The 57,671-nt window shown below is 71.6% G+C and carries 51 protein-coding genes and 1 pseudogene (2 of these 52 only partly in view); 15 read left to right on the forward strand and 37 right to left on the reverse strand.

What is annotated here, in order from left to right; genetic code table 11:
* Both VFZ92_RS11630 and nadA read right to left on the reverse strand, forming a co-directional pair.
* Positions 1-1,070: the 5' portion of an L-aspartate oxidase gene (locus tag VFZ92_RS11630; protein WP_330875868.1), read on the reverse strand. It extends 550 nt beyond the left edge of the window; the window shows 1,070 of its 1,620 coding nt (coding positions 1-1,070); it begins with the start codon at positions 1,068-1,070; its stop codon lies off the left edge, out of view.
* Positions 1,067-2,086, reverse strand: a complete 1,020-nt coding sequence (nadA, locus tag VFZ92_RS11635) for a quinolinate synthase NadA (RefSeq protein WP_330875869.1) — start codon at positions 2,084-2,086, stop codon at positions 1,067-1,069. The genes VFZ92_RS11630 and nadA overlap by 4 nt, the downstream gene beginning before the upstream one ends.
* Before the next feature lie 68 nt (positions 2,087-2,154).
* Here nadA and VFZ92_RS11640 point away from each other — a divergent pair, with 68 nt between their 5' ends.
* A complete protein-coding gene (locus VFZ92_RS11640; protein ID WP_330875870.1) occupies positions 2,155-2,859 on the forward strand; it encodes an NUDIX hydrolase in 705 nt (234 codons plus the stop codon).
* A gap of 9 nt (positions 2,860-2,868) precedes the next feature.
* Positions 2,869-3,549 (forward strand): LON peptidase substrate-binding domain-containing protein, encoded by a 681-nt coding sequence (locus VFZ92_RS11645; RefSeq protein WP_330875871.1) that lies wholly within the window; start codon positions 2,869-2,871, stop codon positions 3,547-3,549.
* A 919-nt stretch (positions 3,550-4,468) separates the two neighbouring features.
* Here the strand turns inward: VFZ92_RS11645 and ftsZ are convergent.
* The 14 genes from ftsZ to mraZ all read right to left on the reverse strand — a co-directional run bounded on the left by ftsZ (position 4,469) and on the right by mraZ (position 21,439).
* Positions 4,469-5,764 carry a cell division protein FtsZ gene (gene ftsZ / locus VFZ92_RS11650; RefSeq protein WP_330875956.1) on the reverse strand — a complete coding sequence of 432 codons (1,296 nt, stop codon included), beginning with the start codon at positions 5,762-5,764 and terminating at the stop codon, positions 4,469-4,471.
* A 219-nt stretch (positions 5,765-5,983) separates the two neighbouring features.
* Complete coding sequence (locus VFZ92_RS11655; RefSeq protein WP_330875872.1) at positions 5,984-6,490, reverse strand: DinB family protein; 507 nt, start codon at positions 6,488-6,490, stop codon at positions 5,984-5,986.
* Positions 6,491-6,543: 53 nt separating this feature from the next.
* The gene (locus VFZ92_RS11660; RefSeq protein WP_330875873.1) at positions 6,544-7,308 is read right to left on the reverse strand and encodes a cell division protein FtsQ/DivIB; all 765 of its coding nucleotides are present in this window, start codon (positions 7,306-7,308) and stop codon (positions 6,544-6,546) included.
* Positions 7,305-8,702 (reverse strand): UDP-N-acetylmuramate--L-alanine ligase, encoded by a 1,398-nt coding sequence (gene murC, locus VFZ92_RS11665; RefSeq protein WP_330875874.1) that lies wholly within the window; start codon positions 8,700-8,702, stop codon positions 7,305-7,307. The genes VFZ92_RS11660 and murC overlap by 4 nt, the downstream gene beginning before the upstream one ends.
* The gene (murG, locus tag VFZ92_RS11670; protein WP_330875875.1) at positions 8,699-9,811 is read right to left on the reverse strand and encodes an undecaprenyldiphospho-muramoylpentapeptide beta-N-acetylglucosaminyltransferase; all 1,113 of its coding nucleotides are present in this window, start codon (positions 9,809-9,811) and stop codon (positions 8,699-8,701) included. The genes murC and murG overlap by 4 nt, the downstream gene beginning before the upstream one ends.
* 36 nt (positions 9,812-9,847) lie before the next feature.
* Positions 9,848-11,311 (reverse strand): putative lipid II flippase FtsW, encoded by a 1,464-nt coding sequence (gene ftsW, locus VFZ92_RS11675; protein ID WP_414719868.1) that lies wholly within the window; start codon positions 11,309-11,311, stop codon positions 9,848-9,850.
* 100 nt (positions 11,312-11,411) lie between these two features.
* Positions 11,412-12,800, reverse strand: a complete 1,389-nt coding sequence (murD, locus tag VFZ92_RS11680; RefSeq protein ID WP_330875876.1) for a UDP-N-acetylmuramoyl-L-alanine--D-glutamate ligase — start codon at positions 12,798-12,800, stop codon at positions 11,412-11,414.
* Between the two features lie 5 nt (positions 12,801-12,805).
* Complete coding sequence (gene mraY, locus VFZ92_RS11685; protein ID WP_330875877.1) at positions 12,806-13,894, reverse strand: phospho-N-acetylmuramoyl-pentapeptide-transferase; 1,089 nt, start codon at positions 13,892-13,894, stop codon at positions 12,806-12,808.
* On the reverse strand, positions 13,891-15,390 hold the full coding sequence (locus VFZ92_RS11690; protein ID WP_330875878.1) for a UDP-N-acetylmuramoyl-tripeptide--D-alanyl-D-alanine ligase: 1,500 nt from the start codon (positions 15,388-15,390) through the stop codon (positions 13,891-13,893). Before VFZ92_RS11690 ends, mraY begins: the two co-directional genes overlap by 4 nt.
* Entirely contained in the window at positions 15,387-16,859 is a 1,473-nt protein-coding gene (locus VFZ92_RS11695; RefSeq protein WP_330875879.1) for a UDP-N-acetylmuramoyl-L-alanyl-D-glutamate--2,6-diaminopimelate ligase, read from the reverse strand. Before VFZ92_RS11695 ends, VFZ92_RS11690 begins: the two co-directional genes overlap by 4 nt.
* A 462-nt stretch (positions 16,860-17,321) precedes the next feature.
* Positions 17,322-19,217: a penicillin-binding protein 2 gene (locus VFZ92_RS11700; protein ID WP_330875880.1), complete on the reverse strand. Its 1,896-nt coding sequence runs from the start codon at positions 19,215-19,217 to the stop codon at positions 17,322-17,324.
* Between the two features lie 2 nt (positions 19,218-19,219).
* A complete protein-coding gene (locus tag VFZ92_RS11705) occupies positions 19,220-19,882 on the reverse strand; it encodes a hypothetical protein (protein WP_330875881.1) in 663 nt (220 codons plus the stop codon).
* Positions 19,882-20,835, reverse strand: a complete 954-nt coding sequence (rsmH, locus tag VFZ92_RS11710) for a 16S rRNA (cytosine(1402)-N(4))-methyltransferase RsmH (protein WP_330875882.1) — start codon at positions 20,833-20,835, stop codon at positions 19,882-19,884. The genes VFZ92_RS11705 and rsmH overlap by 1 nt, the downstream gene beginning before the upstream one ends.
* A gap of 172 nt (positions 20,836-21,007) precedes the next feature.
* Positions 21,008-21,439: a division/cell wall cluster transcriptional repressor MraZ gene (mraZ, locus tag VFZ92_RS11715; RefSeq protein ID WP_330875883.1), complete on the reverse strand. Its 432-nt coding sequence runs from the start codon at positions 21,437-21,439 to the stop codon at positions 21,008-21,010.
* Positions 21,440-21,895: 456 nt separating this feature from the next.
* Between mraZ and VFZ92_RS11720 the strand changes: the two genes are divergently transcribed.
* The 3 genes from VFZ92_RS11720 (at position 21,896) to VFZ92_RS11730 (ending at position 26,883) form a co-directional block, all read left to right on the forward strand.
* Positions 21,896-23,002, forward strand: coding sequence for an AAA family ATPase (locus VFZ92_RS11720; RefSeq protein WP_414719869.1), 1,107 nt, complete (start codon positions 21,896-21,898; stop codon positions 23,000-23,002).
* 1 nt (position 23,003) lies between these two features.
* Positions 23,004-24,269, forward strand: a complete 1,266-nt coding sequence (locus VFZ92_RS11725) for a DUF58 domain-containing protein (protein WP_330875884.1) — start codon at positions 23,004-23,006, stop codon at positions 24,267-24,269.
* Positions 24,270-24,486: 217 nt separating this feature from the next.
* Positions 24,487-26,883 (forward strand): DUF3488 and transglutaminase-like domain-containing protein, encoded by a 2,397-nt coding sequence (locus VFZ92_RS11730; RefSeq protein ID WP_330875885.1) that lies wholly within the window; start codon positions 24,487-24,489, stop codon positions 26,881-26,883.
* A 291-nt stretch (positions 26,884-27,174) separates the two neighbouring features.
* On the opposite strand, the gene VFZ92_RS11735 is transcribed toward VFZ92_RS11730, so the two are convergent.
* Both VFZ92_RS11735 and VFZ92_RS42460 read right to left on the reverse strand, forming a co-directional pair.
* Positions 27,175-27,564, reverse strand: a complete 390-nt coding sequence (locus VFZ92_RS11735; RefSeq protein WP_330875886.1) for a DUF3040 domain-containing protein — start codon at positions 27,562-27,564, stop codon at positions 27,175-27,177.
* 1,290 nt (positions 27,565-28,854) lie between these two features.
* Positions 28,855-29,154, reverse strand: coding sequence for a transposase (locus tag VFZ92_RS42460; RefSeq protein WP_414719873.1), 300 nt, complete (start codon positions 29,152-29,154; stop codon positions 28,855-28,857).
* 170 nt (positions 29,155-29,324) lie between these two features.
* Between VFZ92_RS42460 and VFZ92_RS42580 the strand changes: the two are divergent.
* Positions 29,325-29,453, forward strand: a pseudogene (locus VFZ92_RS42580) (IS982 family transposase); the annotation flags it as partial.
* A gap of 230 nt (positions 29,454-29,683) precedes the next feature.
* Here VFZ92_RS42580 and VFZ92_RS11745 read toward each other — a convergent pair.
* The 5 genes from VFZ92_RS11745 to VFZ92_RS11765 all read right to left on the reverse strand — a co-directional run bounded on the left by VFZ92_RS11745 (position 29,684) and on the right by VFZ92_RS11765 (position 34,858).
* Positions 29,684-30,538: a hypothetical protein gene (locus VFZ92_RS11745; RefSeq protein ID WP_330875887.1), complete on the reverse strand. Its 855-nt coding sequence runs from the start codon at positions 30,536-30,538 to the stop codon at positions 29,684-29,686.
* An 87-nt stretch (positions 30,539-30,625) separates the two neighbouring features.
* On the reverse strand, positions 30,626-30,850 hold the full coding sequence (locus VFZ92_RS11750; protein ID WP_330875888.1) for a hypothetical protein: 225 nt from the start codon (positions 30,848-30,850) through the stop codon (positions 30,626-30,628).
* Between the two features lie 86 nt (positions 30,851-30,936).
* Positions 30,937-31,590 carry a Crp/Fnr family transcriptional regulator gene (locus VFZ92_RS11755; protein ID WP_330875889.1) on the reverse strand — a complete coding sequence of 218 codons (654 nt, stop codon included), beginning with the start codon at positions 31,588-31,590 and terminating at the stop codon, positions 30,937-30,939.
* 849 nt (positions 31,591-32,439) lie between these two features.
* Positions 32,440-33,717, reverse strand: a complete 1,278-nt coding sequence (locus tag VFZ92_RS11760) for a DNA polymerase IV (RefSeq protein WP_330875890.1) — start codon at positions 33,715-33,717, stop codon at positions 32,440-32,442.
* Positions 33,718-33,754: 37 nt separating this feature from the next.
* The gene (locus VFZ92_RS11765) at positions 33,755-34,858 is read right to left on the reverse strand and encodes an amidohydrolase family protein (protein ID WP_330875891.1); all 1,104 of its coding nucleotides are present in this window, start codon (positions 34,856-34,858) and stop codon (positions 33,755-33,757) included.
* Positions 34,859-34,884: 26 nt separating this feature from the next.
* Here VFZ92_RS11765 and VFZ92_RS11770 point away from each other — a divergent pair, with 26 nt between their 5' ends.
* Positions 34,885-36,159: a glutamine synthetase family protein gene (locus tag VFZ92_RS11770; protein WP_330875892.1), complete on the forward strand. Its 1,275-nt coding sequence runs from the start codon at positions 34,885-34,887 to the stop codon at positions 36,157-36,159.
* Here the strand turns inward: VFZ92_RS11770 and VFZ92_RS11775 are convergent.
* The 5 genes from VFZ92_RS11775 to VFZ92_RS11795 all read right to left on the reverse strand — a co-directional run bounded on the left by VFZ92_RS11775 (position 36,140) and on the right by VFZ92_RS11795 (position 40,465).
* A complete protein-coding gene (locus VFZ92_RS11775; RefSeq protein WP_330875893.1) occupies positions 36,140-36,871 on the reverse strand; it encodes a class I SAM-dependent methyltransferase in 732 nt (243 codons plus the stop codon). The genes VFZ92_RS11770 and VFZ92_RS11775 overlap by 20 nt on opposite strands.
* Positions 36,872-36,881: 10 nt before the next feature.
* On the reverse strand, positions 36,882-37,490 hold the full coding sequence (locus VFZ92_RS11780; protein WP_330875894.1) for a sigma-70 family RNA polymerase sigma factor: 609 nt from the start codon (positions 37,488-37,490) through the stop codon (positions 36,882-36,884).
* A gap of 610 nt (positions 37,491-38,100) precedes the next feature.
* The gene (locus tag VFZ92_RS11785; RefSeq protein WP_330875959.1) at positions 38,101-38,682 is read right to left on the reverse strand and encodes a sigma-70 family RNA polymerase sigma factor; all 582 of its coding nucleotides are present in this window, start codon (positions 38,680-38,682) and stop codon (positions 38,101-38,103) included.
* A gap of 200 nt (positions 38,683-38,882) precedes the next feature.
* Positions 38,883-39,638, reverse strand: coding sequence for a hypothetical protein (locus VFZ92_RS11790; protein WP_330875895.1), 756 nt, complete (start codon positions 39,636-39,638; stop codon positions 38,883-38,885).
* 95 nt (positions 39,639-39,733) lie between these two features.
* Positions 39,734-40,465 (reverse strand): class I SAM-dependent methyltransferase, encoded by a 732-nt coding sequence (locus VFZ92_RS11795; RefSeq protein ID WP_330875896.1) that lies wholly within the window; start codon positions 40,463-40,465, stop codon positions 39,734-39,736.
* A 106-nt stretch (positions 40,466-40,571) separates the two neighbouring features.
* On the opposite strand from VFZ92_RS11795, the gene VFZ92_RS11800 reads away from it, so the two are divergent.
* From VFZ92_RS11800 to VFZ92_RS11815, 4 genes are read left to right on the forward strand one after another with little or no spacing between them, the layout of a single operon-like run.
* Positions 40,572-41,414 carry a ParA family protein gene (locus VFZ92_RS11800; RefSeq protein WP_330875897.1) on the forward strand — a complete coding sequence of 281 codons (843 nt, stop codon included), beginning with the start codon at positions 40,572-40,574 and terminating at the stop codon, positions 41,412-41,414.
* The gene (locus VFZ92_RS11805; protein WP_330875898.1) at positions 41,411-42,046 is read left to right on the forward strand and encodes a LysE family translocator; all 636 of its coding nucleotides are present in this window, start codon (positions 41,411-41,413) and stop codon (positions 42,044-42,046) included. The genes VFZ92_RS11800 and VFZ92_RS11805 overlap by 4 nt, the downstream gene beginning before the upstream one ends.
* Positions 42,033-42,818, forward strand: a complete 786-nt coding sequence (locus tag VFZ92_RS11810; RefSeq protein WP_330875899.1) for an Fpg/Nei family DNA glycosylase — start codon at positions 42,033-42,035, stop codon at positions 42,816-42,818. Before VFZ92_RS11805 ends, VFZ92_RS11810 begins: the two co-directional genes overlap by 14 nt.
* A 33-nt stretch (positions 42,819-42,851) precedes the next feature.
* Positions 42,852-43,877: a quinone-dependent dihydroorotate dehydrogenase gene (locus VFZ92_RS11815; protein ID WP_330875900.1), complete on the forward strand. Its 1,026-nt coding sequence runs from the start codon at positions 42,852-42,854 to the stop codon at positions 43,875-43,877.
* A 12-nt stretch (positions 43,878-43,889) separates the two neighbouring features.
* Here VFZ92_RS11815 and VFZ92_RS11820 read toward each other — a convergent pair whose 3' ends face one another.
* The 7 genes from VFZ92_RS11820 to rimO form a co-directional block, all read right to left on the reverse strand.
* Complete coding sequence (locus VFZ92_RS11820) at positions 43,890-45,110, reverse strand: uracil-xanthine permease family protein (RefSeq protein WP_330875901.1); 1,221 nt, start codon at positions 45,108-45,110, stop codon at positions 43,890-43,892.
* 758 nt (positions 45,111-45,868) lie between these two features.
* Positions 45,869-46,666, reverse strand: a complete 798-nt coding sequence (pspM, locus tag VFZ92_RS11825; protein ID WP_330875902.1) for a phage shock envelope stress response protein PspM — start codon at positions 46,664-46,666, stop codon at positions 45,869-45,871.
* 12 nt (positions 46,667-46,678) lie between these two features.
* A complete protein-coding gene (locus tag VFZ92_RS11830) occupies positions 46,679-47,539 on the reverse strand; it encodes a PspA/IM30 family protein (protein WP_330875903.1) in 861 nt (286 codons plus the stop codon).
* Positions 47,540-47,828: 289 nt separating this feature from the next.
* Entirely contained in the window at positions 47,829-48,260 is a 432-nt protein-coding gene (locus VFZ92_RS11835; RefSeq protein ID WP_330875904.1) for a helix-turn-helix transcriptional regulator, read from the reverse strand.
* A gap of 155 nt (positions 48,261-48,415) precedes the next feature.
* A complete protein-coding gene (locus tag VFZ92_RS11840) occupies positions 48,416-48,892 on the reverse strand; it encodes a CinA family protein (protein WP_330875905.1) in 477 nt (158 codons plus the stop codon).
* Positions 48,889-49,422 (reverse strand): CDP-diacylglycerol--glycerol-3-phosphate 3-phosphatidyltransferase, encoded by a 534-nt coding sequence (pgsA, locus tag VFZ92_RS11845; protein ID WP_330875960.1) that lies wholly within the window; start codon positions 49,420-49,422, stop codon positions 48,889-48,891. The genes VFZ92_RS11840 and pgsA overlap by 4 nt, the downstream gene beginning before the upstream one ends.
* Before the next feature lie 68 nt (positions 49,423-49,490).
* The gene (rimO, locus tag VFZ92_RS11850; protein WP_414719874.1) at positions 49,491-50,906 is read right to left on the reverse strand and encodes a 30S ribosomal protein S12 methylthiotransferase RimO; all 1,416 of its coding nucleotides are present in this window, start codon (positions 50,904-50,906) and stop codon (positions 49,491-49,493) included.
* Positions 50,907-51,046: 140 nt separating this feature from the next.
* Between rimO and VFZ92_RS11855 the strand changes: the two genes are divergently transcribed.
* The 3 genes from VFZ92_RS11855 (at position 51,047) to VFZ92_RS11865 (ending at position 53,202) form a co-directional block, all read left to right on the forward strand.
* On the forward strand, positions 51,047-51,565 hold the full coding sequence (locus VFZ92_RS11855) for an amino-acid N-acetyltransferase (protein WP_330875907.1): 519 nt from the start codon (positions 51,047-51,049) through the stop codon (positions 51,563-51,565).
* 35 nt (positions 51,566-51,600) lie between these two features.
* Complete coding sequence (locus VFZ92_RS11860) at positions 51,601-52,479, forward strand: MerR family transcriptional regulator (protein WP_330875908.1); 879 nt, start codon at positions 51,601-51,603, stop codon at positions 52,477-52,479.
* Between the two features lie 240 nt (positions 52,480-52,719).
* A complete protein-coding gene (locus VFZ92_RS11865; protein WP_330875909.1) occupies positions 52,720-53,202 on the forward strand; it encodes a phospholipase in 483 nt (160 codons plus the stop codon).
* A gap of 45 nt (positions 53,203-53,247) precedes the next feature.
* Here VFZ92_RS11865 and VFZ92_RS11870 read toward each other — a convergent pair whose 3' ends face one another.
* Positions 53,248-55,704 carry an FtsK/SpoIIIE family DNA translocase gene (locus VFZ92_RS11870; protein WP_330875910.1) on the reverse strand — a complete coding sequence of 819 codons (2,457 nt, stop codon included), beginning with the start codon at positions 55,702-55,704 and terminating at the stop codon, positions 53,248-53,250.
* A gap of 108 nt (positions 55,705-55,812) precedes the next feature.
* Here VFZ92_RS11870 and VFZ92_RS11875 point away from each other — a divergent pair, with 108 nt between their 5' ends.
* Complete coding sequence (locus VFZ92_RS11875; RefSeq protein WP_414719870.1) at positions 55,813-56,673, forward strand: lysophospholipid acyltransferase family protein; 861 nt, start codon at positions 55,813-55,815, stop codon at positions 56,671-56,673.
* An 81-nt stretch (positions 56,674-56,754) separates the two neighbouring features.
* On the opposite strand, the gene VFZ92_RS11880 is transcribed toward VFZ92_RS11875, so the two are convergent.
* Positions 56,755-57,671: the final stretch of an efflux RND transporter permease subunit gene (locus VFZ92_RS11880; protein ID WP_330875913.1), read on the reverse strand. Its footprint extends 2,149 nt past the window's final position; the window shows 917 of its 3,066 coding nt (coding positions 2,150-3,066); its start codon lies off the right edge, out of view; the stop codon is at positions 56,755-56,757.

A 57,671-nucleotide genomic window follows, 5' to 3' on the forward strand; every position in this document is an offset into this window, starting at 1 on the left:
GCCACCACCCCGCCGCAGGCGAAGTGCGCCGCCGGGGCGACCGGGATGGGGTCGCGCGCCGGGTCGATCCCCGCCGCGACGCAGGCCGCGTGCACCGTCGGGAACCGCGTCGCCATCGAACCGAGGCCGGTGGCGTCCAGGAACACGTGGTCGTCGACACCGCCCGGCTCGCCCACCATGTGCCGCGTGATGGCCGCCGCGACCACGTCGCGGGGAGCCAGGTCCTCCAACGGGTGCACGCCCTTCATCACCCGCGCGCCGGTCGCGTCGACGAGCACCGCGCCCTCGCCGCGCACGGCCTCCGTCACCAGCGGGCAGCGGCCACGAGCGCCGCGCCCGGTGTACAGGACGGTCGGGTGGAACTGGACGAACTCGACGTCCGCCGCCGCGGCGCCCGCCCGCATCGCCAGGGCGAGACCGTCGCCCGTGGCCACCTCGGGGTTGGACGTGGCCTGGTAGAGCTGCCCGAGACCACCGCTGGCCAGCAGCACGGCGGGGGCGCCGATCGCGCCGGGCACACCGTTGCCGTCCAGCACCAGCAGCCCGCACACCACGCCGAGCGGGGTGCGCAGCGCGTCGACCGCGACGTGCTGCTCCAGCACCGGGAGCCGGCCGTCGACCGTGGCGGCGAGCAGTGCCCGTTCCACCTCCGCGCCGGTCGCGTCGCCGCCGGAGTGCACCACGCGGAACGCCGTGTGGCCGCCCTCGCGGGTGCGGGCCAGGTGGCCGTCGGGCTCGGCGTCGAAGACGGCACCGCGTTCCCGCAGCCGCTGCACGGCGTCCGGGCCGCCGGAGACGACCGCCGCGACGGCGTCCTCCTCGCACAGCCCCGCGCCCGCGACGAGCGTGTCGGCGATGTGCGCGCCGACCGTGTCGCCCTCGTCGTGCTCACCGGGCAGCACGACGGCGACGCCGCCCTGCGCCCAGCGCGTGTTGCCGTCCGGCCCGCTGGCCTTGGTGACGACGAGGACCCGCAGGCCCAGTTCGTGGGCGCGCAGCGCGGCCGTCAGGCCCGCCACCCCCGTGCCGACCACGACCAGGTCGGCACGGGCCTCCCACCGCGGCCTCACTCGCCGCCGCCGGGCTTGCCGATCTCGATCATCCGCTGCACCGACGCCTGCGCCCGCTTCGCGGTCTCCGGGTCGACGTGCACCTCGTCCTTGTTCTCGCGCAGGCAGCGCAGCAGCGCGGTCGGCGTGATCATCTTCATGTACTTGCACGACGCCCGGTCGTTCACCGCGCGGAAGTCGATCTCCGGCGCGGCCTTGCGGAGCTGGTGCAGCATCCCGATCTCGGTCGCCACCAGCACCGACTTGGCGGTGGTGCCGCGGGCGGCGGTGATCATGTCACCGGTCGAGAGGATGCGGACCTGGTCCGGGGGCACGATGCCCTCGCCAGCCAGGTAGAGCGCCGAGGTCGCGCAGCCGCACTCGGGGTGGATGAACAGGTCGGCCTCGGGGTCCTCGGCCGCGCGCGCGGCCAGCTCGGGCCCGTTGATGCCCGCGTGCACGTGGCACTCGCCCGCCCAGATGTGCAGGTTCTCGCGGCCGGTCTCGCGCTTCACGTGCGCGCCGAGGAACTGGTCCGGCAGGAACAGCACCTCGCGGTCGGCCGGGATCGAGGCGACCACGTCGACCGCGTTCGACGACGTGCAGCAGATGTCCGTCTCCGCCTTCACCTCGGCGGTCGTGTTGACGTACGACACGACGACCGCGCCGGGGTGCTCGGCCTTCCACTCGCGCAGCTGCTCACCGGTGATCGAGTCGGCCAGCGAGCAGCCCGCCCGCTCGTCCGGGATCAGCACGGTCTTCTCCGGCGCGAGGATCTTCGCCGTCTCGGCCATGAAGTGCACGCCGCAGAAGATGATCGTGGACGCGTCGCTGGCGGCCGCGATCCGGCTCAGCGCCAGCGAGTCGCCCGTGTGGTGGGCGATGTCCTGGATCTCGGGCAGCTGGTAGTTGTGGGCGAGGATGACCGCGTCGCGCTGACGTGCGAGTTCGAGCACCTCCGCGCGCCAGGACGCGTCGGCTTCGATGCCGTCGTACGCGCCGTCAGAGGTTCGCTCCACATATGCGGTAGCGACCATGGGGTCCTCCTCGCGACTCTCCGAGGTTTTCGCCTTTGGGTCGAAAACGTGGCCGATACTATCAGCCCGTGGGTCTCGCGGGACATGAGGTGTTGGCCGCAGTACTCCAGGTGAGAGCCGGATCACTCCAGGTCATGCTCTGGCGACGCGCTAGGGAACCGCACGCTCACCGCTGGTCACTCCCCGGTGGCGCGCTGGGCGACAGGGAGGACATCGAGGCGTCCATCCGCCGCCAGCTGGCGGAGAAGGTCGACGTCAGGCAGCTCTCGCACGTGGAGCAGCTGTCGGTCTTCAGCGCCCCGGACCGCGTCCCCGGACCGCGCGTCGTCGCCACCGCGTTCCTCGGTCTCGTCCCGTCGAACATCGTCCCGGTCGTCCCCGACGACACCGCCTGGTTCCCGGTCGACGACCTGCCCGAGACCGCGTTCGACCACCGGTCGATCATCCACAAGGCACGTCACCGGCTGAGCTCGAAGCTCTCCTACACCAACCTCGGCTTCGCCTTGGCGCCACCGGACTTCACGATCTCCGCGCTGCGCGAGCTGTACTCGGCGGCGCTGGGCTACCGGGTGTCCGCCACCAACCTGCAACGCGTGCTGTCCCGGCGCGGACTGCTCGAACCGACCGGCGACACCAGCCCACCCGGCCCGACCGGCGGCCGACCGGCCGCACTTTTCCGTTTCAGCGCAAGGGGAATCCTGGTGACCGATCAGTTCGCCGTGCTGCGACCCCCGTCGACCGGCCGTCCGGCGGGCACGAGCGCCACGTCGTAACGTGGTCGCGTGACCGAGACGCTCCCCCTGTTCCCGCTGGGCACCGTGCTGCTGCCCGGAGCGTCGCTGCCCCTGCACATCTTCGAGCCCAGGTACCGCCAGCTGACGGTCGACCTCGTCACCGGCGCCCTGCCGGACCGCCAGTTCGGCGTGGTCTCCATCCGCGAGGGCTGGGCCATGGGCACCGACAACGTCGCGTCCCTGCGCGAGGTCGGCTGCTCCGCGCTGCTGCGCGAGGCGCGCAGGCTCAACGACGGCCGGTTCGACATCGTGACCAAGGGCCAGCAGCGCTTCCGCCTCCTGTCGGTGGACCACACCTCCGCGCCCTACCTGGTGGGCGAGGTCGAATGGCTGCCGGACACCCCGACCCCCGAACCGGTGGCCGAGGTCCTACCCCTGATGGCCGACTCGGCCCGTGCCGCCCACCAGCGCTACTGCGCGGCGGCGTGGCACCGCGAGGACTGGGCACCGCCACCGGAGGAAACCACCCACGACCTGCTGTCGTACCTGCTGGCAGGCGACTGCCTGCTGGCGCTGGAGGACAGGCAGCGCCTGCTGGAGGAAACCTCCCCGGCCAGGCGACTGCGCCTGGTGCGCCGAATGCTGCACCGCGAGGCGGGAATCCTGGACGCGCTGCGCGCGGTCCCGGTGCCGCTGGCGGAATTCGGCCACGTACCGAACCCGAACTGACGAAGCCCGCCCGACCGAACGGCGGGCCACTGAGGCGACTGCCCGCGTGGGACGGAGCCGCCCGAGCGACGACCGCGACAGCGGCGCGGCTGAAGCCACCACAGCCAGGCGGACCCGCCCAGGCCGCTTGACCACGGGCAAGCGGCCTGCCCCACGCGGACCCTCCACGGCCAAACGACCCGGCTCAAGCCGCCTGACTGCCGCCAAGCGGACCCGCACAAGGCGTTTACCACCGCCCAGCGGACCCGCTCAACCGACCGGCCACGGCAAGCGGACCCGCACAAGCCTGCTGACCTGCGCCCGAGCGGACCCGCACAAGCCGCCCGACCACCGCCAAGCGGACCCCCAAAGGCAACCCACCACCGCCCGAGCGGCCTCACAAAGGCAACCCACCACCGCCCAAGCGGACCCCCAAAGGCAACCCACCACCGCCCGAGCGGACCCGCACAAAGCCGACTGTCACCCACACCCCACCCGGCCCCCCGATCCCCAGCGCCCTCATGGCCGGACGTGCCGGGTCAAGGCATCTTTCCCGCCTTGACGCGGTACGCCCGGCCATGACGACACTCGCGCACCGGGGGGGACAGCCCCACCACCCCACAGGGCCCACACACCCACAGCCCCACGAACCCGGAGGACCCACAGCGACAGGCGCCGGCGGACTCAGAGGACCCGCAGCCGCACAAACCCGCTGACCCCACAGAACCCACAAACCCGCAGGACCCACAGCCGCACAAAACCGCAGGACCAGCACGCCCCACAACCCCCTGACCAGCCCAAACCAGGAGTCCCCCATCAAGCAAGACCCCCCGACGCACACGCTACGACAAGGGTCCGACATTCCCCGAAACCCACGACGGGCAAACGAAAAGGCCCCCCGCGTTCCCGCGAAGGGCCTCCCCAAGCACCGCTGAACCACCTACCGCCGCATGAACGGCGGCACGTCCACCTCGTCGTCCGGGTCGTCCGTCACCGGCAGCGGCCGACTGGGCAGTGAAGACCCCGTCCCGTGCTGGTTGGGCAGGTTGCTCTGCGGGAACGTCCTGGGCATCGTCGGCTGGGGCGTCTGGAACGCCCCGGTGTTCTGCACCGGCTGCGCCTGCTGCGGCACGGCCGCCGGTCGGGGCGGGATCGGCGGCGGGGCCTGCTCCACCGGCGGCTGGGGCGCCACCGGTGCGGGCTGGCTCAGCTGGCCCGACTGGCCGGACACCACGGTGCCCCGCTGCGGTGAGCTGAGCACCTGCGGTTCCAGCTTCTTGTGCGTGGGACCGCCGCTGTCGAAGCCCGCGGCGATCACCGTGACCCGCACCTCGTCGCCGAGCGAGTCGTCGATCACCGTTCCGAAGATGATGTTCGCGTCCGGGTGCGCGGCCTCCTGGACCAGCGACGCGGACTCGTTGATCTCGAACAGCCCGAGGTCGGACCCGCCCGCGATCGACAGCAGCACCCCGTGGGCGCCCTCCATCGACGCCTCCAGCAGGGGCGAGTTGATCGCCTTCTGCGCGGCGGTGACGGCTCTGCCCTCGCCGCGCGCCGAGCCGATGCCCATCAGGGCCGAACCGGCCCCGGACATCACGCTCTTCACGTCGGCGAAGTCGAGGTTGATCAGACCGGGGGTCGTGATCAGGTCGGTGATGCCCTGGACACCGGACAGCAGCACCTCGTCCGCGGAGCGGAAGGCGTCCATCAGGCTCACGCCGATGTCGCCGAGCTGGAGCAGCCGGTCGTTCGGGATGACGATCAGCGTGTCGCACTCGTTGCGGAGCTGCTGGATGCCCTCTTCAGCCTGCTTCGCGCGCCGCTTCCCCTCGAAGGAGAACGGCCGGGTGACGACACCGATCGTCAGGGCGCCCTGCTTGCGGGCCATGGCCGCGATGACGGGCGCGCCACCGGTGCCCGTGCCGCCACCCTCACCAGCGGTGACGAACACCATGTCGGCGCCCTTGAGGACTTCTTCGATCTCTTCGCGGTGGTCTTCGGCGGCCTTGTGGCCGACGTCGGGGTTCGCCCCGGCGCCGAGTCCGCGGGTCAACTCGCGGCCGATGTCCAGCTTGACGTCGGCGTCGGACATCAGCAGTGCCTGTGCATCGGTGTTGACCGCGATGAACTCGACGCCCTTGAGCCCGACCTCGATCATGCGGTTGACGGCGTTCACGCCGCCTCCACCGATACCGACGACCTTTATCACCGCGAGGTAGTTGTGCGGGGGCGTCATCGGATCCGCCTTCCTGATCGTGTTCGTGCCCATGCGCTGGGATGGTGGTCGCCGGGTCAGCCCGGAAGGACCTCCACCCGGATTGAAACCCTCGACCTCAACCAGAGGTCCAGAGTTGTGTCAACCCCGTATGTTGTTTCTGGACGGTATGCACCAGTGGTGCGTCGGTCCAGCAGCCACGCCGTACGCCGCGACACCTATCAGCACTGTGCGCTACCACTACTCGCCGGTCAGACCGTCCAGCAGCTCGCGCACGACGTCCAAGTGCCCTGCGTGCCGCCCGGTCTCCTCGACCATGTGGATCAGCACCCAGCGCACGGAAACCGTGCTTCCGTCACGGAACGGAACCTCGTGGTCGAACTCCAGGCCCGTGACGATCTCGCGACTCACTTCGCACTGCGCAGCGTAGTCGTTCAGCAATCCGGAGATCGTCTCACCCGTCTCGACCCGCCAGTCGGCGTCCGGATCCTCCCGGCTGTAGGGCGCCCGGTCCTGCTTGCCGAGGAGGACCGTCTCGAACCAGTACGCCTCGACCCACCGCAGGTGCTTGACGATCCCGGCCGCCGTCAGCAGCGGCGAGGGCAGCGTCGAGCGCGACGCCTGCTCGTCCGTCAGGCCCTGGCACTTGTACACGATCGTGTCGCGGAGGTAGTCGAGGAACCCGCCCAGCTGAACGCGCTCGCCGCCGGTGAGGGCGGGGTCTACCCGGTCGTCCTTGATGTCCATGCCGGAAGTATCAACGGCCGCCCCGTCGGTCTTCGACCGATTTCGGGAACCGCTCAGGACACCGTCGGCAGCTCGGGGCTGGACACGTCGAAGACGGTTCCCTCCCTGGTCAGCAGCACCTTGAGGACCGCGGCCTTGCGCGCGGTGTCGTCGAGGTCGCCCCACCGCACCTCGCGCCCGCCCGAGAGCGCCAGCTTCACGTCGGCGCCGGTCTGCGCCGACATCGTCAGCACCTCGGCGCGCAGCTCCTCCGGCAGCTGCACCAGGATGCCGACCGCCGACGTCACCGCGGGCTTCGCCTCGACGGGCAGCTGGAGCTCCGGCAGGCCGATGGGCGGCACCGCCACGATCGCGTAGTCCTCGGCCGTGGCGTCGACGAGGTGGACGCCGTCGTTCGCCTTGACGAACGCGACCGGCGACCGCTCGACGATGGTCAGGCGGATCGTGCCGGGCAGGCTGCGGGCCACCTCCACCGATTCGACGCGCGGGAGCTGCCGCACCCGGTCGGCGATGCCGTGGACGTCGACGCGGACGATCGGCGAGCCCTGCTTGACGCCCGCCTTCGCCCTGACCTGCTCGACGGTCAGCTCCTTCGCGCCGCGGACGTCGACCTCGTCGACGCCGAGGAGCGGGGTGAAGAAGATCCCGACGACCAGTCCGACGATGCTCAGCAGGACGAGGAGGGCGACGACCCGCCGCCGCACCACGGTCCTGCGGGTCACCCGGCCCGGTACCCGCCGGGCCCGACGGGCGCGGGCCCGGTCCGCGGCGGGCGACGTCCCGGTGCGGGGTGGCCGACCGCGAACCGGCGTGCTCATGCCTCCTGCCCCAGCTCGCTCACGATCTCCGGGCCCAGCATCGTGACGTCGCCCGCGCCCATCGTGACGACCAGGTCACCCTCGGTGACGAGGCTCGCCACCAGCGCGGGCACGCGGTCGAACGACGGCTCGTAGTGCACCCGCTCCGGCGGCAGCGGCACGGCCTCGGTGACCAGCGCCCCGGTCACGCCGGGCTCCGGGTCCTCGCGGGCGCCGTAGACGTCCAGCACCACGACCTCGTCGGCCAGGCCGAGGGCCGTGCCGAACTCGGTCGCGAACGTGCGGGTGCGCGAGTACAGGTGCGGCTGGAACACGACGACGAGCTTGCCCTCGCCCGCGACCGGGCGGGCGGCCGTGAGCTGCGCGGCCACCTCGGTCGGGTGGTGGGCGTAGTCGTCGTAGACGCGCACGCCCGCCTCGCGGCCCTTGAACTCGAACCGCCGCCGGACACCGCCGAACGCCGCCAGCCCCTCCAGGAGGCCGTCGCGGTCCGCACCCAGCTCCAGACCCGCGAGGAGCGCCGCGAGGGCGTTGCCCGCCATGTGCTCGCCGGGAACGGCCACCTCGACGTCGACGGTCTCGCCGTCGAGTTCGACGGTCGCCAGGCCACCGCCGCCGTGCGGGCGGAAGCCGGTCAGCCGCGCGGAGCCCTTGCCGGACGCGGTCCGGCCGTACGGGCGGACCCGGATGCCGAGCTTGCCCGCGCGCTCGGCCAGCGCCCCGGCGCCGGGGTCGTCGACGCAGGCGATCAGCACGCCGTCGGGCTCGATGCGCTCCAGGAACGAGTCGAACACGGCCACGTACGCCTCGACGGTGCCGTGGTGGTCGAGGTGGTCGGCCTCGACGTTCGTCACGACCGCCACCGACGGCGAGAAGTACAGGAACGAGCCGTCGCTCTCGTCGGCCTCGGCCACGAACACGCCGCCGGTGCCCTGGTGGGCGTTGGCGCCGGACTCGTTGAGGTCGCCGCCGATCGCGAACGACGGGTCGACCCGGCAGTGCTGGAGCGCGACGGTGAGCATCGACGTGGTCGACGTCTTGCCGTGGGTACCGGCGACGCAGGCGACGCGGTGGTCCAGCATCAGCGCGGCCAGCGCCTCGGCGCGGCGCAGCACGGTGATGCCGCGCGACCGGGCCTCGACCAGCTCCGGGTTGTCCTCGCGGATCGCGGTGGACACCACGACCGCCGTCGGACCGCCGTCGAGCTGGTCCAGGTTCTTCGGGTCGTGGCCGACCGCGACCAGCGCGCCCTGCGCGCGCAGCGCGAGCACCGTGCGCGAGTCCTTGGCGTCGGTCCCGGACACCTGGCCGCCGCGGGCGAGCAGGATGCGGGCGATGCCGCTCATCCCCGCCCCGCCGATGCCGACCAGGTGCACCCGCTCCAGCGTGCTCACTTCTTGATCACCTCGAGGACCATCCTGGCGAGAACTTCGTCGGCTTCGCGTCGACCGGTGCCCAGGGTCGCGGCGCTCATCGCGGCCAGCCGCCCCCGGTCGGCCATCAGCGGGACGATCTCGCGGGCGACCCGCTCCGGCGTCAGGTCGGCGTCCATGATCATCATGCCGCCGCCCGCCGACACCACGGGACCGGCGTTGAGGGCCTGCTCGCCGTTGCCGATCGGCAGCGGCACGAACACCGCGGGCAGGCCGACCGCCGACACCTCGGCCACCGTCATGGCGCCGGAGCGGCACAGCACCGCGTCGGCGGCGGCGTAGGCGAGGTCCATCCGCTCCAGGTACGGCACGGGGACGTACGCCGGGGCGCCCGCCATCGCCTGCACCGCCAGGGTGTTCTTGGGGCCGTGCGCGTGCAGCACGCCGATGCCCGCCGAGGCGAACGCCGTCGCCGCACCGGACACGGCCCTGTTGAGCGACTGCGCGCCCTGCGAGCCGCCGAACACCAGCAGCGTCGGGGCGTGCGGGTGCAGCCCGAAGAACTGGCGGGCCTGCGCGCGCAGCGCCATCCGGTTCAGGCCGGTGATCGACCGCCGCAGCGGGATGCCGATGATCTCGGCCTCCGCCAGCCCCGAGTCCGGGACGGCCGCGGCGACGCGCTCGGCGAACTTGGCACCGACCTTGTTGGCCAGCCCCGCCTTCGCGTTCGCCTCGTGCACGACGATCGGCACCCGGCCGCGGGCCGCGAGGTACGCGGGCAGCGCCACGTAACCGCCGAAGCCGACCACGACGTCCGCGTGGTAGCGCTCCAGGATCTCCCTGGTCCGGCGCACCGAGTCGCGGACCTTCAGCGGCAGCTTCAGCAGGTCCGTCGTCGGCTTGCGCGGCATCGGCACCGGCGGGATGAGTTCGAGCTGGTAGCCCCTGGCGGGCACCAGCTTCGACTCCAGGCCGCGCTCGGTGCCGAGCGCGATGACCCGCGCGTCCGGCCGCAGCCTCATGACCGCGTCGGCCAGGGCCAGTGCGGGCTCGATGTGCCCCGCGGTGCCGCCTCCGGCGACCACCACGCACGGTCCGCCCCGTTGGGGAACCCGGTCCTGCCCCGTCACGCGTTTCCTCCTAGATCGACTGCACGAGTTGTGCGACTAGCGCCCGTCACGACCGGTTCGCCGGTTGCGGGCTGATCTGTCCTGGGTCGCCTTGCGCGATTCGCGGCGACGGTACTCCGACGGTGGTGCGGACCTCCCGGCCATCCGCCGTTCGTCCGGCGGCTGGGGTGCGGCGGCCCGCCTGCCCGGTGCGCGCGGCGGCGACGACGGCCGCACCGGCTTGCGCTTGGGCGGCGGCTTGTAGGCCTCCGGCGCGGGCAGCCGCAGCACGCCGCCGACGCGGCCGGGACCGATGTGCCGCAGCGCGGACACCGCCTCCGCCTCGTGCCGGGCGCAGCTCGCCAGCAGACCGAACACGACCATGGTCGTCACGACGGACGTGCCGCCGGAGGAGATCATCGGGAGCGTGATGCCGGTGACCGGCAGGAGCCGGACGACGTAGCCGATGTTGATGGCGGCCTGCGCGACCAGCCACACCGTCAGCGTCGCGGCGACCATCCGGATCCACGGGTCGGTGTTGCGGGCGGCGATCCGCAGCCCCACCACGGCGAGCATGGCGAACAGGCCGAGGACCATGGCGCAGCCCACGAAGCCGAGTTCCTCGCCGATGACCGCGAAGATGAAGTCGCTGTGCACGTTCGGCAGGTAGTCCCACTTGGAGCTGGCCTGGCCGAGCCCCTTGCCGAACAGCCCGCCCTCGGCGAGCGCGTACTCCGCCTGCTGCGCCTGGAGTCCGGCGCCCAGCGGGTCGGCCTCGGGGTCGAGGAACGACACCAGCCGCTTGAGCCGGTAGGTCGCGCCGATGCCGAGCACGATCGCGCCGCCGACCGCGCCGAGCAGCAGCACGCCGAACACCCGCATCGGGGCCCCGACGAACCACAGCAGGCTGAGCAGCACCACGCCGAGCGTGATCGTGCCGCCCAGGTCGGGCTGGAGCATCACCAGCGTGAAGATCCCGAGCCCGACGGGCACCACCGGCACCAGCAGGTGCCGGTACTGGTTCAGCAGCGCCCGCTTGGTCACCAGCACGTGCGCGCCCCACAGCGCCAGCGCGAGCTTGGCCGCCTCGACAGGCTGGAACGACACCGGCCCCACGACGAACCAGGAGCGGGTGTCGTTGATGTCCGTGCCCAGCGGCGTCAGCACCAGCACCAGCAGCAGCACGCACACCAGCATCGCCATCGTGCTCAGGTGCCGGACCTGGCGCAGCGGGATCCGCAGCGCCACCCAGAACAGCACCGCGCCGACGGCGACGTAGGTGAGCTGCTTCTGGAACACCGAGTACGCCGACTGCCCGACGGCGACCTCACCGGGCACCGACGCCGACAGCACCATCACGAGCCCGATGGCGGTCAGCAGACCGAAGATCGCCAGCAGCAGGTGGAAGTCCGCCAGCGGACGGCTCAGCCACGCCGTCAGCGAACCCTTGACCCCCACGACCCGCCGCCGCCGCGGCTTGGCGGCCTTGACGGCGCCCGTCGGCCGGTCCACCACCGTCACGTCCCCACCACCGCAGTCATGTCCCTACTGTTACACGGCCGCTCCCCCGGAGGCGGCAGGCTCGGCCGCCTCCGGCCTCGCGCGGTGGTCGCCAGGGCGATCACGTCGAAGAGCCCGCCTTCTCGTGCTCGACCAGGTGCAGCACCGCCTCGGTGAAGGCGTGGCCCCTGTGGGCGTAGTCGGTGAACATGTCCATGGACGCCGCGGCGGGTGCCAGGAGCACCACGTCGCCGGGCTGGGCCAGTTCGCGGGCGGCGTGCACGACCGTCGCCATGGCGTCGCGGTCCGTCGCGTCCACCAGCGCGCACGGGACGTGCGGGGCGTGGCGGCGCAGCGCGTCGGCGATCTCCTCGCGGTCCGCCCCGAACAGCACGACGGCCCGCAGCCGGTGCGCCTCGGCGGCGACCAGGTCGTCCACCGACGCGCCCTTGAGCAGTCCGCCCGCGAGCCACACGACGCTGCCGTGCGAGCGCAGCGACGCGACGGCCGCGTGCGGGTTCGTGGCCTTGGAGTCGTTGACGTAGGTGATGCCCGCGGACTCGGCCACGACGACCGCGCGGTGCGCACCGGGCCGGAAGTTCAGCAGCCCCCGGCGCACGGACTCGGCCGGGACGCCGTACGCGCGGGCCAGCGCGGCCGCGGCCAGGGCGTCGGCCAGTCCGGGCGGGCCCGCGGGGAGTACCTCGTCGACCTCGATCAGGTCCTCGTCCACGCTGAACGCGCGGTCGACCAGCCTGCCGTCCACGATGCCCAGCTGGCCGTCGACGGGTTCCCCGAGGGTGAACCCGACGTGCCTGCCAGACGGGGCGGCCTTGAGCAGCGCGGCCACCAGCGGGTCGTCGACGCCGCCGACGGCGATCTCACCGGACAGCACGCGCGCCTTCGCCTCGGCGTACGCGGTCATGCCGCCGTGCCAGTCGAGGTGGTCCTCGGCCAGGTTGAGCAGCACGCCCGCGAACGGCCGCACGGACGGCGACCAGTAGAGCTGGAAGCTCGACAGCTCGACCGCCAGCACCCGGTGGCCCGCCAGCAGGGCGTCCACGACGGGCAGGCCGACGTTGCCGCAGGCGACCGCGTCGATGCCCGCGGTGCGCAGGATCGACTCCAGCATCCCGACGGTGGTGGTCTTGCCGTTGGTTCCGGTGACGGCCAGCCAGACGGGCGGGTCGGCCAGCTCGGCGGCCATCCGCCACGCCAGCTCGACCTCGCCGACGACCTCGATCCCCGCGGCGGTGGCGGCGGCGAGCAGCGGGCTCTCCGGCCGCCAGCCCGGACTGGTGACGACCAGGTCCGTGCCCTGCGGCGGTTCGGTCAGACCGGGCACCAGCGAAACACCGGACAGCAGCGTCTCCAGCGCGAGCAGCCGGTCGGCCGAACCGTCCGTGACGGTCACCTGCGCGCCCGCGGCCAGCAGGGCTTCGGCGGCGGAGCGGCCGGTCACGCCCGCTCCCGCCACCAGGACGTGCTTGCCGTCGAGGAAGGTCGTCACCGGGTTCAACTCCCGACCGCGGTCAGCCACTCGCTGTAGAACAGGCCGAGCCCGAGCATGCAGCAGATGCCCGCGAGCAGCCAGAACCTGATGATCACCGTGGTTTCGGCCCACCCGGCGAGTTCGAAGTGGTGGTGGAACGGGGCCATGCGGAAGAGCCGCCGCCGGGACGTGCGGAAGACCGCGACCTGGAGCACCACCGACAGCGCCTCGACCACGAACAGACCGCCGATGACGACCATCAGCAGCTCGGTGCGGGTGGTGATGGACAGACCGGCCACGAGACCACCGAGCGCGAGCGAGCCGGTGTCACCCATGAAGATCTTGGCCGGGGCCGCGTTCCACCACAGGAAGCCGATGCAGCCCGCCATCGCGGCGGCGGCGATCAGCGCGAGGTCCAGCGGGTCGCGCACGTCGTAGCAGCCCGCGAGCGGCGAGGTGGAGCAGTTGTAGCGGAACTGCCAGAAGCTGATGACCACGTAGGTGCCGAACACCATCGCCGAGCTGCCGCCCGCGAGGCCGTCGAGGCCGTCGGTCAGGTTCACGGCGTTGGACCACGCGGAGATGGCGGCGTAGCAGAACACCACGAAGCCGACGACGCCGAACGACACCACGGGGATGTCGCGGACGAACGAGAGGTTCACCGACGCGGGCGTGATGCCCTCGCGGTTGGCGAACTGCACGACCAGGACCGCGAAGATGATGGTGGCCACGAACTGGCCGACCAGCTTCGCCGTCTTGTTCAGGCCGAGGTTGCGCTGCTTGCGGATCTTGATGAAGTCGTCGAGGAAGCCGACGATGCCGAGCGACGTCGTCAGCATCAGCACCAGCAGGCCGGACGCGCTCGGCGTCTGCCCCTGCGCGGAGTCCGACATGGCGTTCACCGCGTGCGCGCCGAGGTACCCGGCCCACATCGCGATCAGGATCGCGACGCCACCCATGGTGGGCGTGCCGCGCTTGGTCTTGTGGCTCTGCGGACCCTCTTCCCGGATCTCCTGGCCGAACCCCTGCCGGGAGAAGACCTTGATCAGGTACGGGGTCAGCATGATCGAGACGAGCAGCGCGATGGCCGCGGCGATCAGGATGCTCTTCACTTGGTGCCCGCCTCCAGCAGCGCGTCCGCGACCCGCCACAACGCGGCGGCCTTCGATGCCTTCACCAGCACAACGTCATCTCCCCGCAGCTCCTCGCGCAGTAGCGCGATCGCCGCCTCGACGTCCGGCACCAGCACCGACTCCTCTCCCCACGAACCTTCGAGGTTCGCGCCCTGGTGCATCGGCCTCGCCTGCTCGCCGACCACAACCAAACGACTGATGTCCAAGCGGACCGCCAAGCGCCCGATCTCGTCGTGCGCTGAGACGGTGTTGTCCCCCAGCTCACCCATGACGCCGAGCACCGCCCAGGCGCGCCGCCTGGGGTTGCCCGCGCGCGCCATCGTGGCGAGCGTCTTCAGTGCGGCGCTCATCGACTCCGGGTTCGCGTTGAAGGAGTCGTTGAGCACGGTCACGCCGTCGGGACGGGTGGTGACCTCCATGCGGCGGTCGGACCGCCGCTGCGCGGTGGACAGCCAGTCCGCGACCTGCGCGGTCGTGGCGCCCAGTTCCAGCGCGACCGCGGCGGCGGCCAGCGCGTTGCCGACGTGGTGGGCGCCGTGCAGGTCGAGTTCGACCGGCGCGCTGCCCTCCGCCGTCACCAGCGTGAAGCGGGCGCGGGCCTGGTCGTCCAGCTCCACGGCCTCGGCGCGCACGTCGGCCGTGGACTTCTGGCCGACGAACACGACCCGCGCCTTCGTGCGCTCGGCCATCGCGGCGACCAGCGGGTCGTCGGCGTTGAGGATCGCCACGCCGTCGGCGGGCAGCTCCTCGACCAGTTCGCCCTTGGTCTTCGCCACGGCCTCCTGCGAGCCGAACTCGCTCAGGTGGGCGGTGCCGACGTTCAGCACCGCGCCGATGCGCGGCGGCGCGGTGCGGCACAGCGCCGCGATGTGGCCCGGTCCGCGGGCGGACAGCTCCAGCACCAGGTGCTTGGTGGCCTCGGTCGCGCGCAGCACGGTCCACGGGTGGCCCAGCTCGTTGTTGAACGAGCCGGGGGGCGCGACCGTGGAGCCGAGGTGCTCCAGCAGCTGCGCGATGAGGTCCTTGGTCGACGTCTTGCCGGACGAGCCGGTGACGCCCACCACGGCGAGCCCGTCGGCGGCCAGCGCGTCCGTCACGTGGCGGGCCAGCTTCGCCAGCGCGGCGAGCACGGCGGCTCCCGAGCCGTCGGTGTCGCCGGTCAGCGCCACCGAGCGGCGGTGCGCGTCGTCGACCGGCGGCACGACCACGGCGGGGGCGTCGACCTCGCGGGCCGCCAGCACGCCCACCGCGCCCGCGGCGACGGCCGAGGCGGCGAAGGCGTGGCCGTCGACCCGGACACCGGGCAGCGCCACGAACAGGCCGCCCGGCCCGACGGCGCGGGTGTCGAACTCCACGGAGCCGGTCACGACGGTGCGGCCGACCTCGTCCGCGCTCGACCCCGCGAGCAGGGCGTCGGGCACGTGCAGGGTCCCACCGACGATCGTGGCGATCTCGGCGAGGCTGAGTCGGATCACGTGCGGGCTCCCCTGATCGCGGCGGCGAGCGTGTCCACGTCCGAGAACGGCTGGATCACGCCCGCGACCTCCTGGCCGGTCTCGTGGCCCTTGCCCGCGACGACGACGACGTCACCGGGACGTGCCTGGGCCACGGCGTGCTCGATGGCGGCCCCTCGGTCGCCGATCTCCACGACCTCACCACGCTCGCCCTCCGGCACCGCGAGCGCCCCCGCCAGCATGGCCGCCCGGATGGTCGCCGGGTCCTCGCTGCGCGGGTTGTCGTCGGTGACGACCAGCAGGTCGCTGCGCCGCGCCGCCTCCTCGCCCATCAGCGGGCGCTTGGCCGTGTCGCGGTCGCCGCCGCAGCCGAGCACGGTGATGACCCGGCCCTCGACCTGCCTGCGGACGGCGTCGAGCGCCAGCGCCACGGCGGCGGGCTTGTGCGAGTAGTCGACGACGGCGGTGAACGCCTGGCCCTCGTCGACGCGCTGCATCCGGCCGGGCACCCGCACGGCCGACAGGCCCGCCTGGATGTCCGCCGGGGCGACCCCCGCGGCGTGCAGGCAGCCGATGGCCAGCAGCGCGTTGGCGACGTTGAACGAGCCGGGGAGCCGGAGCGTGATCGGCAGCGCGAGCCCGTCCGGGCCGTGCGCGGTGAACGACTGCTCGCCGGTCGGCGTCACGGACACCTCGCCGGAGGTCCACGCGGCGTCGGTCGTCATCGCCACGGTCACCGTGTCCGGCGTGACCAGGCGGCGACCCCACTCGCCGTCCACGCAGACCACCTCGGTGCGGGCGCGGCCGTCGAACAGCTGCGCCTTCGCCCGGAAGTAGTCCTCCATGTCCGGGTGGAAGTCCAGGTGGTCCTGCGACAGGTTGGTGAACGCGCCGATCGCGAACTCGGTGCCCGCGACCCGACCGAGGTCGAGGGCGTGGCTGGACACCTCCATCACGACGTCGAGCACCTCGCGCTCGACCATGACGGCGAGCAGCGCCTGGAGGTCGGGCGCCTCGGGCGTGGTGAACGCGCTGTCCAGGCGCTCACCGGCGATGCGGGTCTCGACCGTGCCGATGAGGCCGGTGCGGTGGCCCGCGGCGCGCAGCGCGGACTCGACCAGGTAGCTGGTCGTCGTCTTGCCGGACGTGCCGGTGATGCCCCAGACGGCGAGCTTCGTGGACGGGTAGCCGTAGACGCGGGCGGCGAGCAGGCCGAGCACGCCGCGCGGGTCCGGGTGCACCAGCACCGGCACGCGCGCGTCGCGCAGGGCGGGCCGGGCGGCGCCCGCTTCGTCGGTGAGGACGGCGGCGGCCCCCGCGGCCAGCGCGCCTTCGACGAAGTCGGCACCGTGCGCACGCGCGCCCGGCAGGGCGGCGAAGAGGTCTCCGGGGACCACGTGCTGGGCGCGCAGCGTCGCGCCGCTCACCCGCACGTGGGCGTAGGTGGGCGTGGTCAGGTGCGCGTCGACCACCGAGGCGAGCTCGGACACGGTGACAGGCTGGATGCGGGAAGGGCGAGGCGGGGCGGTCGCGACCTTGCCCTGGAGCTTGGCAGGCACGCGCGGAAGGCTACCGGCGCACGGAGCGTGGCCGACCGGCGCATGCGCGTTCGGCGGGTGATCAGCCAAGATCGAACTCTCCGCCCGCTCGGTGGTCCAAGGTGGACATCTCGTCGTCCCGCCCGGAAACTACACGGCCACGGGGTCGCTCCGACGACCGCGGTGGCTCCGGACCGCACCTGATTCCCCGGTGCCGCAAGGCTTGTGACGTCCGACGGGCCCTCGCGGTTGCCCGTGCTGCGACATCGGCCGCGGTGTCCCGATCGGACCGACGACGGTCTTCACGGGGACATCCGGTCACGGAGCGGGGTGAACGCGACCACCTCCGCGGCGGACCGGGCGGCCACCGCGTGGACCGGTGGGACGCAGATCACGTCCCGTGGCGAGCCGTGCTCACGGCGTGAGCGTGATCAGCGGGGACTGCTCGGCCGACAGCGGCACCTGGTACCGCTGGGCCAGGTACGAGGCGATGTCGTGGAACAGCGGCGCCGCGGAGCTGCTGAACGGCGTGCCCGTGGGCCCGTCGAGCATGATCCCCACGACGTAGCGGGGGTTGTCCGCGGGCAGGATGCCCGCGAAGGTGATCCAGTAGTCGGTGCTGCTGTACCGGCCGTCCGGGTCGATCTGCTGCGCCGTGCCCGTCTTGCCCGCGATCTGGTAGCCCGACAGGGCGGCGGCGGCACCGGTTCCGGTCTGGCCCGGCGCGTCCTGCACGACCGAGCGGAACATCTCGCGCACCGTCTTCGCGGTCTCCGGGCTCACCACGCGGACGGCCTCCGGCCGCTCGGTCTCCTTGCGGGAGCCGTTGCCGTCGACCTCCGCGCGGATGATCCTCGGCGGGATGCGCAGACCGTCGTTGGCCATCGCCTGGTACATCCCGGTCATCTGGAGCAGCGTCATGCTCAGGCCCTGCCCGATCGGCAGGTTGCCGAACGTCGACCCCGACCACTGGTTGAGCGGCGGGACCAGCCCGGCCTCCTCGCCGGTGAGGCCGGAACCGGTGCGCTTGCCGAGCCCGAACTTGCGCAGCAGGTCGGCGTACCGCTCCTCGCCGAGCTTCTGCGCGGCCATCAGCGTGCCGACGTTGGAGGACTTGCCGAACACGCCCGTGAACGTCATGTCGAGGTCGCCGTGCGGCCAGGCGTCCCTGATCCAGCGGTCGGCGACCTGGATGCGGCCCGGCACCGTGAGGACCTCGTCCGGCTTGAACAGCCCGTCCTCGATCGCGCCCGCCGCGGTGATGATCTTGTTCACCGAGCCGGGCTCGTACACCGAGGTCACCGCGATGTTGCGCTTCTCGTCCTCGGTGGCCTTGCCGAAGTTCGCCGGGTCGAACGTCTTGTCGTTCGCCATGGCCAGGATCTCGCCGGTCTTGCTGTCGAGCACCACCGCCGAGCCGCTCTTCGCGCCGCTCTTGGCCGTGTAGTCGGTGACCATGTTCTGCACGACGTACTGGGTGTCGATGTCGAGCGTCAGCTCCAGGCTCTTGCCCGGTGTCGCGGGTTCCAGCTCCCGGTCGCGGTCGGCGCCGGGGATCACGACGTCACCGCCCTGGATGGTGTCCACGACCCGGCGGCCGTTGCGGCCCGCGAGCAGGTTGTCCTGCGAGCTCTCCAGCCCGAGCTGGCCGTGCGTCGCGCCGGGCGTCATGTCCTTGCGCCAGTTCGCCGCGCCGACGATGTTCGACGCCAGCTTGCCGTTGGGGTACACCCGGACCGCGCGGAACTCCGAGCCGATCTCGTTGAACTGCTTGCGGATCGCGGCGGCCTTCGTCGGCTCGACGTTGTCCACCAGCTCGATGTAGGTGGTGTCCCTCAGCAGCTTCTCGGTCATGGTCTGCTCGTCGGTCCTCTGACCGTCGACCTCGGTGCCGAGCACCTGCTGGATCGCCGCCCCGATGGCCTTGGCGTGGTCCTCGAAGCTGCCGATCGACGGGTCCTTCTCCAGCTGCTCGGCCCAGTTCTTGCGCATCAGCTTCGGCACGGCGTAGAGCGCCCGCGCCTCGATGCTGAACGCGAGCTGGTTGCCGTTGCGGTCCAGGATCGCCCCGCGCTCGGCGGGGATGTCCTGCGGCGTGGCGCGCTGCTGCTGGGCCTTGAGCGACAGCTCGGCGGCCTCGAAGCCCTGCACCTGCACGAGCTTGATCCCCGCCAGCAGCAGGGCGCTGACGAGCAGCAGCCGCCCGACCGTGAGGCGGACGCGGGCGTTGGCTCCCCGCCGCTTGGCCGGACGGGTCGCCCGCACCGACAGCGGACGTCGTGCTTGCCTGCCGCTGCTGGGCCCCGGCATGACTAACCTCCTGGCACCGCTGGCGGCTGTTGGGCTTGCGTGTCGGTCGGTGTCTGCTGCTGCTCGCCGGGCGGCGGCGTCGCGGACTGGCCGGTGGTCGGCGCGGTCGTGCTCGGCGCGGTGGTGGCCGACGGCGGGGGCGCGGGGGCCTCCACGGCGGAGGGCTTGCCGTAGACCTCGACCGTGCCGTCCGGGAGCTGCTTGAGCTTCGCCGGGTCGCCCGCGAGCACCAGCCCGAGCTTCGCCGCGGCCTCGGCGAGCTTGGTCGGCGACTCCGCGAGCGCGACCTCCTGGCGCAGCTGCTCGACCCGCAGCGAGAGCTGCGTGGCCTGGTTGTGCGCTTCCTGGAGCTTGTAGGAGTCGGCGGCGGCCTGCGTGGACAGCCACATGATCGTGGCGAGGCCGACGATCAGCATGGCCATCACCATGACGACGAACGGCGCCTTGGCCACCGGGCCCGGCTTGCGCCGCGGCGCGGCGACGCTCCCGCCCCTGAGGTTCTGGGCGCGCTGGGCCCGCCGGGCGTAGGCGCGCTCGGTCGAGGCGGACCTGGACCGCGGCGAGCCCGCCGGTGCGGGAACGGACTTGAGGGCGCGCTCGCGCGGCTTCTCCGGGCGGGGCCGCGGGTTCGGCGAGGTGCCGCCCGCCCTGGCTGGTGCGGTCACTACGCCTCCTCGATCCGTTCCGCGGCCCGCAGGCGGACCGGTGCCGCCCTCGGGTTCTCCTCGATCTCCTGCTCGTTGGCCAGCTCGGCGCCCTTGGTGACGAGCTTGAACCGCGGCCCGTAGCCGGGCAGTTCCACGGGCAGGCCCTGCGGACTGCGCGACACCGCGACCTCGGCGATGGCCCGCTTGACCATCCGGTCCTCCAGCGACTGGTAGGCCTCCACGACGAGCCGCCCTCCGACGCCGAGCACCGACAGCGCGGCGGGGAGCGCGAGCCGCAACGACTCCAGCTCCTCGTTCACCTCGATGCGCAGCGCCTGGAACGTCCGCTTGGCCGGGTGGCCGCCGGTGCGCCTGGTCGCCGCGGGCACGGCCGCGTACAGCAGCTCGACGAGCCGCCCGCTGTTGGTGAACGGCTCGCGCTCGCGCTCCCGGACCACCGCGCCGACGATCTTCTTGGCGAACCGCTCCTCGCCGTAGTCGCGCAGGATCCGCACCAGGTCGCCGGGCGGGTAGGTGTTCAGCACGTCCGCCGCGGTCTGGCCGGTGCCCGCGCTCATCCTCATGTCCAGCGGCGCGTCCCTGGAGTACGCGAACCCGCGCTCCCGGGCGTCGAGCTGGAGCGAGGAGACGCCGAGGTCCATCAGGACGCCGTCCACGTGGGACAGTCCGAGGTCCGAGACGGCGTCGGCGATGCGGTCGTAGGTGACGTTGACGAACGTGACGCGGTCGCCGAAGTCCGCGAGCCGCTTGCTCGACAGCTCGATGGCCTGCGGGTCGCGGTCGAGGCCGATCAGCCTGAGCCGGGGGTGCGCCCGCAGCAGGGCCTCGGCGTGACCGCCGAGCCCGAGGGTCGCGTCCACCACGACGGCGGGCCGGTCGGCCAGTGCGGGAGCCAGCAGCTCGAGGACGCGGTTCAGCAGGACCGGTACGTGCCGTGGTCGCTCCGCCATCTCAAGCCCCCTCCCTTGCTTCGTGATCGACCGCCACAACGTGGAGATCGGGTGTCGTCAGGTCCCCGCCCGCCCGTCGAACCTGGCGCCGGGGAAGGTGCGCCAGGGCCGAAAGCCGAGCGGACCGAGGCCTCACGGCACCCGAACCACGTCGTGCTCTACTCACGGCCGATCAGAAGACGCCAGGGAGGACCTCCTCCCGCGCTTCGGCGTAGCTGTCCTCATGGGCCTCGAGGTAGCGCTGCCAGGCCTGGGAGTCCCAGATCTCCAACCGGTTGATGGCGCCGATGACCGCGCACTCCTTGGTCAAACCGGCGTAGTTGCGCAGCTCCTGGACGATCGAGATGCGGCCCTGCCCGTCCGGCCGCTGCTCGTCCGTGCTGGCGAACAGGTAGCGCTGGTAGGCGCGAACGGACTCGTTCGTGAAGGAGGCGCTCGCGACCTTCGTCGCCATCTGCTCGAACTCGGCTCGCGGGAACACGAAGAGGCAGTGGTCCTGGCCCTTGGTGACCATGACACCCCCCGCTAGCGCATCCCGGAACTTCGCGGGCAGCGTCAGCCGACCCTTGTCGTCCAGCCTGGGGAGGTGAGTGCCGAGGAACATGGCACCTCCACACCTCCTGCCGACCGGACTCCGAGCGGCAGTGGAGCCCCCGTCAGCCCCACCGGGCGCCACAGTACCCCACTTTTCACCACAGTCAACGCTGAAACGGGTGTTTCCATCGGGTGCCGTTTGATATAACCGCAGGTAGAAGGCTTGCGAGCGGCGTGGAGCCAGGTGGGGGAAGCGAGCGACACCCACCTCCCCGAGTGAGCTTCCAGGGCCGTTTTGCCACCCGGATGGACCAGTGAAATCGGCGAAAACGGGTTCGCGGACGCCCGTGGTGGGGAATCGTGGGGATGGGGGAAAATGAACCGCTGTGCAACCCCGCACGTCCTCACTACCGTCAGGATCCTGTCGAATCGGGGGTAGGGCACTTCGCCCTGGTTTGACACACTGCGTGAAACGCTCACCGCTTCCGTGCACCGGTCGCGGGCGAGCCCCGCTCCAGGAGGTCGAGTGACCCCGAGTACCCAGCCAGCAGCACTCCCGGACCACGCGTTCGGACAGGGCGCGCAGGCCGTCAACCCCACGGTGAACAGTGCTGCCCACGCACCGCAGACGCGACCTGACGACGTGCTCGGAGAGCTGCACACCGCGGTCCAGCGGATCGCCGCCAACGTGGAGAAGGTCCTCGTCGGCAAACCCGACGTGGTCCGGATCTCGCTGGTCGCCCTGCTCGCCGAGGGTCACCTGCTGGTGGAGGACGTGCCCGGCGTCGGCAAGACGTCGCTGGCGAAGGCGCTGGCCCGGTCGATCGACTGCACGGTGAGCCGCATCCAGTTCACCCCCGACCTGCTGCCCAGCGACATCACCGGGTCGTCGATCTACAACCGGCAGGGCAACGAGTTCGAGTTCCGGCCAGGCCCGGTGTTCGCGAACATCGTGGTCGGCGACGAGATCAACCGCGCCTCCCCCAAGACGCAGTCCGCGCTGCTGGAGTGCATGGAGGAGCACCAGGTCACCGTCGACGGGAAGACCTACCCGCTCGGTGCGCCGTTCATGGTGATCGCGACCCAGAACCCGATCGAGATGGAGGGCACGTACGCGCTGCCCGAGGCCCAGCGGGACCGGTTCACCGCACGCGTCTCCATCGGCTACCCGGACCCGGCCGCCGAGCTGGCGATGGTCGACGAGCACGCGGGCACCAACCCGATGGACGAGCTGCGGCCGGTGTCGGACGCCGCGCAGATCCTGAAACTGGTGCAGACGGTCCGCCGGGTGCACCTGTCGCAGGAGATCCGCCGGTACGCCGTGGAACTCGTCTCGGCCACCCGCAGGCTGCCCGAGCTGCGGCTCGGCGCGTCCCCGCGGTCCACGCTGCACCTGGTCCGCGCCGCTCGCGCGCAGGCCGCGCTGGCGGGCCGCGACTTCGTCGTCCCGGACGACATCCACGCCGTCGCGGTCCCCGTGCTGGCGCACCGGCTGGTGCTCACCGCCGAGGCGCAGGCCGCCCGCCGCTCCCCCGCCGACCTGGTCCGCTCGCTGATCCAGCGGGTGCCCGTGCCGCAGGCGACGGCGTCGCCGAACGGCCAGTTCCCCAAGAACGCAGGGACGAACCGCTGAGATGCGCGGAGCCCTCTCCGGCCTGACGACCCGCGGCCGCTGCCTGCTCGCCGCGGGGTTCGCCGCCGGGCTGTGCGCGCTCGTCCTCAACGAGCGCGACCTGCTCAGGGTGGCGGCCTTCGTGGTCGCCCTGCCGCTGCTGGCGGCGTGGCTGGCCACCCGAGCCAGGGTCGGGCTGCACGCGTCCCGCTTCCTGCACCCCAGCCGGGTGCCGGTCGGCTCCGCGACCGAGGTGCGCGTCGAGCTGCGGAGCACCGGCAGGCTGCCCACCGGCGGCCTGCTCCTGGAGGACAACGTCCCGTACGCGCTCGGCAGCAGGCCCCGGTTCGTGGTGGAGCGGCTGCCCCGCAGCACGGCCACCGCGCTGCGCTACCCCCTCAAGCCCGTCATGCGCGGCATCCAGCAGGTGGGCCCGCTGATGGCCCGCATCACCGACCCGTTCGGGCTGGTGGAGTACGACCGCGAACTCGCGGGCCGCAGCAGGCTGGTCGTGGTGCCCCGGATCACCGGGCTCAGCGGCCTGCCCAGCGGCTCCGGCATGGGCGCGGGCGACGACGGCTCGATCCGGCTGCGCAGCGGCCAGGGCGAGGACGACGCGATCGTCCGCGAGTACCGGCACGGCGACGACCTGCGCAAGGTGCACTGGCGCTCGACGGCCCGCCGCGACCAGCTCATGGTCCGCGTGGAGGAACGCCCGTGGCGCGGCGGCACGACCGTGCTGCTCGACCACCGGCTGACCGCGCACCGCGGCAGCGGTCCGAGCGCGAGCCTGGAGTGGGCCGTCTCCATGACCGCCAGCATCTGCCTGCACCTGCACCGCTTCGGCCACCAGGTGAAGCTCGTCGCCGAGGACGGCCGCGTCCTCGCGGGCGGCTCGGGCGACGGCGGCCACAGCGACGCCGTGGTGCTCGACTCGCTGGCCGCCCTGCAACCCTCGCACCGCAAGGAGTTGGCGGCAGGCCTCGACCCCGGCGCGGGCCAGGAGGTCATCGCCGTGCTCGGCGCGTGCACCCCGGCCGTCGTGGACGGGCTCGTCCGCTACCGGCCGCGCGGCATGCGCAGCCTCGCCGTGCTGCTCGACGTCGGCGAGTGGGCGGGCTCGACCGAGGACCCGTCGCCCGACGTGACCGAGGCCCAGCGCCTGCTGCACATCGCGGGGTGGGGCGTGTCGATCGCCAAGCCCTCCAGCCCGATGAACCAGGTCTGGCAGGAGCTGTGCCACAGCGCGGGCAACCGGGGCCCCGTGGTGCGCACGGAGGTCGGCTGATGCCGCGACCAGCCCCGTCCCCGACCACCGACCGAACGCCGCGCACCTCGACCACCCACCCGTCGAGCCGCGTGAGCCGGGTCCGGCACGAGCTTCACCACGGCAGTCCCGTGGTGCCCACGGAGGTTGGCTGATGCCCGGAGCTTTTCAGCAGAGACCGCCCGCGGCGGCACCTCCCGGCCGCCCCCCGGCCGCCGGGGGGGACTGGTCGGGGTCGGTGACGCCCGCAGTCGCCGCGCTCGCGGTGGTGTGCTCGGCGACGGCGCTGTCCGGTGTCGTCACCGGCGGGCTGTGGATCTTCTACGTGCTGATCGCGGTCGCCGTGGTCAGCGGCACCGGCCTGCTGCTGCGCGCGGTCCGGCTGCCCGCCCCGCTGGTGGGCATCGGCCAGATCCTCGCGCTGCTCTGCCTGCTCGTCACGCTGTTCACCAGGACCGGTTTCCTGGTCGTGCTGCCCGGTCCCGAGTCGCTTGGCGATCTGTGGTCGGTGCTCGGCAACTCGATCAGCGAGGTGCAGACGGGCGTGCCGCCGGTCGCGGAGAGCCCCGCGATGCGCTGCCTGATCATGCTCGCGATGGGTCTCGTCGCGGTCCTCGTGGACACCCTCGCCGTCGGCGCGGCGGCCCCCGCGGCCTCCGGTCTGGTGCTGCTGTGCGTGTTCGCGGTGCCCGCGTCGCTGGCCGACGAGATGCTGCCGCTGTGGACGTTCGTGCTGGGCGCGGCCTCGTTCGCGCTGCTGCTGGTGGTCGACGGCCAACACCGGCACGAGGCGTGGCGAGGACGGATGAGCGGCACCGGGGGCAGCAGCTCCGGCGGCGCCGCCACCGCCGTGGCGGGCATGGCCGTGGTGATCGCGCTGTTCGCGGGCGCCACCTTCACGCTGATCGGCACCGTGGGCAGGCTGCCCGGCACGGGCACCGCGGCGGGCGGCGGCGCCGACGGGCTCGGGCTCAAACCGCTGACCGAGCTGCGCGGCATGCTCAGCCAGGGTGAGACCAGGGAGATGTTCCACGTCCGCGGCCTCCCGGACTCGGCCTACCTGCGGGCCATGACGCTCCAGCAGTACGACCCCGGCAGCGGCGAGTGGTCCGTCGGCGGCGCGCTGTCCGAGGGCAGCCCTGCGCGGGGCGACCTGCCCCCGCAGCCCGGCGACCCCGGTGACGGCAAGACCACCAAGGTCCAGATCGACCCGGTCGGCTGGAACGACGTGTGGCTGCCCGTCTACGGCAAGCCCCGCAAGATCGAGAACACCGACGACACGTGGCGCTTCGACAACGCCCGCGGCATGATCTACAGCCTCAAGAAGCACAAGGTCGGCCCGTACACGCTGGAGACCGTGCTGGAGAACCCGTCGGCCGACGAGCTGCGGCGGGCCAACGGCAGCGCCGAGGGCGTCGACCCGGTGTACTTCCAGATCAACGGCATCGACCAGTCGATCACGGCGCTGGCCAGGACCGTCACCCAGAACGAGAGCACCAAGTTCGACAAGGCCACGGCGCTGTACCGGTACTTCACCGACGGCACGCAGGGCTTCAAGTACTCGACGAAGACCGAGGGCGACTCCAACGCGGACGCGCTGGTCGACTTCGTGATCAACAGCAAGACCGGCTTCTGCCAGCAGTACTCGGCCGCGATGGCCGTGATGGCCCGCTCGATCGGCCTGCCCGCCAGGGTGGCCATCGGCTTCACCGGCGGCTACCCGACCGACGACTACAAGACCATCACCAGCCTCGACGCGCACGCGTGGGTGGAGATCTACTTCGCGGGCCACGGCTGGATGGTCTTCGACCCCACGCCGCTCACCGACGGCCGCGGCGTCATCCCGTCCTACATCGGCGGCACCGGCGACGACGGCCAGGCGCAGGCCCCCGACGAGGGCGACCAGTCCGCGGCAGCCTCCTCCAGCGCGGTCCCGACCACCAGCTCCGCCGCGCCGGTCGTCGACGCGCAGGACCTGGCGGGCGCCACCCCGGTCGAGACGACTCCGGGCTGGCACTGGATCACGCTGGCCGTGACCGGCGGCCTGGCCGCTCTCCTGACCGCGCTGCTGTTCCTCATGCCCTCGGTGGGCGCCCTGGCGTCGTTCCACCGCCTGCCCTGGGCCCGTCCGGCCGTGGCGGCGGCGGCCGCCGCCTCCTGGGCCCTCACGGTCGCGCTCCTGATCGCCCTGTTCTCCTGGTGGCTCGCGGTACCGCTGCTCCTGCTGGCGGTGGCGGCGTCCCCGGCCGCGATCCGCGCGCTCCGCCGCCACAACCGCCTCCAGTCCATCGCGGGCCTGGGCGCTCAGGCCGCGAACGCCGCGTGGGAGGAACTGATCGCGGAGTCCGTGGACCGCGGCACCCGCATCCCGCCGACCGAGACGGTCCGCGTGGCGGCCCGCCGCATGGCCCGCGCGCACAACCTCGACGAACAGGGCCGCGACGGCCTGCGCTCCGTCGTGGGTGCCGTCGAGCGGTCCTGGTACAGCGGCCGAGCGGACGCCGACCCGCAACTGCCGCAGGCGGTGGACGACGTGCGCCGCAGCCTCTCCCGCAACGCCCCCCTGGCCCTGCGGGCCAGGGTCCTGCCCCGGTCGGTGCTCCAGCCGACCGTGCCGGACGAACCCGAGGACTGAACCGAGCGCGGGTGTCGGCTGGATCTGCCCGACACCCGCGCTCCACGTCCCGACCGCGTGGGGCGCGGTCCGGTGGCGCGACGAGCCGACCCGCCGGCAGCCTTCTCGCCTTCAGATCCCCATCCGCCGGGGCCTCCACGGACGCACCGCACGACCGGCGGTCTCCGGTTCACGCGTGGTTCCCGGTCGTCGGCGATCCGGGCGACGTCGGACCGGTCGAACGCACGCGAAGACACCGCGGCCCGCCCCTCGGCGGGGCGGGCGCGCGGTGCGGATCTTCGGTTCGGAGTTCTACTCGTCCTCGAAGCGGCGACGGAAACGTTCTTCCATCTTTTGTGAGAACGAGCTGCGGCTGCGGCTGGGCCGGCTGCCTTCCTGCTCTGCCTCCTCGGAAACCTGATCACCGCGACGAAGGGTCGTCAGGGTGACCAGCACGCCGAAGAACATCAACAGGAAGCCGACCACGCTCACCACCGGGATACCAGCGAGCTTCGGCAACATCACACCCGTGACGAGCAACGCCACACCCACGGCGAACAAAGCGATGCCCTGGATACGACGCCGTCGAGACGGTTTGCGCAGCTTGGCGCCACGCACAGTGGATGCGAACTTCGGGTCCTCGGCGTAGAGCGCGCGCTCGATCTGGTCGAGCAGTCGCTGCTCGTGCTCGGAGAGTGGCATGGCTCCTCCTCCGGCACAGCGGTCGCGGGCGCCGGGTGTTCACGGTTGCCGCCGGTCCCGGCGGACGCCCCCCCTGGGGGCGTCATCCCCCAGGATACGATCCGCAGAGCCCGCCGACTACCCAGTCTGGGCTCCCAAGCGGTTGGTTCTGTCACCATCATCCTCACGGGTCAATGGTCAGACCACCGTGAGGTGACGGTTCGGACCCGTACCGGAACCGCGCGTAACCGCATTACTGCAGGTGCAGCCCTTTCCACGCGACGAAAACCATCGAACGGGTTCGGCTACTGATCTTGAGCCCAGAGGTCACTCCGATGGCGTAACGACGTCGACCTCAGCGGAAATTTGACCACCCATGATCACGCTCTTGCTCTGAGCGCCGGGTGACACAGGTGTGCGACGGCTCAGCGCGGGTCACGGAGATCACCCGCGGGTGTTTTGAGGTGTCGGTGGGATCGGACTGTGAAGGCCTCCTGTCGTGGTGAGGCTCGGTGGGGTCGGGCGGGCAGGCCGCGGTGGGGGCCGGCAGACCTTGGGTTCGGGCATCGGGGTCCGGTGGCCTGCTGTGTGGATCCGGGTCGGCTTCGGCGGAGCGGGTGGTGGCTGGACCGGCGGACCGGTATTCGGACGAGCCAGCGCGGCGTTGCCTGGTGGGTTGGCGGACCGATAGATCGACCGGGCCGATGAGTTGCCGGGGCGTGGCTCGACGGGCCGGCGGGCCGGCGGGCCTGCGGGTCGGCGGGTCGGCGGGTCGGCGGGTCGGCGGGTCGAGGCACGGTGTCCTCGGCGTCATCGACAAGCGCCTTGCGTTGGTGGTTGCGGAGGGGGCGGCTGCCGGGGGTTGGTAGTTGTCACTGGCGGTTGTCACGTGGAGGCGTCGGCGGCCGAAGGTGAAGGCGGCGGGTCTGTCCTCGGAGCCAGATGAGCAGGGTGGCCAGGTCGGTCATGCCTCGGTGGGACACGGCGGTCTTGTCGAAGCGGGTGGCGTTGGCGCGGAACTGCGTGAGCCGGTTGAAGCGGCGGTCGACCGCGGTGCGTCGTGTGCAGGCGGTGCGGTTGAAGGTCGGTGGGTGTCCGTCTGTCCGGCTTTGGTGCTTGTGGTCGGCGTGCTGGTCACGGCGTTGCGGGATCGAGGCCGGGATGCCATGTGTGCGGGTGGGCGCGGATGGTCTTGGTCGAGTAGTCCTTGTCCGCGAGGACGCGTGCGGACTTGGTCGCTGGGCGGCCGGGCCGTCGAACGTGAGGTGGCTCCTGGTGGTGGGTCCGCCGCGGGAGCGGCCGATGCCATGATCACCTGGCTGGCTGGGCCCGCCGCACGAGCCGTCCGCCCTCTGCGGGGGACGCGTTCGTGCCCGTGCGGCGTGTTGGCGCGCCCGCACGATGCCGGACTGCACCGGCACCTCGCGGTCGAGTTCGCCGATCGCCTCGGCGACCACCCGCACCTTCCCGACCAGCGTGGTGAGGGTGCCGTTGCGGCAGGTCCCGCCAGGCGGTACCTGTCGTGGCCTTGAACAGCATCCCGTTGATCACCCGACGGTCGTCCGCCAGCGGACGGTGTTGCGCGCCCGAGACGGGCGGCAGCGGCTCGATCGTCTACCACTGCTCGTCGATCGGCTCTTGCTCGCGGATGACGATCCAGGATCAAAGCAGATCAGCCACACCCCCTTTGAGGACAGGCGCTGGCGCTTGTGGCTTGGGCTAGCCGAGCAAGGCGCAAGTCGAGGCGGTAGCCCGAGACGGACGAAGGGTGTTCAAGATCAGTGCGTGACGGCCGCCTGTCGGGCAGGAGCCGCATCGGCAGACCGGCAGAGCTCACCGACGCGGAACTGATCACCCTCGCCGTGGCCCAAGCACTGCTCGGGTTCACGTCCGAGGCCCGCTGGCTGCGATTACTCGTCCAGGGCCGTCCGGCTGCCGGAGGGGCGCGGTGCGGTGGTCTGGCTGGTTCGGTCGCCGGGTTGGTCAGTGGGGTGAGGTGGGCGGCCAGTGGGACGGATTGATCTGGCCACCGCCGAAAGCGATCAGTCCGACCAAGCCACCAGTCCACCCTGACTGGACGACCGGAGCGGCGCGAGGCGCAGCGTCAGGGCCGTTGGTGGCTCCAGCCGCGTCCGGCCGCTCAGCCGAGGATGACGTCGGGGCGGGGGCGGGTGGTGGCGTGTGCTGCCGCACGGCGCAGTTGGGCGGCTGTGGAGGCCGGTGGCTGGTTCGGAGTCGTGCGGAGCACCACGATTCCTGCCGCCGCCAAGTGGTCCGGTCTGGGCGGTGTGCGGAACTGCCAGGCCAGGCCCAGGGTGTTCCACCACGCGTCCGCTGTGCCCAGTGGGCGGTCGTCCGGGGTTCGCAGGGAGATGTGCCACCTCGGAGTCGGCAGACCGGCCATGGCGATGGCCTCCGTCGGGCCTGGCGGCAGGTCGGAGAGTGCGGCCTTGAGGGCCGGGCTGCCTCTCGGGTGGAGTTCGGTCGGGTCGGTGCCCGCTCGGATGGTTTCCGCGAGCACGGCCCGTTGGGCGGGCGGGGCGAGGTGCAGAGCCGCGTCCAGCGCCGCCCTTGCCGGCGGGACGGTGAGGAAGTCGTTGCGCAGCACGGGATTCGGCATGTCACGGGTGCGGGTCACGCGGAGCTGCGGTGGAGCCTCCACCTGGCGGCGGTGGGGAATCAGGACGTGCACCGGGCCCGTGGCGGGAACGGTGCGGATGCCGTGCAGGTGGAGGGCGTCCAAGCCGGTGAGGAGGGTGTTCGGACCCGCGTAGCGGAGGGCGGCCTGGACGCGCTGCGCTCGGGTCGGCGGTGAACCGCTGAGGAGCAGGATGCCGGGCAGCAGGTTCTGCCACGGGCCGCCGTGGCTGCACCGCAGGTGCAGGAGGGCCGAGGACAGGCCCAGGTGGAGCAGTTCGGTCACGGTGGCCACGCCGTGGCGGAACAGGCAGGCCAGCGCGTCCAGGTCGATCAGGGTGCGGTTGGTGGGGTGCATGGGTCCACTTTCGGCCGGACCCACCCCTCGGTCTACTGGGTCCGGCCGAACTGTGGACAAGTCTCCTGGCTGTGGACAAGTCGAGGGTCACGAGTTGACGAGTTCGCGTTCCTCGGCTAGGTCCTTCGAGGTGTCGCGGACCTCGCGCCACGCGTCGTGCACGGCGACCAGCCCGCCCGCCATCACGAGCGCGGCGGCCCCGGCGACGAAGCCCGAGACGTCGAGTTGGAGGAGCAGCACGACGACCGCGCCCACCTGGAGGACGGTGAAGACGATGGTCGTGCCGAGTCGTTCGATCTGCTGCCTGGTCATGTCGGGAAACCCCCTGGATTCGGTGTCCCCACAGTTGTAGGCCCGTTCTCGCGGGTCTTCCGCGTCAGATGCCGCAGAACGCGGGATCAGCCGACCAATTCGTAGAGGCGGTCGGGCGCGAGGATGTCGATGCGCCGCCTGCCCGTCCGCACGATGCCCTGCTCGCGCATCAGGCGCAGCACGCGCACGAGGGATTCGCGCGACGTGCCCGCGGCGCTCGCCAGTTCCTCCTGGCTCAACGCGACCGCGCCCGCCGAGCCGACACCCCGGTGCAGCACGACGTCGAGGAGCACGGCGGCCACGCGCTGGGTGGAGGTGCCGCTGAACTGGACGCGCTGCCGGTCCGCGTCGCGCTGCCGAGACACCACGACGACCAGCACGGCCCAGGCGATGTGCGGCTGCTTGCGGCACAGGTCGGAGAACCGCGCGGGCGCGATCACCAACGCCGAGGCCTCACCGAGCGCCCGAACACTGGCGGACCGCGGCAGCCCGTCCACGGCGGACCGCTCCCCAACGATGTCACCGGGTCCACGAATCGCCAGCACCTTCTCGTGACCGCCGTGCGAGACAGCCGTGACCCGCATGAGTCCACGCCGAACGATCAACACGTGTTGCGACGGCTCACCTTCATGACAAACGATCGCGCCGGGCTCGTACTCGCGCACGCTCCCGGCCGCGTCGAGCAGGGCATGCCCAACGGGGTCGAGCAGCCCCCAGAACCGCGCCACCTCGGATTCCATCCCGCCAGCGTGCAACAGCATCCCCAGTAGTGGGAACAAATCGGCAGGTCGGTACCCGATCAGCGGTCCGCCTCCAGCCTCGCTACCACCGAACGGCGGAGGAAACGATCAACGTCTTCGATGGGAGGGCGGAGAAGGGACGGCGCTGTCGGGTGGTGGGTCGAGCAGCACTGCCGGGTAGCGGGTCGGGTGGCAGGTGGCGAGTCGGGTGGCGGGTTGCGCTGTTGTCGGGTGGTGGGTCGGGTGATGGGTTGCGCTGTCGGGTGATGGGTGGCGCTGTCGGGTGGTGGGTCGGGTGGCGTTGTCGAGGAGAAGGGTGGAGGAGGTCACAAGCCAGGGCTGTGGCCGGACGGAGCCGGGTCGGAAGGAGTCGGGCAGGGCTGTGCCGGGCTGTGCTGTGCCGGCGCGGGGCTGTGTCGGGGCAGGGCGGGGCGGCACAGCCGGGCGAAGACAGGCCAGCGCAAAGCGGACTGACTGGCAGGGGAGGGAAGCGGCCGGGTGGGCAGGCAGGACAAAGCGGGCGGCTGGGCACGGCAGGGCAAAGCGGGCCAGCTGGCAGCGCAGGGCAAGGCAAGGCAAAGCGGGCGACTGGGAAAGGCAGGGCGAAGCGGGCCGGCTGGCAGGGCAAGGCGAAGCGGCCAGCTGGGAAAGGCAGGGCGAAGCGGGCCGGCTGGCTGGGCAGCACTCTGTTGGATTGGGATTCGGCTGGGTTGGGTTCAGTCGGGGCGGAGTTCGGTTGGGTGATGAGGGCGGGATTGGTGGAATGAGATTGTGTGGGACCACGCAAGCTGACAACTGATTTCGTGGGTGAGTGTGCCGTCTGGGGCAACGGGAATTACCGGAACCCCGTCACTCGTCCGGCTTGGGCTTCGTCACCCCCGACCGTCGAGGCTGCGCGCCCAGCAGTGAAGCAGGCCCGACCGCGCCCAACCCGAACTTCGAACGAGCCTGGTCAGCAGCCTGTTCAGCTTCCCGCCACCCGCGCTCGGGAGCATCGAACATCAACTGCTCCCCGCTGTCCCCCTCCACCAACTGCTCCAACCGCACACCGATCAACCGCACCGCCCCGTCGGGCACGTGATCATCCAGCAGCGCGGAACTGGTCGCGTAGACCTCGTGCGTCAAATCAGTGGCCACCGGCAGCGTGCGCGACCGGGTAATCGTGGAGAAGTCCGAGAAACGCACCTTGATGGACACGGTCCGACTGCGCAAACCCTTGGCCCGCAATTGGCCGGCCGACCGTTCCGCCAATCGGAGAAGCTCACGCTTGAGCAACGCGCGGTCGAAGTGGTCGACCTCGAACGTCTCCTCCGCCCCGATCGACTTCTCCTTCGACTCGGGCACGACCGCTCGGTCGTCGTGCCCCTGCGCGAGAGCGTGGAGGTGTTCGGCGAGCGCGACGCCGAGCAGCTTCCGCAGCCTCGGCAGCGGAGTGGCGGCGATGGCGCCGACGGACTCCAGGCCGACGCGGTCCAGCTGTTCGGCCGTCTTCTTGCCGACGCCCCACAGCGCGGACACCGGCAGCGGGTGCAGGAAGTCGAGCACGGAAGCCTTGGGCACGACCATGAAGCCGTCCGGCTTGCACATGCCGGACGCCAGCTTGGCCAGGAACTTGGTGGGCGCCACCCCCACCGAGCACGTGATGCCGTACGCCTCCTGCACCTGCGCCCTGATCAACGCGGCGATGGCACCGGACGTGGCGTTCATCCGCCGCAGGGCCCCGCTGACGTCGATGAACGCCTCGTCCAGGCTCAACGGCTCCACCAGCGGCGAGATGTCGCGGAAGATCGCCATCACCCCCCGCGAGGTCTCCTGGTAGAGCCCGAAGCTCGGCGGGAGGAACACGGCGTGCGGCGCCAGGCGCCTGGCGTGGGCCGTCGGCATGGCCGACCGGACGCCGAACTCGCGGGCGATGTAGTTCGCCGACGACACGACGCCGCGGTTGCCGACCCCGCCGACGATCACGGGCTTGTGGCGCAGCTCGGGACGCTCGCGGATCTCCACGGCGGCGTAGAACGCGTCCATGTCGACGTGCAGCATCGGACAGCCGGTGTCGTCCGGCCACCGGCCGTCGCGCGCGATGAAGCGGTCGACCAAGCCGCGCGGCAGGTTCGCGCTCCGCCCCACAGCCAACCCCCCGTTGTTCGAACGCCCGTTCGACACTCTAGTCCAAGCGGTAGGCCCGGTGCGCGTTCTCGTACCCGATCAGGTGGGCGATCCGCACCGCGTCAGCCTCCAGCAGGTCTCCGGACGCCATCGCGGCGGCCAGGAAGTCCGACAGCGCGCGCCGGAACAGCAGCGCGCCGAGGTGGTACAGCTCGGCGAGGCCGTAGGCGTCGGTGGAGAACAGGAACTTCCCGAACGGCACGACCTCCAGCGCCTCGGCCAGCAGCCTGCTCGCCTGGTGGCCGACGTTGTGCGTGGCGAGACCGAGGTCGACGAAGACGTGCGGGAACACCTGCGCGAGGTAGCCGGCGTTGCGGTGGAACGGGTAGTTGTGCAGCAGCACCACGGGAACGCCGAGCCCCGCGGTGGCGCGCAGGAGGTCGGTCAGCAGCAGCGGGTCGCAGCGGTGCAGGTCGGCGTCCGAGTCGCCGTAGCCCACGTGGAACTGGACGGGCAGCCGCCGGTCGAGCGCCTCCCACACCAGGAAGCGGGACAGCACCTCGTCGGCGCACCGGCCGCCGCGGGCGAGCCACCGGCCCGCCGCGTCGGCCACCTCGCGGGCGGTGGGCCGCTCGGGTCGCAGGGCCAGGCCGACGCGGTAGGCGGCGATGGACTTCGCGCCCACGGCGGTGGTGGCGTCGAGCCGGGCCCGCACGGCGTCGGCGAACCCGGTGGCCGTGCTCCCCGCCGAGACGACCTCCTCGGCCAGCCGCTCCAGCCGGACGACCTCGAACGACGACGCGCCGGTGACGGCCGCCAGCTCGCGGTGGTCCAGCAGCGGCTCCGGCGACAGGCCGCCGTCGACCAGGTAGGTCCCGACGTCGGCGGCCGTCAGGAACGCCCTGGTGACCTCCGCCGCGCCGAGCGACCTCCGCCGGGCCACGTACTCGTCGGCGGGGGCGTGCGGCTCCAGGTCCAGGACCGGCGCGCACCAGCGGCGCACCGCCAGCCCGATCGAGGAGTCGAACAGGCTGGTGCCCAGCGGGCTCACCCGGTCGGCCTCGGTCAGCAGCTCCTCGAAGCCCGCGCGGTCCACGTCCGCGCGCAGCACGCCGTGGCAGTGGTGGTCGACCAGCCTGAGGTCCGCTACGAACGGCAGCATCCTCCCGTTGTAGCAGCATGGAGGGCATGGACACCGCGCACCTCGAAGAACTGGGCGTCGTAGCCGTGGCGCTGACCTGGGTCGACAACAGCGGCGTCACCAGGGTCAAGTCGGTCCCGCTGAGGGAACTGGGCGGGGCGGTCGGCGCTTCGCCGGTGTTCGACGTCTTCCTGCTCCAGGACACGATCATCGAGGGCCGGTTCGTCGGCGGCCCGGTGGGTGACCTGCGGCTGCACCCCGACCTGGGCCGGTTGACCGCGCTCGCCGCGCAGCCGGGCTGGGCGTGGGCGCCCGCCGACCGCCACCACCAGGACGGGAGGCCCTACGCGCTCGACCAGCGCCTGGCGGCGAGGGCGGCGGTCGAGCGGCTGGCCGACGCCGGGTTCGCCGCGAAGGCGGGCTTCGAGGTCGAGTGGGCCGTGGGGAAGGGCGGCACGGACGACTTCGTGCCCGCGACGTCCGGCCCCGCCTACGGCCACGCCCGCCAGGTCGAGCTGTCCGACTACTGCGCCGAGCTGCTCCGGGCGCTGCTCGCGCAGGACGTGCGGGTCGTGCAGTTCCACCCCGAGTACGCGGCGGGCCAGTTCGAGGTGTCCACGGCGCCGTCGGACCCGGTCGCGGCGGCCGACACGGCGGTGCTCGTGCGCGAGACGATCCGGGCCGTGACGCTGCGGCACGGGATGCGGGCGTCGTTCTCGCCGAAGGTGGCCGTGAACGGGGTCGGCAACGGCGGCCACCTGCACCTGAGCCTGTGGCGCGACGGCCGGAACCTGTTCACCGGCGGGGTGGGCCGGTTCGGCCTGTCCCCCGAGGCGGAGCGGTTCACCGCGGGCGTCCTGGAGCACCTGCCCGCGCTCACGGCCATCGGGTCGCCGTCCGTCGCGAGCTACCTGCGGCTCGTCCCCTCGCACTGGGCCGCGCCGTTCGCCGCGTGGGGCCTGGAGAACCGCGAGACGGCGTTGCGGCTGGTCGCGGGAGGGAACGCCAACCTGGAGGTCAAGTCGTTCGACCTGTCGGCGAACCCGTACCTGGTGATCGCCGCGACGCTGTCCGCCGGGCTGGCGGGCGGCGGGGAGCTGCCCGACCCGCTCGACGTCGACCCGGCCGGGCTGGACGGCGTGCCGAGGCTGCCGTCGTCGCTGGAGGAGGCCGCGGACGCGCTGGAGGCCGACGGGGTGCTCGCCGGGGCGCTGGGGCGGGAACTGGTGGCGACGGTCGTGGACGTGCGGCGCGGCGAGGTCGCACTGTTCGCGGACTCGACGCCGGAGGAGGTGGTGGCCGTCACCCGCTGGCAGCACTGAGCACGGGCTGGAAGAAGTCCGTGTCCGGCCAGCGCACGTCGGTGAAGCCCGCCTCGACCAGCAGCCTGCCGAGTTCCGCGCGGGTGATCGCCCAGCAGGTCGCCCGCCGTACCGCGGTGGTCCACCCGTCGCCGCGCGGTTCGACCTGGAAGAGCTCCAGGTCGTAGTGGGTGCCCTCCGCGTTCCAGGTCCACAGCTGGAACGTGACGGTTCCGTCCGCGTTGCGCCGCGGTGGCGTGGCCTGCGGCCGGTCGCGGCGGAGGGTGTCGTAGTCGCGGGTGGACAGCACCAGCCCGCCGCCGGGCCGGAGCACCCGCCGCATCTCCCGTGCCGCCGCCGCGACGTCGGCCGGGGTCAGCAGGTGCGGCACGGCGTTGTCGGCCGCCAGCACGACGTCGAAGCTCCCGGAGGCGAACGGGAGCGCCCGCATGTCCGCCGCGACGACCGGCAGCGCGAGCGACCGCGACGCGGCTTCCCGCGCGGCGCGCGCCACCGCGGCCGGGCTGAGGTCCGAGCCGGTCACGGGGTAGCCGAGCGCGGCGAGGCCAAGCGCTTGCGTGCCGATGCCGCAGGCGCAGTCCAGCACCCGTGAGCCCGGCGCGAGCAGCGGGGCGAGCGCCGCGGCCTGCCGTGCGACGCTCGCGTCCCAGTCGCCGAAGACCAGGTGGTAGGTGGCGGCCAGGTCGTCGTAGAACCGGCGGGGATCCCCCATGCCTCCCGTCCTACCGCATCTGGTCGGGGGTGACCGTCCTGCGCAGCTTGGTCAGCGCCCGGTGCTGCGCCACCCGGACGGCGCCGGGGGTCGACCCGAGGGCGGTGGCGGTCTCCTCGGCGGACAGGCCGACGACGATCCGCAGCAGCAGGATCTCCCGCTGCTTCTCCGGCAGGACCTTGAGCAGCTCCACCATCTCGCGCGACAGCTCCCCGCGCAGGGCCTGCTGCTCGGGACCGGCGTCGGTCTCGGGGAGGTCCGGCACGTCCGCGACGGGCTCGGAGCGGTTGCGCGAGGACGCCCGGTGCGCGTCCGCCACCTTGTGCGCCGCGATCCCGTAGACGAACGCGAGGAACGGACGCCCCTGGTCGCGGTAGGACGGCAGGGATTTGAGGACCGCGAGGCACACCTCCTGGGCCGCGTCGTCCGCCGAGGCGAACGAGCGCTCCTGGGGGCCGATGCGGGCGCGGCAGTAGCGGACCGCCAGCGGTCGGATCACCCTCAGGAGGGCGTCCACCGCCTTCCGGTCGCCCCTCATCGCGGCGACGACGTCCGCGGCGACGTCGTCCGTTCCGGGTTCCGGTTCGCGCTCGCCCCCCTTCTCCGGGGTGCGCGCCACCGATCCGATGCGGAGGTCGTTGCGGGATGGACGATCAGCCCCAATAACAGCGTTGCCAATACCCGCCATCACAGGCCCCCTTTGCAATTCATGTGCGCACGAGCGGTCGTACGAGCCCTGGAAATGCGCACGGTCCCAGCGTGCGTGCTGCTCAACGCGGTTTCGCCGCATTTCAGCGGCCCAACACGGCCGAAGTCCGGGAAACCCACGCGCACTGCATCAGTCACCAATTCATTCCCCACGAACCGGCCGATCTGCGAGCCGGGCAACGCACCCCCAGGTAGCGCCGTCCCCAGCCTCGACTCCTGGGACCACTCCAGGAGATCACCCATCGGCCCATCCCTACGTCGACGACATTTCCACGTTCACCTATGGACATGTCCCCAAACAAGACGACACTCACGAGATTTTCTTAAGCAAATTGAATCCATAGGGAATATGAATGCGGCCATTGCGACTCTACCCGGTATCGAAAGACTGCGATTCACCAGGAACGACTTGCCGTCGTTAATCGCACACAATTAATGACGCGGTTATTATCCGCAATTCTGCGGAGGAGGAACGCGAACTGATCGGACGCGACCGGGGAACGACCTGGTCGCGGGGTCGATCAGACGCGGTCCCGCACGTCCGCCGGGTCGATCACCTTGCGCAGGCGGGTCAGGGCGCGGTGCTGGGCGACGCGCACGGCGCCGGGCGTGGACCCGACGGCGTCGGCGGTCTCCTCGGCGGACAGGCCGACGACGATCCGCAGCAGCAGGATCTCCCGCTGCTTCTCCGGCAGGACCTTGAGCAGCGCCGCCATCTCGCGCGACAACTCCCCGCGCACGGCCCGCTGCTCCGGACCGGGCTCGGCCTCGGGACCGTCCGGCACGTCCGGAACCGGTTCGGAGCGGTTGCGGGCCGACGCGCGGTGCGAGTCCGCCACCTTGTGCGCCGCGATGCCGTAAACGAATGCGAGGAACGGGCGCCCCTGGTCCCGGTAGGACGGCAGCGCCGTCAGCACACCGAGGCACACCTCCTGGGCGACGTCGTCCGCCGAGGCGAACGAGCGCTCCTGGCGGCCGATGCGGGCGCGGCAGTAGCGGACCACCAGCGGGCGGATCGAGCCGAGCAGGCGCTCCACCGCCGCGCGGTCGCCACCGATGGCCAGCGCGACCTCGACGGCCAGGTCGTCGGGACGCGCGGACAGCACGGCGATCGAGGGCTCCACCGGGGTGACGGCCTTGCCGGTGGCCGCGCGGGCGACCAGCTCGTCCAGCTTGGTGCCCTGTGCGCGCTTCACGAGGCTCGCGGCGCCCACCTCGCCCAGCGAGGACCCGCCGAGGGTCTCCTCGGAGTCGACGATCCTGCGGTGCCGCTCAGCGCTGACGTCGATCGGCGACGAAGCCATCACAGGCCCCCTTCACGGCTGAGGTACCGGCGGGCCACCGCGCGCGCCCGCGAGATGCGGACCTCCACGGTGTGGGGCTTGAGCCGCATCAACTCTCCGATCTCAGCGGGGCTGTACCCGCCGCGCACGAGTGCCAGCAGCGCGCCGTCACCGTGCCCGATGTGCTTGAACAGCGAATCCAGCACCGCCTGCGTGACCACCGTGTCCTCGGCCGACCGGTCGGCCTGGAGCTGGTCCACGGTCGACCACGCGTCCAGCAGCTCCACGTCCACCCAGTCCCGCCTGCCCCGCTGCCACCTGCGGTAGGTGTTCGGGAAGGTCAGGACGCAGGCGTTGGAGTAGTACTGCTTGAGCGACAGGCCGTCGTACGGCGACCACCTGCCGCCGATCAGCCCGCGGTCGCGGAACATCTCGAACCCGTCCCACACGACCTCGCTGGACAGGTCCTCGACGTCGTGCGGCGGCACGTTCTGCCGCAGGACGCCGCGCCCCTGCCTGCTGGAGCTCGCGAAGATCCCCCCGGAGCGCACCAGGCCCTTGACGTACTCCAGGCCGTAGCCGAGGAGCTGGTTCAGGACCATCTTGGACACCCCGTCGGCGAGTCCGCGTTCGCGGAAGTGCTGGTGCAGCAGCATGTCGACCCGGACGCGGTGCGCTTCGTCCACGCCCGACCTGAAGTAGCGGTCGACGTCGTGGTTGGAGAGTTCCTCTAAGACCGGGTCGGCCGGCTCCCGAGGGCCCTCGACAAAACCCATCCACCGATCCCTACGTCGACACGTCCGCGGCCTTCACTGGTCCTAATGTCGCTGACCAACGCTTTCCTCACAAGATTTACGAAGGAAAATTTCACTCACGCCGGTCGGCGGGCCAGGACGTGCAGGCGTGCGGCGACGTCCCGCAGGGGGGACCGCGTGGCCGCCGCCAGCTCCAGCTCCGCGAGCGCCTCCGCGGCGCCGGGACTCGACTCCAGCACGGATCCGGGCACCAGGTCGGACACCACGCCGTAGCCCTGGAGCAGTTCGACCTTCAGGCCGGTGGCCATGACCAGCGCTTCCAGGCCGTCGATGTCGAAGCGGCGCAGCAGCGGGTCCTTGGTGCCCGCGAGCTGGCCCGCGGCGTCGTCGAGCAGGCGGCGGGCGTCGACCAGGCGTCCCGCGATGGCCCGGTGCAGCACGGCCGCGAACCGGTTCGCCACCAGCACGGACACCGCGCCACCCGGTGCGGCGGCCGCCGCCAGCGCGGACGCGGCCACCGCGGCGTCGTCCACGACCTCCAGCAGCCCGTGACCGAGGACCAGGTCGGCCTCGCCCGCGGGCGCGAGGTCCCCGAGCGCGTCGGTGTCGCCCTGGACGGCGGTGATGCGATCGGGCACCCCGGCCTCGCGGGCCCGGCGGTGCAGCGTGGCCAGCGCGTTCGGGCTGGGCTCGATGACCGTGACGGCGCACCCGGCCACGGCGAGGGGCACGGCCCAGACGCCCGTGCCGCCACCGACGTCGAGCACCCTGGGCGGTTCCCCGCCCCGGCGCTCCCGCGCGGCGATCAGCTCGGCGTCGAGCACCCTGTGTACGGCGTCCGGTCGCATGGTCGTAGAGCGTAGAGCCTGGAACACGGCCTCGACCGTCCGCTCCGGCGGTCGGGCGGCGACCGACGTTCTTCCCCGATCTGGTAAAGACCGTAGGCTGCACACCGTGCATACGGTCGCAGTGCTGAGCCTCAAGGGTGGCGTGGGCAAGACGACGGTGGCGCTCGGTCTCGCCTCGGCCGCGCTCCGCCGGGGCGTGCGGACGCTGGTGATCGACCTGGATCCGCAGTGCAACGCCACGTCGACCCTCGAACCCGCCGAGACCGAGGCGACCATCTACGACGTCCTGAGAGAACCCACGCTGGAGGTGCTGGAGCGGGCCATCGCCCCGAGCACGTGGGGCGAGGGGGTCGACGTGCTGACCGGCTCCGAGGACGCGGAGTCGCTCAACCACCCCGACCCCGGCCAGACCAGGCTGAGCAGGCTGCGCGAAGCCCTCGGCCTGCTCAAGGACCGCGACGACGACTACCCGTACCAGCTCGTGCTGCTCGACTGCCCGCCGTCGCTCGGCCAGCTCACCCGCTCCGCGCTCGTCGCGGCCGACCGGGCTCTGCTGATCACCGAGCCGACGATGTTCGCGGTCGCGGGCGTGCAGCGGGCGTTCGAGGCCGTGCAGAACGAGCGGGAGAACAACGCCGACCTCCAGCCGCTCGGCGTCGTGGTGAACCGGGTCCGGCCGCGCTCGCACGAGCACCAGTTCCGCATCGACGAGCTGCGCGACATCTTCGGTCCGCTGGTGATGCCGGTCGCGCTGCCGGACCGGCTGGCCGTCCAGCAGGCGCAGGGCGCGTGCATGCCGATCCACGAGTGGGGCACGCCCGGCGCCCGCGAGGTCGCGCTCGCGTTCAACCTGCTGCTCGCGCGGGTGCTGCGGGTCAGCCGCAGCAGGCGGCGGGCCGTGCACCGCGACTTCGACGACGAGGAGATCCAGGAAGCGGTCGACGCGTGAGCGGTGCCGCCCTGCTCGCCTTCTGCACCGCCGCGGTCCTGCTGACGATCACGCCCGGCCTGGACACCGCGATGCTGCTGCGCACGGTGCTCGGCGGGGGCCGTCGAGCGGGTGTCGTGGGCGGGTTCGGCACGACGCTGGGCTGCCTGGTGTGGGGCGCGGCGAGCGTCGCGGGCCTCACCGCGCTGCTGGTGGCGTCGCGGTTCGCCTACGACGTGGTGCGCTGGGCGGGCGCGCTGTACCTGCTGTGGCTCGGCGGGTCGGCCCTGTGGAGGTCGTGGCGCGGGCGGTCGGCCCCGGAGGAGGGCGAGCCCGTCCGGATGACGCCGGCCCAGGCGCTGCGGATCGGCTTCACCACGAACGTGCTCAACCCCAAGATCGGCGTGTTCTACCTGAGCCTGCTCCCCCAGTTCCTGCCGACCGACACGACCGCGACGGGTTGGGCGGCGCTGCTGGTGGGCATCCACGTGGGCATCGGGCAGCTGTGGCAGCTCGTCGTGGTCTGGTTGGCGGGACGGGCGGCCGTCGTGCTCACCAGGCCGCGCGTCAAGGAGTGGGCGGAGCGCCTGACGGCGTCCGTCCTGATCGGCTTCGGCCTGAAGGTGGCGTTCGACACCAGTGCCAGAGGGTGACACGGTTTTCCTGGCAGGCCACCGCCTCAACGAGGCGCTGGCCGGCAAAGCGCTGCTCCGTGCCGAGCTGCGCCATCCACGGCTGCCCTCCGGGGCCCTGAGCGGGCGTTCCGTGCTCGGGGTGCACACGGTGGGCAAGCACATACTCATGCGGTTCTCCGGAGAGCTGAGCCTGCACAGCCACTTCCGGATGGACGGCGCCTGGCACCTCTACCGGCCGGGCCAGAAGTGGCAGCGGCCCGCCCACCAGGTGCGGGCGATCATCGAGGTCGAGAACCGGATCGCGATCGGGTTCGCCCTGCACGACATGGAACTGCTGCCCACGGCCGAGGAGAAGTCGCTCGTCGGCCACCTCGGCCCCGACCTGCTCGGCGAGGACTGGTCGGACGCCGACCTCCACGAGGCCGTCCGGCGGTTCAGCGCCGACCCGACGCGGCAGCTGGGCCCCGCGCTGCTCGACCAGCGGGTGATGGCGGGCGTCGGCAACCTCTACAAGACCGAGGTGTGCTTCCTGCTGGGCGCGTCGCCGTGGGCGCCGGTGTCGGCGGTGAACGCGGTCGAGGCCGTGAAGCTGTCGCGCAAGCTGCTGCTCGCGAACGCGTGGGCGCCGGAGCAGAGCACGACCGGGCAGCGGGGGCGCGGGAACCAGCACTGGGTGTTCGAGCGCGGTGGCAAGCCGTGCCGCCGGTGCGGCGACCGGATCAGGGTGCAGACCCAGGGCGACGACTACATGGCGCGGATCTCGTACTGGTGCCCGACCTGCCAACAGTAGGCTGACCTGGGTCTACTTCCAGGAGGTCGTTCGGTGGTCTACAAGCGCGTGATCCGCGGGGCGTTGTTCCGCTTGCACGGCGGGGACGCGGAGCGGGTCCACGAGACCACCCTCGGCGCCCTGTCGCGGCTGAGCCCGGCGCTGCGGTTCAGCACGGGCACCCGCAACGAGCGCACGGTGTTCGGCGTGCGGTTCCCGAACCCGGTGGGGCTCGCGGCCGGGATGGACAAGGACGGCCGCGCCCTGCCCGCGTGGGCGGCGATGGGGTTCGGGTTCGTCGAGGTCGGCACCGTGACCCGCCACCCGCAGCCCGGCAACCCGCGACCGCGGCTGTTCCGGCTGCGCGAGAGCGAAGCGATCATCAACCGGATGGGCTTCAACAACGCGGGCGCGCAGGCGCTGGCGGACCGGTTGGAGCGGCTGGGGCCGCTGAGGGTGCCGCTGGGCATCAGCCTCGGCAAGTCGAAGGTGACCCCGGTCGAGGAGGCCGTGGAGGACTACCGCGCCTCGCTGCGGACCCTGTACCGCCGGGGAGACTACTTCGCCGTCAACATCAGCTCGCCGAACACGCCGGGCCTGCGCAGCCTCCAGGACCGGACCGCCCTGACCGAACTGCTGGGCGAGCTGACGTCCACCGCGGACGAGCTGGCGCAGGGGGGCGTGCGGAAGCCGATCCTGGTGAAGATCGCCCCGGACCTGACGGACGACGCCATCGCGGAGCTGCTGGAGGTGTGCGACCAGCACGGGATCAACGGGCTGATCGCCACCAACACCACGCTCGGCCGCGACGGGCTCGCCGCGGCCGACCAGGGGCTCGCGGGCGAGGCGGGCGGGCTGAGCGGACGGCCGCTGGCCTCGCGGGCGGTCGAGGTGGTGCGGTTCGTCAGCAAGGAGACCGGCGGCGGGCTGCCGATCATCGGCGTCGGCGGGATCCTCGGCCCGGACGACGCCCTGCGGATGGTGGACGCCGGGGCCGACCTCGTGCAGGTGTACACCGGGTTCATCTACGAGGGGCCGGGGCTGGTGCACCGGGTCAACAAGGCCCTCGTCGGCCGGTAGACGTCCACCGGGCTACGAGGGCCGCCCCTGCTGGGCCGGGCGCGCGGCCCCCAGCCAGCGCATCACCGGGTGCAGGATCACGATCAGCAGCGAGCCCCAGACCAGGCCGCCGAGCTCCATGCTGCCCAGCTTCATCGTCAGGTCGCCGACCCCCGCCACCAGCGCGGCCCCACCGACCAGCGCGTTGGCCGGGTTCGTCAGGTCCACCCTGTTGTCCATCCAGATGCGGAAGCCGATGAGACCGATCAAGCCGTAGAGGACGAGGGTCGCGCCGCCGAGCACACCGGGCGGGACGGTCGCCATGGCCGCGGTGAACTTCGGCGAGAACGCCAGCAGGACGGCCCCGCACGCGGCCACCGCGCACGCCGCCGTCGAGTACACCTTGGTCACGGCCATCACCCCGATGTTCTCGGAGTACGTGGTGGTGCCGGACGCGCCGCCCAGACCGCCCAGGAGGGTCGAGAGTCCGTTGGCGATGATCGAGTCGCCGACGCTGCCGTCCAGGTTCCGCCCGGTCAGCGCGGCCACGGCCTTGACGTGCCCGACGTTCTCGGCGACCAGGACGATCACGACGGGCAGGAAGAGCAGCGTCACCGACGGCCGCACCTCGGGCGTCTGGAAGTCGGGCAGCCCCACCCAGGCCGCGTCGCGCAGGGCGCGGAGCCGGTCGGCGGGGATCTCGCCGAGCAGACCGCCCAGCACCCAGCCGGCCGCCACGCCGAAGAGGACGGACAGGCGGAAGACCAGCCGCTTCCCCAGCACGCCCGCCAGCAGGATGAAGCCCATGGTGACGGCGGCCAGCAGCGGCTGCCTGGAGAACGAGTCCGTGGCGGAGTGCGACAGGTTGAGTCCGATGAGGATGACCACCGCGCCGGTCACGACGGGCGGCATCACCGAGTCGATCAGCCGAACGCCCAGCGCTTTGACCGCGATGCCGACGACGACCACCAGCAGGCCCACGACCAGCACACCACCGAGCTGCGCGGCGACACCGTCCTCGCGGGACGCGGCCAGCGGGGCGATGAACGCGAACGACGCGCCGAGGTAGCTGGGCACCCGGTTGCGCGTGAGCAGGAGGAACAGCAGCGTGCCGAGGCCGGAGAAGAGCAGGGTGGTGCTGACGGGCAAACCGGTGACGGCGGGGACCACGGCGGTAGCGCCGATCATCGCCACCAGGTGTTGGGCGCCGAAGCTCATCGTGAGCGGCCAGCTCAACCGCTCCTGTGCGGCCACGGCTTCATCGTCGGTGACCCGACCATCGCCGTGCACGGTCCACAACGCCACTCAATGCCCTCCCGGCAGCTCGGCCGGACGCCCCTGTCCGACTTCGGAATCCTGCCACGCCAAGTAGCCAATAAGGCTATATAACGGTCTGATAATCACACGAAGGCACTAAGATTGTTCGGTTGAACCACAGGTTCGGGCCAACTTGACTACGCTTGGTGACGTAGTGGCGTGCGAGCAGATGGTCCCGAGCCGATGGGCGGGGGGAGCGCTTGACTCAGCTTACTGTGCGTGGATCTTGAGATGAGCGTGGGGGCGGGGGGTGGTGACCAGGAGTGAGCGCCGTCTCGTCGGTGCGCACGTCAAGAACGGGATCACCGCAGGCGATCGGGACTTTGTGTCCGATGTGACTTGGGGACCCCTCATTTGAGCCTTTGATCGGGACGAGGTGCGGCCCTGAATGCCTGCCCGATCATCAATTTGAAGGCTCAAATCCCCCAGTGAAATCGGCCACGCGGTCCGGAACCCCACAGCGAGCGGTCACTCAGCACCACAGACCACAAGCAGCGACAAGGGCCTATTGACCTGGGAAAATGAGGCGGGCGCCCTGGACCGTGGCCGATTTTACCCAGGGGATTCGATCCTTACCCTTGTTGATCGGGCAGGTTGCCACCACCTGCCCCTCAGCCCGATCAAAGGGTCAAGTCCAGGGGCCCCAGGTCACATCGGCCACACCCGGCTGGAAGCCGCGGCCACCCCGGAACGTGTCAACGCGACAAATCGCGCAAAGCGGACGCCAGGCCGGCCAGGTGGTCGGTCGCGTCCACCAGGGCGTGCCGGTTGTCCACCGCCGTGCTCGCGGCCAAGGCCCGGCCCGCGGTCGCGACCAGCGCGCAGTACCCGTCCACGCCCTCGTCCAACTGCCCGCGCAGCCGTCGCACGCCCTCGATCAGGGGTGCGCGGTCCAGAGGCGGTGCCGTGTCCCTGGCCCTCTCGACGGCCTGCAACTGAGCCGACACCGCGCGGATCGCCGCCGCGGCCTCCACGCTGGTCGCCCTGGCCTGGTCCACCGACTCCGACGGCACGGAGGTCAGCGACACCGAGTCCAGCTGGCGCAGCAGCTCCTGCAACGTCTCCTCGGCGTCCTCCAGCCGCTGCATGGGCTGCCTGGCCGCCGAGGAGTGCGAGGGCAGCGGCACGCGCGGTGGCGGTGCCGTCAGCGCCAGCTTCTGCTTCGCGGCGGACAGCTGTCGCATCTTGGACCCGGTTCGGAACGCCAGCACGGCGACCACCGCCCCGCCGACGGCCGCCCCGACGCCCACTCCGACCTCGAACACGCCGAGGAACGTGAACAACCCGATGACGCTCAGCACGGCCAGCAGGCTGAACCAGACGGTCATCGCCCGCCCGGCCCGCCGGTGACGGCGGTCGAGCTTGGCCACCGGGTTGTTCCAGGCGTCCAGACGTCGGCGAACCTGGTCCGCGACGGGGCCCTGAAGTTGACCGCCGACCATCTGCGCGATCTCTCCCGCGGTCTTCTTGCGGGGCCCCATCCCGTGGTTCATCTACGCCCCCGGTCAGCCCTGGCTAGCGGGCGGGTTCTGCTGCGGCATCTGCTGGGTCTGCTGCGACTGCTGCACGCGCGCGGCGATCTCCTGCTGGATGCTCGCGGCACTGCCTGCCGACGAACCGCTGGTGACCTCGCCCGCGACCTTGCCGCCGCCCATCGAGGCGCGGATCTGCTCCAGGCGGGACGAGCCCGCCATCTGCGTGGTCGACTGCTGGACCTCCAGCATCCGGCCCTGCACGGAGTTCTGCGCCAGCTCCGCGGACCCGAGGGCGGTGGTGTACCGCTTCTCGATCTTGTCGCGGACCTCTTCGAGGGAGGGGGTGTTGCCCGGTGCGGCGAGCTCGGTCATCTGGCGCAGCGACGAGGAGACCTGCTCCTGCATCTTCGCCTGCTCCAGCTGGCTGAGCAGCTTCGTGCGCTCGGCGAGCTTGGACTGGAGGACCATCGCGTTGCGCTCGACGGCCTGCTTCGCCTGGGCCGCGGCCTGGAGCGACTGGTCGTGCAGCGTCTTCAGGTCCTCGATGCCCTGCTCCGCGGTGACGAGCTGGGTGGCGAACGAGGTGGCCGCGTTCTCGAACTCCCCGGCCTTCTTCTCGTCGCCCTTCGCCCTGGCCTCGTCGGCGAGCACCAACGCCTGGCGGGCGGAGGATTGCAGCTTCTCGACCTCGCCGAGCTGGCGGTTGAGCTTCATTTCGAGCTGGCGCTGGTTGCCGATGACCGCGGCCGCCTGCTGGGACAGCGCCTGGTGCTGCCGCTGTGCCTCCTCGATGGCCTGCTGGATCTGCACCTTCGGGTCGGCGTGCTCATCGATCTTCGACGAGAACGCCGCCATGAAGTACTTCCACGCCTTCACGAAAGGGTTGGCCATCTCCTACGCCTGCCTTCTCCGTACTTCCTGGCTCGCGCTCGTGATTGGCAACGACCCGGTGCCGGTGTTGGTTCCATCGTGTCAGTTGTGCCGCGCTGCTTCCACCGACCTGGGGAGATATCCGGGATCACCCTGAGACCGCCCCGCGACTTTCGTCGTCGGCGTGGTCAATCCTGCCCCGTCGCGTGCGGGGATGGTCGGCAACCCCCACCCGGCGTGGCCAACTCGTTGTATGCGACAGCGCCGAGACGGGGTGTCCCCCGCTCGGCGCTGTGATCGCGTGTGTGGATCAGGCCGCCACCACGGCACCGCGTGGTGGACTGATCGAGGTGGACAGCCTGTGGCTGAGAACGGGCTGCAGCCGCAGGTCGGACAGGTCGTTTCCGACCACCGCCGGCACCAGGGTGCCGGGGTCGAGACTCGGTTCCAGCCCCGCCTTGGCGGGTTCGGGACGCTTCGTGAGCGCCGCCGGGCTGGTGACCGGCTCCAGGGCGCCCATGTCGCTGGCGACCCGGTTCAGTAGTTCGGACAGGGGCAGGTCCAACGCCTCGCAGATCGCCGCCAGCAGTTCGCTGGACGCCTCCTTGCGGCCACGCTCCACCTCGGACAGGTACCCCAAGCTGACACGGGCGGTCCTGGAGACCTCGCGCAGCGTGCGGCGTTGGGTGGTGCGGGCATGGCGGAGCCGATCACCGATCGCCTCGCGTAGCAGCACGGTCATCGCGCGCCTCCTTCCGGCCGGCCGTGCCCCCACGTTACCGATACACCCGGACAACGGGCAGTTACTTCGGGACACGTCCGCCAAGGGCGAACGAGCGGCGAGGCCGTCGAGTTCCCGGCCCGTTCACCGTTCGGCAACGGAATCCACCGGGCACGTCACCCGGAAGCGCTGGTCAGCCGGTTCAGCAGGAGGGTGAGCACGCCGTCGACGGACGCGGAGCGCACTTCGTGACGATCGCCACCCAGAGTCATCGTCTCCACCGAGGTCCCGGTCGCGTCCGACACGGCGACGTGCACGGTGCCCGGTTCGACGCCGTCCTGCGGGTCCGGTCCGGCCACACCGGTCAGTCCGAGGCCCCAGGTGGCCCCGCAGCGCGTCCGGGCGCCCTCGGCGAGTTGACGGGCCACCTCGGGGTGCACGGCGCCGTGGTCGGCCAGCAGGGCCTCGTCCACGCCCGCGAGCGCGTGCTTGAGGTCGGTCGCGTAGACGACGAGGCCGCCGCGCACGACGGCGCTGGAGCCCGGCACGGACGTCAGGGCGGCCGTCACGAGACCGGCGGTCAACGACTCGGCCGTCGCCACGGTCTCGCCGCGGGCGCGCAGCAGCGCGACGACGGCGGCCGGGTCGGTCACGCGCCCGCCACGGCGCGGCGCCCTCGGGCGCGCAGCCGCACGGCGCGGATGACGTAGTCGACGCCCGTCACGACGGTCAGGACCACCGCGGCGCCCATGAGCACCTCGGCCACCGGGACCAGCAGCGAGGGCAGCGGCAGCACGTAGAGGCCGATGGCGAGGACCTGCACGAGCGTCTTGGCCTTGCCGCCCCGGCTGGCCGGGATCACGCCGTGCCGGATCACCCAGAACCGCAGCAGCGTCACGCCGACCTCGCGGACGGCGATGACCACGGTCACCCACCACGGCAGTTCGCCGAGCAGGCTCAACCCGACCAGCGCGGCGCCCGTGAGGGCCTTGTCCGCGATCGGGTCCGCGATCTTGCCGAAGTCCGTGATCAGGCCGTGCTTGCGGGCCAGGTTGCCGTCCACGTGGTCGGTGAACGACGCGACGGCGAACACCGCGAACGCGGCCAGCCGCCACGTGGTCTGCTGGCCGTCCGCGGCGAACAGGGCCGCCAGGAACACCGGCACCAGCACGAGCCGGGACATCGTGAGGATGTTCGCGATGTTCAGCAGCGGGACCGGTGTCGCTGTGGGCGGGTCCCCGCCCACGTCCGTCACCGGGGACCGCCCCTCGGCAGGACCTCGATCGGGGTGCAGACCAGGTCGACGCCCTCGGAGGAGTCGACGACGCAGCGCACGAGGTCGCCGACCTTGAGGCCCTCGGCGTCCACGACCACGCACTCGCCGTCGACCTCGGGGGCCTGGTGGGCGGCGCGGCCGACGCAGTCGGACTCGTCGTCCTCCTCGTGCTCGACCAGGACGACCACCTCCTGCCCGACCCTGTCCTCGGCGCGCTGGGAGGTCAGCTCCTCGACCAGCGCGGTCAGCCGGGTCACGCGGGCGGTGATGGTGTCCTGGTCCAGCTTGTCCGGCAGGTCCTCGGCCTCGGTGCCGTCCTCGTCGGAGTAGCCGAAGACGCCGACGGCGTCGAGCATGCCCTCGGTGAGGAAGCGCTCCAGCTCGGCCACGTCCTCCTCGGTCTCACCGGGGAAGCCGACGATCACGTTGCTGCGGATGCCCGCCTCGGGCGCCAGCTCGCGGATCTGCCTGATCAGGCCGAGGAACGAGTCCGTGGAGCCGAACCGGCGCATCCGGCGCAGCACCGACTCGCTGGAGTGCTGGAACGACATGTCGAAGTACTGGGCGACGCCCGGCGTGGTCGCGATGGCCTTGACCAGGCCCGGCTTCGTCTCGGCGGGCTGGAGGTAGGACACGCGGACGCGGTCGACGCCCTCGATCTCGGCGAGCCGGGGCAGCAGCAGGTCCAGCGCGCTGCCCCCGCCCAGGTCGCGCGGCAGGTCCTTGCCGTAGGACGTCGAGTTCTCGCTCACCAGGAACAGCTCGCGCACGCCCTGCTCGGCCAGCCAGCGGGCCTCGGCCACGACCTCGTCGGGGTGGCGCGACACGAACGAGCCCCGGAACGACGGGATGGCGCAGAACGAGCAGCGGCGGTCGCAGCCGGACGCGATCTTCAGCGGCGCCACGGGAGCGGTGTCCAGGCGCTTGCGCATGACCTTCGTGGGGCCCCAGCCGTGGCCGGGCACCTGCACGTCGTCCTTGGTGACCGCGGCGGGCCGCTGCACGGGCGTGAGCGGCAGCAGCGTGCGGCGGTCGACCGGCTTGTGCGACTCGATCGAGCGGCCCGCGGCCACGTCGTCCAGCCGCGCGGCGAGGTCCGCGTAGTGGTCGAAGCCGAGCACCGCGTCGGCCTCGGGCAGGCTCGACGCCAGCTCCGCGCCGTACCGCTCGGCCATGCAGCCGACCGCGACGACCTTCGCGCCGCTGTCCGACGCCGCCAGCAGCGTGTCGATGGAGTCCTTCTTCGCGGACTCGACGAAACCGCAGGTGTTGACCACCACGACGTCGGCGGCGCCGTCGTCGGTGTCGACCAGTTCCCACCCGCCGCTCGTCAGCCGCCCGGCGAGCTCCTCCGAGTCGACCTCGTTGCGGGCGCACCCGAGAGTGAGCATGGCTACGCGCTTGGACGTGGTGGGAGTGGACACGCGCCCAGGGTAACCGGCCAGGGCTCGTTGACTGGAATTCACTCCCTCCACGCCAGTGGGACACGTGACACCGGCGAAGTTCGGGCGCGGCACTAAATTCAGCGGTCGTGAGCGGTGGCGTAGTCGTGCGAAGGGCCCGCACCAGCGATGTGCGGGCGATGAAGGCGCTGGTCGACCAGTACGTCGGCAAGGTCCTGCTGGAGAAACCCCTGGTCACCCTGTACGAGGACGTGCAGGAGTTCTGGGTGGCCGAGGTCGACGGGGTCGTCAGGGGCTGCGGCGCGCTGCACGTGCTGTGGGAGGACCTGGCCGAGATCAGGACGGTCGCGGTCGACCCGGCGGCGCTCGGCAGGGGCCTGGGTCACCGGATCGTGGCGCAGCTCGTGACCGTCGCGCGGGAGCTGGAGCTGTCGCGGATCTTCGTGCTGACCTTCGAGACGGAGTTCTTCGGCAAGCACGGCTTCGTCGAGATCGACGGGACGCCGGTGTCGCCGGAGGTGTACGAGGAGATCCGGCGCTCGGTGGACGAGGGCGTCGCCGAGTTCCTCGACCTGTCCTACGTGAAGCCGAACACGCTGGGGAACTCGCGGATGCTGCTCCACCTCGACCGTTCTAACGAACACTAGAAGAGTCTTGACTGTGCGAGTGCCACGCACCCAGGATGGCTGACGTGTCCCCACCCAGCGGCGAGCAGTTGACGGTCGACGAACTCGCCGCGCGGGCGGGGCTGCCGAGCAGCACGATCCGCATGTACCAGACCAAGGGCGTGCTGCACCCGCCGCGCAGGCAGGGTCGCGTCGCGCACTACGACGCGTCGCACCTGGAACGCCTCACGCTCGTGCAGCGGCTCCAGGCCAGGGGCTTCTCGCTGCCCGCCATCGCGGAACTCGTGGCGGCGCGGGAGAAGGGCGCGAGCGTCGCCGCCGTCCTCGGCGTCGGCGACGCGGAGGGCCCCGACGACTGGGTGCGCATCCGCGTCCGGGACATCAGCAGGCTCGTCCCCACCGGCAGCCTCCGGCCGCGGCTGCTGCGCCGCGCGCTGCAACTGGGTCTCGTCCGGTGGCGCCACGGCTGGCCGCACTGCCGCCGCTGGGCGCTCGACGCGGGCAACCGGTTGACGGGCCTCGGGCTGCCGAGCGACGACGTGCTGGACAAGTTCACCGTCCTGCGCGACGAGACGGACCGGATCGCCGGCGAGTTCGTCGAGATCTTCGAGCGCAGGCTCTGGCCGCACCTGGCCGCCACCACCGGCGAGGAGGACCAGCTCGACCGCGTCCGCGCCCTGCTCGTGGAACTGACCTACACGGCCGAAACCGTCGTCATCGGCACGCTGCGGGAGTCCATCCGCGATTCCGCCGAGGAGTTCGCCCGCAGGCACGGCCTCCTCCCCGGAGAGGGTTTCCAGCCCGCGTGGGCGGACGAGGCGGTCCCGATCGCCGAGCGGCTGGTCGACCCCGAACCTCGCGAGGAGATCCCCGACGAGCCGGAGATCCGCCGGTTCCTGGACCGGGGCGACGACCACGACGAGACGATCTCGTAGCTCCTCCGAACGGCGTCGCGCGGTGATCTTCAATTCGTTTTCCCGAACCCCCGCGGGGCGCCGCACAATGCGGTCGCGGGTCAAGAACTTTTACCCCTGGGGCAAGGCTCTCGACGATTCACCCATTGTTGTCGATTTTTACGCCGTATAGGGGTGACATAGGTGCCACGAGTAGATGTATGAACCACATCACAACTACTCACGAGGGGGCACAACTTGCTCGCGAATTCCCTGCGCCGCATGTCCCGCACCACCGTCGCCGCGTTCGTCGCCGTGCTGGCGCTGGTGCTCGGGGCCGGTACGGCCCAAGCCATCGACGCCCCGGCGGTCACGGACAACTACCTGTTCAGCAAGACGCTGGCGCAGTTCAGCGCGCTCAAGGCCCAGCGGCCCAACGCGGACCAGCTCGACTGGTCGGACGACGGCTGTTCGTGGTCGCCGGACAACCCGTTCGGCTTCAAGTTCCTGCCCGCGTGCCACCGCCACGACTTCGGCTACCGCAACTACAAGCGGCAGAACCGGTTCAACGAGACGAGCCGGTTGAGGATCGACAACAACTTCAAGTCCGACATGTACTTCCAGTGCGCGGGCAACTGGGCGTGCAACCGCACGGCCGACCTGTACTACGCGGCCGTCCGCGAGTTCGGCGCGAGTTCGGTGAGCACCGCCGACGCGGTCGCCAAGTTCAACGTCCAGGCGAAGGCCGCGGCGTACGCGAAGTAGTCCGGCCGTCGGGGCGGGCCTTCTCCCGGCCCGCCCCGGCACCGGTCAGTCGTCGTCGGGCTCCGGCCCGCCACCACCGCGCATCAGGTACAGCACGGAGTCCAGCTCGTCCGGCTTGATCAGCACCTCGCGGGCCTTCGAGCCCTCCGACGGGCCGACCACGCCGCGCGTCTCCAGCAGGTCCATCAGCCTGCCCGCCTTGGCGAAGCCGACGCGCAGCTTGCGCTGGAGCATCGACGTCGACCCGAACTGGGACGTGACGATCAGCTCGGTGGCCTGCACCAGCAGGTCGAGGTCGTCGCCGATGTCGGCGTCGATCTCCTTCTTCTCCCCCGCCTTCGCCGCCGTGACGCCGTCCGTGTACTCCGGCTGCGCCTGGTTCTTGACGAAGTCGACGATCTCGGTGATCTCCTCGTCGCCGACGAACGCGCCCTGCACGCGCACCGACTTCGAGGCGCCCATCGGCAGGTACAGCGCGTCGCCCATGCCGATCAGCTTCTCCGCGCCTGGCTGGTCGAGGATGACCCGCGAGTCGGTCAGCGACGACGTGGCGAACGCCAGCCGCGACGGCACGTTGGTCTTGATCAGGCCGGTCACCACGTCCACCGACGGCCGCTGCGTCGCCAGCACCAGGTGGATGCCCGCGGCGCGGGCCTTCTGGGTGATGCGGACGATCGCGTCCTCGACGTCGCGCGGGGCCGTCATCATCAGGTCGGCCAGCTCGTCGACGATCGCCATGATGTAGGGGTACGGCCGGTACTCGCGCTCGCTGCCGGGCGGCGCGGTGATCTCGCCGGACTTCACCTTCCGGTTGAAGTCGTCGATGTGCCGCACCCGGTTGACCTGCATGTCCTGGTAGCGCTGCTCCATCTCCTCCACCAGCCAGGCCAGCGCGGCGGCGGCCTTCTTCGGCTGGGTGATGATGGGCGTGATCAGGTGCGGGATGCCCTCGTACGGCGTCAGCTCGACCATCTTCGGGTCGATCAGGATCATCCGGACCTCGTCCGGGGTGGCCCGCGCCAGCAGCGACACGAGCATCGAGTTCACGAAGCTCGACTTGCCGGAACCGGTCGAACCGGCCACCAGGAGGTGGGGCATCTTCGTGAGGTTCGCCGTGACGAAGTTGCCCTCGATGTCCTTGCCCAGCCCGATGAGCATCGGGTGGTTGTCGCTGATCGTGGACGGCGCGCGCAGGACGTCACCGAGCCGCACCATCTCGCGGTCGCTGTTGGGCACCTCGATGCCGACGGCGGACTTGCCGGGGATCGGCGCGAGCAGCCGCACGTTGTCCGTCGCGACGGCGTACGCGATGTTCTTGGTCAGCGCGGTGATCTTCTCGACCTTCACGCCGGGCCCGAGCTCCACCTCGTAGCGCGTGACGGTCGGGCCGCGGGTGAAACCGGTGACCTGGGCGTCGATCGAGAACTGGTCGAGGACGCCGGAGATGGCCTCGATCATCAGGTCGTTGGCCTTGCTGCGGGTCTTCGGCGCGTCGCCGTCCTTCAGGACCGTCGGCGGCGGCAGCTTGTAGTCGCCCTCGACGGCCCGCGAGACGAGCGGCTCCTTGCTCGGCCTCTCGACGGCCTCGGCCGCCACCGCCGCGGGCACCTTCTCCCTCGGCCTGCGGCGCGGCGGCGGGACGGGGGTCTCGTCCTCCTCCTCGTCCAGCGGCAGCTCGGGCTGGACGGTGTCCTTGGCCGCGGCCTGGCGGCGGTTGCGCGACGGCCTGCGCAGCTTGACCGTCTTGCCCTCCTCCGGGAGGTCGTCGAGGTCCTCGTCGGCGTCGAAGTCCTCGACGTCGCCGGGCTTGAGCGCCTCCAGCACCTGGCGCACGGACCTGCCGGTGAACACGAGCACGCCGTAGAGGCCGACCAGGATCAGCAGCGGTGCCGCGACCCACGTGGTGAGGCCCTGGGCCAGGAACCCGCCGGAGAGGTAGCCGAGCGCGCCACCGGCCGTGCGGCGGGCGACCGGCTCGGCCGGGAGACCGCCCAGCATGTGCAGCAGGCCGAGCACGGCGACGCCGACGAGCAGGCCGCCGACCACCAGGCGCGGCCGGGTGTCCGGGTTCGGCTCGGTGCGCATGAGGATGACGCCGACCGCCAGCAGCACGGCGGGCAGCACGATGGCCGCGTTGCCGACGGAGCTGCGCACGGCCACGTCGACCCACGCGCCGACCGGGCCGCCCGACCGCCACCACACGCCCGCGGCGGTGATCACGGCCAGCGAGATGAGCAGCAGCCCCAACCCGTCACGGCGGTGCGCCGGGTCGAGGTCCTTGGTGCGGCCGACAGCGCGGACCGCGCCGCCGACGCCGCGGCCCAGCAGACCCCAAGCCCTTCCGACGGTCGCGCCGCCGGACGACCTGCGCGCGGGCGCCTTGCGGGCGGGCGCCTTCCGCGCCGGAGCCTTGGCCCGTGTCCCGGACGTGCTGGACCGGGGCTTCGACCCGGTCTTGCCGCGTGTCGTGCCCTTGCGCGAGGTCCCCGTTCGGCCCGCCATAGCGTCCTACCGTATTCCTTTTCGTCACTCCGGTCATTCCAGTCACACCGGCACCAGAGAGATCACCGGCGGCCGCACACCCGAGCGGGCATGAGAAGGTCCAGCCTCATGGTTGCCCGGAACGCCCAGAGCGAACCTCCGACACGCCGTAATCTGCCCGCCGTGTCCACCCCTCTTCTGTGGCGTGTGCTGATCGCGGTCGACCGCGTCGTCATCGGCGTGACCGGACGGCTCCACGTCACCGGCGACATCCCCGCGTCCCTGCGCGGTCGCCCCCTGCTGCTGGCCTCCAACCACATCGGCAACCTCGACCCGCTCGTGCTGGTCGCCGCGTGCCGCCGGATCCGCGTCGCGCCGAGGTTCATGCTGGCGGGGGGCCTGCTCGACGCCCCCGTCATCGGTCCGCTGCTCAAGGCGTCCGGTCACCTGCGGGTCGACCGGCGCTCGGCGAACGTCGGCGAGGCCATGCAGCGCAGCGTCGACGCGCTGCGCGAGGGCGGCGACCCGATCGCCGTCTACCCCGAGGGCCGCATCAGCCTCGACCCCGGCCTGTGGCCAGAACGCGCCAAGACCGGTGTGGCGCGGATCGCCCTGACGAGCGGCGCGGTCGTCGTGCCGATCAGCCAGTGGGGCGCGCACGAGGCCATGTACTGGGGCAACCTGCACCCGGAGGGCTGGCGCGACCTCCTGCCCTACGCGACCTCGTGGTGGCGCTCGATCCGCACCCGGCCCGCGCTGAAGGTCCACTTCGGCGCCCCGGTCGACCTGTCGGACCTGTCGGCGGGCCGGGCGGGCGACGCGCGGCGGGCCCACGAGCGGATCATGCGCGCCATCACGGCGGGCCTGGTGCCGCTGCGAGCTGACGAGCCGGACCTGCCGAGGTTCCAGGACCCGACCAGGCCGACGACGGGCAGCAGCCCGTGGCGCCCTGTCGACGACGCGGGGCACGGCTTGTCGGACAGCGGCTGACCGGGAAACCGCGTCACGCCGGGAATCGGGGTGACGCACGTCGGCGCGTGGAGGCCCTGGGGCTCCACGCGCCGACGGCGACTAGCTGTGCACCAGTTCGCGTTCCGGCTCGTCCGCCTCGGCGGGCTTGCGGCGGAAGCGCTCCTTGGTGTTCTCCACCACGGTGTAGAGCGTCGGCACCAGGACGAGGGTCAGCAGGGTCGAGCTGACCAGGCCGCCGATGACGACGATGGCGAGCGGCTGCGAGATGAACCCGCCGCTGCCGGTGATGCCCAGCGCCATGGGGGCCAGGGCGAAGATGGTCGCCGCGGCGGTCATCAGGATCGGGCGGAGCCTGCGCCTGCCGCCCTCGACCACCGCCTCCTGGATGCCCATCCCCTGTGCCCGGTACTGGTTGATCAGGTCCATCAGCACGATCGCGTTGGTCACGACGATGCCGACGAGCATCAGCACGCCGATCAGCGCGGGGACGCCCAGCGCGGTGTCCGTCGCGAGCAGCAGCGCGATGGCGCCGGTGGCCGCGAACGGGATGGACACCAGCAGGATCAGCGGCTGGACGAGGCTGCGGAACGTGACCACCATGATCAGGAACACGATCGCGATGGCCACGAGCAGCGCGAGGCCGAGGTCGCCGAAGGCCGCCTGCTGGTCCGCGCTGACGCCGCCGATGGAGAACGCGGCGCCCGCGGGCAGGGTGAGGCCGTCGAGCTTCTTCTGGAGCTCCGCCGTGACCGCGCCGATGTTCTGGTCGGTAGCGGTGGCCGACACCGTCGCGCTGCGGTCGCCGTCGACCCGCTTGATCTGCACCGGGCCGTCGACCTGCGTCACCGAGGCGATGTCGCCGAGCCTGAGCCCACCGGCCAGCGGCAGCGCCTTGACCTGCTCCAGGTCCGTCGGAGCGGGGGCGCCGCGCAGCACCACGTCCTGCTGCTCGCCGTCGATCGTGAGCTGCGCGATCGTCGCACCGCGGAACGCCTGCGCGACGAGCTGGCCGACCG

This window comes from Umezawaea sp. (assembly GCF_036375055.1).
Taxonomy (GTDB): domain Bacteria; phylum Actinomycetota; class Actinomycetes; order Mycobacteriales; family Pseudonocardiaceae; genus Umezawaea.

Bases quoted from the DNA above. Each gene is read 5' to 3' on its own strand.
- nadA (WP_330875869.1), bottom strand. From the start codon at position 2,086: ATGGTCGCTACCGCATATGTGGAGCGAACCTCTGACGGCGCGTACGAC.
- ftsZ (WP_330875956.1), bottom strand. From the start codon at position 5,764: ATGACGCCCCCGCACAACTACCTCGCGGTGATAAAGGTCGTCGGTATC.
- VFZ92_RS11655 (WP_330875872.1), bottom strand. From the start codon at position 6,490: ATGGACATCAAGGACGACCGGGTAGACCCCGCCCTCACCGGCGGCGAG.
- VFZ92_RS11660 (WP_330875873.1), bottom strand. From the start codon at position 7,308: ATGAGCACGCCGGTTCGCGGTCGGCCACCCCGCACCGGGACGTCGCCC.
- VFZ92_RS11700 (WP_330875880.1), bottom strand. From the start codon at position 19,217: ATGCCGGGGCCCAGCAGCGGCAGGCAAGCACGACGTCCGCTGTCGGTG.
- rsmH (WP_330875882.1), bottom strand. From the start codon at position 20,835: ATGGCGGAGCGACCACGGCACGTACCGGTCCTGCTGAACCGCGTCCTC.
- mraZ (WP_330875883.1), bottom strand. From the start codon at position 21,439: ATGTTCCTCGGCACTCACCTCCCCAGGCTGGACGACAAGGGTCGGCTG.
- VFZ92_RS11725 (WP_330875884.1), top strand. From the start codon at position 23,004: ATGCGCGGAGCCCTCTCCGGCCTGACGACCCGCGGCCGCTGCCTGCTC.
- VFZ92_RS11735 (WP_330875886.1), bottom strand. From the start codon at position 27,564: ATGCCACTCTCCGAGCACGAGCAGCGACTGCTCGACCAGATCGAGCGC.
- VFZ92_RS11745 (WP_330875887.1), bottom strand. From the start codon at position 30,538: ATGCACCCCACCAACCGCACCCTGATCGACCTGGACGCGCTGGCCTGC.
- VFZ92_RS11750 (WP_330875888.1), bottom strand. From the start codon at position 30,850: ATGACCAGGCAGCAGATCGAACGACTCGGCACGACCATCGTCTTCACC.
- VFZ92_RS11755 (WP_330875889.1), bottom strand. From the start codon at position 31,590: ATGGAATCCGAGGTGGCGCGGTTCTGGGGGCTGCTCGACCCCGTTGGG.
- VFZ92_RS11765 (WP_330875891.1), bottom strand. From the start codon at position 34,858: ATGCTGCCGTTCGTAGCGGACCTCAGGCTGGTCGACCACCACTGCCAC.
- VFZ92_RS11770 (WP_330875892.1), top strand. From the start codon at position 34,885: ATGGACACCGCGCACCTCGAAGAACTGGGCGTCGTAGCCGTGGCGCTG.
- VFZ92_RS11775 (WP_330875893.1), bottom strand. From the start codon at position 36,871: ATGGGGGATCCCCGCCGGTTCTACGACGACCTGGCCGCCACCTACCAC.
- VFZ92_RS11790 (WP_330875895.1), bottom strand. From the start codon at position 39,638: ATGGGTTTTGTCGAGGGCCCTCGGGAGCCGGCCGACCCGGTCTTAGAG.
- VFZ92_RS11795 (WP_330875896.1), bottom strand. From the start codon at position 40,465: ATGCGACCGGACGCCGTACACAGGGTGCTCGACGCCGAGCTGATCGCC.
- pspM (WP_330875902.1), bottom strand. From the start codon at position 46,666: ATGAACCACGGGATGGGGCCCCGCAAGAAGACCGCGGGAGAGATCGCG.
- VFZ92_RS11830 (WP_330875903.1), bottom strand. From the start codon at position 47,539: ATGGCCAACCCTTTCGTGAAGGCGTGGAAGTACTTCATGGCGGCGTTC.
- VFZ92_RS11835 (WP_330875904.1), bottom strand. From the start codon at position 48,260: ATGACCGTGCTGCTACGCGAGGCGATCGGTGATCGGCTCCGCCATGCC.
- pgsA (WP_330875960.1), bottom strand. From the start codon at position 49,422: ATGTCCCGGCTCGTGCTGGTGCCGGTGTTCCTGGCGGCCCTGTTCGCC.
- rimO (WP_414719874.1), bottom strand. From the start codon at position 50,906: ATGCTCACTCTCGGGTGCGCCCGCAACGAGGTCGACTCGGAGGAGCTC.
- VFZ92_RS11860 (WP_330875908.1), top strand. From the start codon at position 51,601: ATGGCTGACGTGTCCCCACCCAGCGGCGAGCAGTTGACGGTCGACGAA.
- VFZ92_RS11865 (WP_330875909.1), top strand. From the start codon at position 52,720: ATGTCCCGCACCACCGTCGCCGCGTTCGTCGCCGTGCTGGCGCTGGTG.
- VFZ92_RS11870 (WP_330875910.1), bottom strand. From the start codon at position 55,704: ATGGCGGGCCGAACGGGGACCTCGCGCAAGGGCACGACACGCGGCAAG.
- VFZ92_RS11875 (WP_414719870.1), top strand. From the start codon at position 55,813: ATGGTTGCCCGGAACGCCCAGAGCGAACCTCCGACACGCCGTAATCTG.